At 72.4% G+C, this 57,671-nt stretch carries 48 protein-coding genes and 2 pseudogenes (1 of these 50 running past the window's edge); 22 read left to right on the top strand and 28 right to left on the bottom strand.

What is annotated here, in order from left to right; translation table 11 throughout:
* Window positions 1-404 carry the 5' end (the start) of a D-hexose-6-phosphate mutarotase gene (locus Q4C85_RS06795; protein ID WP_303140800.1) on the bottom strand. The gene continues 487 nt to the left of window position 1, outside the view, so the window shows 404 of its 891 coding nt (coding positions 1-404); it begins with the start codon at window positions 402-404; its stop codon lies beyond the left edge, outside the window.
* Between the two features lie 73 nt (window positions 405-477).
* Between Q4C85_RS06795 and Q4C85_RS06790 the strand changes: the two genes are divergently transcribed.
* On the top strand, window positions 478-1,176 hold the full coding sequence (locus Q4C85_RS06790) for an HAD hydrolase-like protein (RefSeq protein ID WP_303140798.1): 699 nt from the start codon (window positions 478-480) through the stop codon (window positions 1,174-1,176).
* Between the two features lie 86 nt (window positions 1,177-1,262).
* Window positions 1,263-2,549 (top strand): AI-2E family transporter, encoded by a 1,287-nt coding sequence (locus Q4C85_RS06785; RefSeq protein ID WP_303140816.1) that lies wholly within the window; start codon window positions 1,263-1,265, stop codon window positions 2,547-2,549.
* Between the two features lie 12 nt (window positions 2,550-2,561).
* Here Q4C85_RS06785 and Q4C85_RS06780 read toward each other — a convergent pair whose 3' ends face one another.
* The gene (locus tag Q4C85_RS06780; protein WP_303140797.1) at window positions 2,562-5,906 is read right to left on the bottom strand and encodes an error-prone DNA polymerase; all 3,345 of its coding nucleotides are present in this window, start codon (window positions 5,904-5,906) and stop codon (window positions 2,562-2,564) included.
* Between the two features lie 292 nt (window positions 5,907-6,198).
* Here Q4C85_RS06780 and Q4C85_RS06775 point away from each other — a divergent pair.
* Window positions 6,199-7,615 (top strand): annotated as a pseudogene (locus tag Q4C85_RS06775) (amino acid permease).
* A gap of 42 nt (window positions 7,616-7,657) precedes the next feature.
* Here the strand turns inward: Q4C85_RS06775 and Q4C85_RS06770 are convergent.
* The 3 genes from Q4C85_RS06770 to Q4C85_RS06760 form a co-directional block, all read right to left on the bottom strand.
* Entirely contained in the window at window positions 7,658-8,407 is a 750-nt protein-coding gene (locus tag Q4C85_RS06770) for a beta-carotene 15,15'-monooxygenase (protein ID WP_303140795.1), read from the bottom strand.
* 17 nt (window positions 8,408-8,424) lie between these two features.
* Window positions 8,425-9,090, bottom strand: a complete 666-nt coding sequence (locus tag Q4C85_RS06765) for a SatD family protein (RefSeq protein ID WP_303140793.1) — start codon at window positions 9,088-9,090, stop codon at window positions 8,425-8,427.
* A gap of 77 nt (window positions 9,091-9,167) precedes the next feature.
* Window positions 9,168-9,788 carry a thymidine kinase gene (locus Q4C85_RS06760; RefSeq protein ID WP_303140791.1) on the bottom strand — a complete coding sequence of 207 codons (621 nt, stop codon included), beginning with the start codon at window positions 9,786-9,788 and terminating at the stop codon, window positions 9,168-9,170.
* A 171-nt stretch (window positions 9,789-9,959) separates the two neighbouring features.
* Between Q4C85_RS06760 and Q4C85_RS06755 the strand changes: the two genes are divergently transcribed.
* Complete coding sequence (locus Q4C85_RS06755; protein ID WP_303140790.1) at window positions 9,960-10,670, top strand: phosphatase PAP2 family protein; 711 nt, start codon at window positions 9,960-9,962, stop codon at window positions 10,668-10,670.
* Between the two features lie 665 nt (window positions 10,671-11,335).
* Here Q4C85_RS06755 and Q4C85_RS11780 read toward each other — a convergent pair.
* Both Q4C85_RS11780 and Q4C85_RS06745 read right to left on the bottom strand, forming a co-directional pair.
* Window positions 11,336-12,226: pseudogene (locus tag Q4C85_RS11780) on the bottom strand (DNA polymerase Y family protein); the annotation flags it as partial.
* A 179-nt stretch (window positions 12,227-12,405) separates the two neighbouring features.
* A complete protein-coding gene (locus tag Q4C85_RS06745; protein WP_303140788.1) occupies window positions 12,406-13,221 on the bottom strand; it encodes a hypothetical protein in 816 nt (271 codons plus the stop codon).
* 328 nt (window positions 13,222-13,549) lie between these two features.
* Between Q4C85_RS06745 and Q4C85_RS06740 the strand changes: the two genes are divergently transcribed.
* Complete coding sequence (locus Q4C85_RS06740; RefSeq protein ID WP_303140786.1) at window positions 13,550-14,125, top strand: YbhB/YbcL family Raf kinase inhibitor-like protein; 576 nt, start codon at window positions 13,550-13,552, stop codon at window positions 14,123-14,125.
* Window positions 14,126-14,190: 65 nt separating this feature from the next.
* Entirely contained in the window at window positions 14,191-14,976 is a 786-nt protein-coding gene (locus tag Q4C85_RS06735; protein WP_368501427.1) for an SDR family oxidoreductase, read from the top strand.
* 15 nt (window positions 14,977-14,991) lie between these two features.
* Here Q4C85_RS06735 and Q4C85_RS06730 read toward each other — a convergent pair whose 3' ends face one another.
* The 5 genes from Q4C85_RS06730 to Q4C85_RS06710 form a co-directional block, all read right to left on the bottom strand.
* Window positions 14,992-16,674: an NAD(P)-binding protein gene (locus tag Q4C85_RS06730; protein WP_303140784.1), complete on the bottom strand. Its 1,683-nt coding sequence runs from the start codon at window positions 16,672-16,674 to the stop codon at window positions 14,992-14,994.
* A gap of 1 nt (window position 16,675) precedes the next feature.
* A complete protein-coding gene (locus Q4C85_RS06725) occupies window positions 16,676-17,788 on the bottom strand; it encodes a thiamine pyrophosphate-dependent enzyme (protein WP_303140783.1) in 1,113 nt (370 codons plus the stop codon).
* Complete coding sequence (gene porA, locus Q4C85_RS06720; protein WP_303140782.1) at window positions 17,788-19,002, bottom strand: pyruvate ferredoxin oxidoreductase; 1,215 nt, start codon at window positions 19,000-19,002, stop codon at window positions 17,788-17,790. The genes Q4C85_RS06725 and porA overlap by 1 nt, the downstream gene beginning before the upstream one ends.
* Window positions 18,992-19,591: a 2-oxoacid:acceptor oxidoreductase family protein gene (locus Q4C85_RS06715; RefSeq protein WP_303140780.1), complete on the bottom strand. Its 600-nt coding sequence runs from the start codon at window positions 19,589-19,591 to the stop codon at window positions 18,992-18,994. The genes porA and Q4C85_RS06715 overlap by 11 nt, the downstream gene beginning before the upstream one ends.
* A 140-nt stretch (window positions 19,592-19,731) precedes the next feature.
* Window positions 19,732-20,190, bottom strand: coding sequence for a tRNA (cytidine(34)-2'-O)-methyltransferase (locus Q4C85_RS06710; RefSeq protein WP_303140779.1), 459 nt, complete (start codon window positions 20,188-20,190; stop codon window positions 19,732-19,734).
* An 82-nt stretch (window positions 20,191-20,272) separates the two neighbouring features.
* On the opposite strand from Q4C85_RS06710, the gene Q4C85_RS06705 reads away from it, so the two are divergent.
* Window positions 20,273-20,863 carry a YbaK/EbsC family protein gene (locus Q4C85_RS06705; RefSeq protein WP_303140814.1) on the top strand — a complete coding sequence of 197 codons (591 nt, stop codon included), beginning with the start codon at window positions 20,273-20,275 and terminating at the stop codon, window positions 20,861-20,863.
* Between the two features lie 72 nt (window positions 20,864-20,935).
* Here Q4C85_RS06705 and Q4C85_RS06700 read toward each other — a convergent pair whose 3' ends face one another.
* Window positions 20,936-22,375: an NAD(P)/FAD-dependent oxidoreductase gene (locus Q4C85_RS06700; RefSeq protein WP_303140778.1), complete on the bottom strand. Its 1,440-nt coding sequence runs from the start codon at window positions 22,373-22,375 to the stop codon at window positions 20,936-20,938.
* A 769-nt stretch (window positions 22,376-23,144) separates the two neighbouring features.
* Window positions 23,145-25,844, bottom strand: coding sequence for an aconitate hydratase AcnA (gene acnA, locus Q4C85_RS06695; protein WP_303140777.1), 2,700 nt, complete (start codon window positions 25,842-25,844; stop codon window positions 23,145-23,147).
* Window positions 25,845-26,414: 570 nt separating this feature from the next.
* Between acnA and Q4C85_RS06690 the strand changes: the two genes are divergently transcribed.
* Window positions 26,415-26,840, top strand: coding sequence for a hypothetical protein (locus tag Q4C85_RS06690; RefSeq protein WP_303140776.1), 426 nt, complete (start codon window positions 26,415-26,417; stop codon window positions 26,838-26,840).
* Between the two features lie 135 nt (window positions 26,841-26,975).
* Here the strand turns inward: Q4C85_RS06690 and Q4C85_RS06685 are convergent, their stop codons facing one another.
* Both Q4C85_RS06685 and Q4C85_RS06680 read right to left on the bottom strand, forming a co-directional pair.
* A complete protein-coding gene (locus Q4C85_RS06685; RefSeq protein WP_303140775.1) occupies window positions 26,976-28,379 on the bottom strand; it encodes a class I SAM-dependent RNA methyltransferase in 1,404 nt (467 codons plus the stop codon).
* Entirely contained in the window at window positions 28,376-30,439 is a 2,064-nt protein-coding gene (locus Q4C85_RS06680; RefSeq protein WP_303140774.1) for an APC family permease, read from the bottom strand. Before Q4C85_RS06680 ends, Q4C85_RS06685 begins: the two co-directional genes overlap by 4 nt.
* 69 nt (window positions 30,440-30,508) lie before the next feature.
* On the opposite strand from Q4C85_RS06680, the gene Q4C85_RS06675 reads away from it, so the two are divergent.
* Both Q4C85_RS06675 and Q4C85_RS06670 read left to right on the top strand, forming a co-directional pair.
* Window positions 30,509-31,174 carry a TrkA family potassium uptake protein gene (locus Q4C85_RS06675; RefSeq protein ID WP_303140772.1) on the top strand — a complete coding sequence of 222 codons (666 nt, stop codon included), beginning with the start codon at window positions 30,509-30,511 and terminating at the stop codon, window positions 31,172-31,174.
* Window positions 31,175-31,177: 3 nt separating this feature from the next.
* Window positions 31,178-31,915, top strand: coding sequence for a TrkA family potassium uptake protein (locus Q4C85_RS06670; RefSeq protein WP_303140770.1), 738 nt, complete (start codon window positions 31,178-31,180; stop codon window positions 31,913-31,915).
* A 48-nt stretch (window positions 31,916-31,963) separates the two neighbouring features.
* Here Q4C85_RS06670 and Q4C85_RS06665 read toward each other — a convergent pair whose 3' ends face one another.
* The 4 genes from Q4C85_RS06665 to Q4C85_RS06650 form a co-directional block, all read right to left on the bottom strand.
* On the bottom strand, window positions 31,964-32,689 hold the full coding sequence (locus Q4C85_RS06665) for a DUF3159 domain-containing protein (protein WP_368501426.1): 726 nt from the start codon (window positions 32,687-32,689) through the stop codon (window positions 31,964-31,966).
* 68 nt (window positions 32,690-32,757) lie between these two features.
* Window positions 32,758-33,141, bottom strand: coding sequence for an OB-fold nucleic acid binding domain-containing protein (locus Q4C85_RS06660; RefSeq protein ID WP_303140768.1), 384 nt, complete (start codon window positions 33,139-33,141; stop codon window positions 32,758-32,760).
* 2 nt (window positions 33,142-33,143) lie between these two features.
* A complete protein-coding gene (locus Q4C85_RS06655) occupies window positions 33,144-33,851 on the bottom strand; it encodes a DUF3710 domain-containing protein (RefSeq protein WP_303140766.1) in 708 nt (235 codons plus the stop codon).
* 71 nt (window positions 33,852-33,922) lie between these two features.
* Window positions 33,923-34,228, bottom strand: coding sequence for a DUF4193 domain-containing protein (locus tag Q4C85_RS06650; RefSeq protein WP_303140764.1), 306 nt, complete (start codon window positions 34,226-34,228; stop codon window positions 33,923-33,925).
* Between the two features lie 390 nt (window positions 34,229-34,618).
* On the opposite strand from Q4C85_RS06650, the gene sepH reads away from it, so the two are divergent.
* Window positions 34,619-35,719 carry a septation protein SepH gene (gene sepH, locus Q4C85_RS06645; protein WP_303140762.1) on the top strand — a complete coding sequence of 367 codons (1,101 nt, stop codon included), beginning with the start codon at window positions 34,619-34,621 and terminating at the stop codon, window positions 35,717-35,719.
* A gap of 60 nt (window positions 35,720-35,779) precedes the next feature.
* Here sepH and Q4C85_RS06640 read toward each other — a convergent pair whose 3' ends face one another.
* Window positions 35,780-37,051, bottom strand: a complete 1,272-nt coding sequence (locus Q4C85_RS06640) for an alkaline phosphatase family protein (RefSeq protein WP_303140760.1) — start codon at window positions 37,049-37,051, stop codon at window positions 35,780-35,782.
* The gene (locus Q4C85_RS06635) at window positions 37,048-37,626 is read right to left on the bottom strand and encodes a DUF5998 family protein (RefSeq protein WP_303140758.1); all 579 of its coding nucleotides are present in this window, start codon (window positions 37,624-37,626) and stop codon (window positions 37,048-37,050) included. The genes Q4C85_RS06640 and Q4C85_RS06635 overlap by 4 nt, the downstream gene beginning before the upstream one ends.
* A gap of 113 nt (window positions 37,627-37,739) precedes the next feature.
* Here Q4C85_RS06635 and Q4C85_RS06630 point away from each other — a divergent pair, with 113 nt between their 5' ends.
* A complete protein-coding gene (locus Q4C85_RS06630) occupies window positions 37,740-40,214 on the top strand; it encodes a DNA topoisomerase (ATP-hydrolyzing) subunit A (protein WP_303140757.1) in 2,475 nt (824 codons plus the stop codon).
* Between the two features lie 26 nt (window positions 40,215-40,240).
* Here the strand turns inward: Q4C85_RS06630 and Q4C85_RS06625 are convergent, their stop codons facing one another.
* Window positions 40,241-41,299, bottom strand: coding sequence for an N-acetyltransferase (locus tag Q4C85_RS06625; protein WP_303140756.1), 1,059 nt, complete (start codon window positions 41,297-41,299; stop codon window positions 40,241-40,243).
* A 92-nt stretch (window positions 41,300-41,391) separates the two neighbouring features.
* On the bottom strand, window positions 41,392-43,629 hold the full coding sequence (locus tag Q4C85_RS06620) for a type IIA DNA topoisomerase subunit B (RefSeq protein ID WP_303140755.1): 2,238 nt from the start codon (window positions 43,627-43,629) through the stop codon (window positions 41,392-41,394).
* A gap of 188 nt (window positions 43,630-43,817) precedes the next feature.
* Between Q4C85_RS06620 and Q4C85_RS06615 the strand changes: the two genes are divergently transcribed.
* On the top strand, window positions 43,818-44,072 hold the full coding sequence (locus Q4C85_RS06615; protein WP_368501425.1) for a hypothetical protein: 255 nt from the start codon (window positions 43,818-43,820) through the stop codon (window positions 44,070-44,072).
* A 103-nt stretch (window positions 44,073-44,175) separates the two neighbouring features.
* Here Q4C85_RS06615 and Q4C85_RS06610 read toward each other — a convergent pair whose 3' ends face one another.
* Complete coding sequence (locus Q4C85_RS06610; RefSeq protein ID WP_303140753.1) at window positions 44,176-44,682, bottom strand: VOC family protein; 507 nt, start codon at window positions 44,680-44,682, stop codon at window positions 44,176-44,178.
* Window positions 44,683-45,756: 1,074 nt separating this feature from the next.
* Between Q4C85_RS06610 and Q4C85_RS06605 the strand changes: the two genes are divergently transcribed.
* From Q4C85_RS06605 to Q4C85_RS06565, 9 genes are all read left to right on the top strand, one after another.
* Window positions 45,757-46,569 (top strand): glycosyltransferase family 2 protein, encoded by an 813-nt coding sequence (locus Q4C85_RS06605; RefSeq protein WP_303140752.1) that lies wholly within the window; start codon window positions 45,757-45,759, stop codon window positions 46,567-46,569.
* Entirely contained in the window at window positions 46,566-47,516 is a 951-nt protein-coding gene (locus tag Q4C85_RS06600) for an ATP-grasp fold amidoligase family protein (protein WP_303140751.1), read from the top strand. Before Q4C85_RS06605 ends, Q4C85_RS06600 begins: the two co-directional genes overlap by 4 nt.
* Entirely contained in the window at window positions 47,513-48,574 is a 1,062-nt protein-coding gene (locus tag Q4C85_RS06595) for a glycosyltransferase family 4 protein (RefSeq protein ID WP_303140750.1), read from the top strand. Before Q4C85_RS06600 ends, Q4C85_RS06595 begins: the two co-directional genes overlap by 4 nt.
* A gap of 46 nt (window positions 48,575-48,620) precedes the next feature.
* Window positions 48,621-49,691, top strand: a complete 1,071-nt coding sequence (locus Q4C85_RS06590) for a glycosyltransferase (RefSeq protein ID WP_303140748.1) — start codon at window positions 48,621-48,623, stop codon at window positions 49,689-49,691.
* Window positions 49,675-50,997: an O-antigen ligase family protein gene (locus Q4C85_RS06585; protein ID WP_303140746.1), complete on the top strand. Its 1,323-nt coding sequence runs from the start codon at window positions 49,675-49,677 to the stop codon at window positions 50,995-50,997. Before Q4C85_RS06590 ends, Q4C85_RS06585 begins: the two co-directional genes overlap by 17 nt.
* Window positions 50,972-51,571, top strand: a complete 600-nt coding sequence (locus Q4C85_RS06580) for a DapH/DapD/GlmU-related protein (protein WP_303140744.1) — start codon at window positions 50,972-50,974, stop codon at window positions 51,569-51,571. The genes Q4C85_RS06585 and Q4C85_RS06580 overlap by 26 nt, the downstream gene beginning before the upstream one ends.
* Window positions 51,568-53,040 (top strand): lipopolysaccharide biosynthesis protein, encoded by a 1,473-nt coding sequence (locus Q4C85_RS06575; RefSeq protein ID WP_303140742.1) that lies wholly within the window; start codon window positions 51,568-51,570, stop codon window positions 53,038-53,040. Before Q4C85_RS06580 ends, Q4C85_RS06575 begins: the two co-directional genes overlap by 4 nt.
* 43 nt (window positions 53,041-53,083) lie before the next feature.
* Window positions 53,084-54,418, top strand: a complete 1,335-nt coding sequence (locus Q4C85_RS06570) for a polysaccharide biosynthesis tyrosine autokinase (protein ID WP_303140740.1) — start codon at window positions 53,084-53,086, stop codon at window positions 54,416-54,418.
* Between the two features lie 182 nt (window positions 54,419-54,600).
* Complete coding sequence (locus Q4C85_RS06565) at window positions 54,601-56,073, top strand: sugar transferase (RefSeq protein ID WP_303140738.1); 1,473 nt, start codon at window positions 54,601-54,603, stop codon at window positions 56,071-56,073.
* Between the two features lie 19 nt (window positions 56,074-56,092).
* Here Q4C85_RS06565 and Q4C85_RS11775 read toward each other — a convergent pair whose 3' ends face one another.
* The 3 genes from Q4C85_RS11775 to Q4C85_RS06560 all read right to left on the bottom strand — a co-directional run.
* Window positions 56,093-56,263 (bottom strand): hypothetical protein, encoded by a 171-nt coding sequence (locus Q4C85_RS11775; RefSeq protein ID WP_368501424.1) that lies wholly within the window; start codon window positions 56,261-56,263, stop codon window positions 56,093-56,095.
* A gap of 252 nt (window positions 56,264-56,515) precedes the next feature.
* On the bottom strand, window positions 56,516-57,094 hold the full coding sequence (locus tag Q4C85_RS11770; protein ID WP_368501423.1) for a nicotinamide mononucleotide transporter: 579 nt from the start codon (window positions 57,092-57,094) through the stop codon (window positions 56,516-56,518).
* A gap of 5 nt (window positions 57,095-57,099) precedes the next feature.
* A partial coding sequence (locus tag Q4C85_RS06560) for an RNA polymerase sigma factor (protein ID WP_303140737.1) occupies window positions 57,100-57,671 on the bottom strand: 572 nt, incomplete at its 5' end.

Genomic DNA, 57,671 nt, shown 5'->3' with positions numbered 1-57,671 from the left:
AGCAGGCTCAACCCGTCGTGCTCCAGCCCCGCCAGGACCCGGACCGAGCCGTCGCGCTCCCGCTCGACCGAGCGCAGGGTCCACTGGCGCAGGCGTCCCCAGCCGTGGGAGGGGCGCCGCTGCCCGTCGATGCCCGTGGTGAACCACGGCAGGCACAGGGGCACGCCTCCGCGGATCGCGGTGGCGCCATCGAAGGCGGCCTGCCGGGACGTGAAGATGACCTCCCGGCCCCCACGAGGCACCCAGGAGGTCAGGTGGGCGCCGTGAAGGTAGATCTGCGCCGCACCCGCGGGTGCGTCGATGAGGAGGCGGGGCTGGCGGCCCCGCCCAGGACCCAGTGCCGTTGAGGAGGGCAGGCGGAGGGGAGCGGAGTCGGACGACATGGTGCAGGGACCGGTGCTCATGGCCCTCACGCTAGTAGGCTGGCACCGTCCCGTCAGCCGACTGGAAGACCGAGGGAGAGCGGAGGCAGGAAGCGTGGACGCAACGACGACCCCCATGACGACGGGCACCGCTGGCCGGTTCACGGCCGTGCTGCTGGACCTGGACGGTACGATCACTGACTCGGCCCCGGTCATCCTGGAGTCCCTGAGCACCGTGTTCGCCGAGTTCGGCGTGCCCGTCCCGGATCACGACACCCTCATGACCTTTGTCGGTCCGCCCCTGTCGGCGACCTTCGGTGGATACGCGGGCCTTGACGCGCCCGCCACCGAGCGAGCCCTGGCTACCTACCGGCGTCTCTACCGCGGGCGGATGCTCGACGCCCCCCTCTACGAGGGCGTCGTTCCCCTCCTGCGGGACCTGGCCGGGCAGGGCCTCCCCCTGGCCCTGGCCACCTCGAAGAACGAGGAGCTGGCCCGTGCCATCCTCGACCACTGGGGACTGTCTCCCCTGTTCACCGCCATCAGTGGCGCAGGCCCCGGCGACCGGGACGGCTCGAAGGCCGCCGTCATCGCACGCGCTCTAGCCCGCCTTGACGCAGCAGGGGCGGACACCTCCCGGGTGGTGCACGTCGGGGACCGCGACCACGACACCCTCGGGGCGCGCGAGGCGGGCGTGGAGAGCATCGGCGTCCTGTGGGGCTACGGCGACGCCGTCGAGCTCGCCGACGCCCAGTGGCTGGCCCGACGGCCGGCGGACCTGGCTGCCCTGCTCACCGCGGAGGCCCTGTCGTGAGCGCGCAGAGCGAGCACTCCGAGAACCCCGAGAACCCCGTGGACGCCGAGCATCCCGCACACCCCGTGGCTCCCACGGCCGGCTGGATGCGGGTGGCGCCCCTGGGACTGCTGCGACGCCTGCGCTCGGGGCGCGACGCGCTGGACCGCACGATCGACCGTGCCGAGCAGGCCCGGCTCGCGGCTCTCGCCCAGCAGATGGTCTACGAGGAGGAGCCCTCCTCCCCCGGCCGACCGGCAGAGGACGGCTCGCGGGGCCGGACCCCGAGCGGGGTCCTGGACAGCCTGCCCTCCTGGCTCGTGCGGGGCGGTGTCGGCGCCTGGCTGCTTCTGGGGCTGCTCGTCATCATCAGCCTCGTGTTCTTCGCGACCTCGCGGATCGTCCCGGTGTTCATCGGGGTGTTCATGGCCCTGGTGCTCACCTCGATCCTCCAGCCGCTGGTCAACCTCTTCGCCCGGGTCATGCCGCGCTACCCGGCGACCTTCCTCGGCCTGCTCACGGCCCTGGGCCTCGTGGCTGGTCTGCTGGCCTACGTCGTGTCCTCGGTGACCAACCAGTGGAACTCCCTGGCCGCCCAGTTCTCCGACGGGGTGTCCACGATCGTCGACTTCCTCGAGAACGGGCCCCTGCCGGTCCACCTCACCCAGGACGAGCTGATGAGCCAGGTCGACGCGTGGTTGACCCAGGGCCAGCACTACGTCCAGGACAACGCTCCGACTCTGGCCACCGAGGTCCTGTCCAACGCGGGGACGGTCGTCGACGTCTTCGCGGTCCTGGCACTGGCGGTGTTCTCCACGATCTTCTTCCTGGCCTCCGGGGGCAAGATGTGGCGCTGGTTCCTCAACGAGCTGCCCTCCCAACAGCGCGAGCCGGTGCACCGCGCCGCTGGAGCCGGGTGGTACACCTTCGCGGGCTACGCCCGTGGCACGGTCATCCTGGCACTGACCGACGGGATCATGGCCGGAGTCTTCCTCCAGATCGTCGGGGTGCCCCTGGCCGCACCGCTGGCGGTGCTCGTGTTCATCGGCGCCTTCATCCCGATCATCGGCGCCCCGGCCGCCATGCTCATCGCGATGATGGTGGCGCTGGCCTCCGACGGCGTGGTCACGATGATCGTCGTGTGCCTGGGCGTTGCCGGCATCGGCCAGATCGAGGGCCACATCCTCCAACCGCTCATCATGGGGCGCCAGGTCTCCCTGCACCCCGTGGTCGTCATCATCGGTGTGGCCGTGGGCACCTACTCCGCGGGCCTGCTCGGCGCCATCGTGGCGGTGCCGCTCATCAGCGTGGCCTGGTCGGTGTACTCAGAGCTGCACGTCAAGGATGCTCCGGTGGTCGGCGAGCTGCCCGCCTACCCCGCTCAGGAGGATTGAGGCCGCCTCCTGTCAGCACCAGTCCCGGCTGCCTGCGGACAGGACCCCGGGAAGCGCCTCGAGACGCTCGGCACGCAAGGCCACGACGCCATCGGCCGCCTCGACGGTGCCGCGCACGACAATCGCACGGGCCCGGCGGCCCACGCTCCGATAGCGCCGCCACAGGCCCGCCGAGCACACGATGTTAAGCAGTCCGGTCTCGTCCTCGAGGTTGAGGAAGATCATACCCGAGGCCGTGTGGGGACGCTGCCGGTGGGTGACCACCCCGGCGGCTCGTACCCGCTGCCCATCGGTCGCCGCCAGGACCTCCGCAACGGGCAGGATCCCGGCGGCGGCGAGATGCTCGCGCACGAGATCGATCGGGTGCTCCTCGGTGGCGACCCCTGTCAGGCTCAGGTCGGCGGCCTGCTTCTCGGCACGGCTCATCTCGGTCAGCCGCGGGGCCCTGGCGCCGACGGCGGTGCCCGGCAGGGGAGGCTGGTACCAGGCCGCCGCGCTGACGGGGACCGGAGCGTGGGGCTGCCCATACTCGCCTGCCAGGACCCCGGCGGCCCACAAGGCCTCGCGCCGGTCGACCCCCAGGCAGGACAGTGCCCCGCAGGCGGCCAGGGCCTCGAGGCGCGCCCGGCTCAGACGCACCCTGCGCGCGAGGTCGGCGACATCGGTGTACGGACCGTTGGCCTCGCGCTCGGAGACGAGCGCGGCAGCGGTCTGCCGCCCCAGTCCCTTGACGCGTGCCATCCCCAGACGCACTGCCAGACCGGGGTGGACGTCGAGCTCACTCAGGGCATGGGGGTGGTCCAGCGCGGGGCCGGCGGCCGCATCGACGCGCTCCACCGAGGCCTCCTGGGCGGAGGCGTTGATGTCGACGGGCAGGACACGCACCCCGTGACGGCGGGCATCGGCCACAAGGGACTGGGGGGACCAGAAACCCATGGGCTGAGCGGCCAGGACCCCGGCGTAGAAGTCCTCGGGCTTGCGGACCTTGAGCCAGGCCGAGGCATAGACGAGGTAGGCGAAGGAGAAGGCGTGGGACTCGGGGAAGCCGAAGTCGGCGAAGGCGCGCAGCTTGTCGAAGACGGCCTCGGCCACGTCCTTCGCCGCCCCGCGTGCGGTCATCCCCTCGACGAAGCGGCCGTGCAACGCCTCCATGCGCTCGGTGGAGCGTTTGGCGCCCATGGCCTGACGCAGGGCGTCGGCCTCGACCGGGCTGAAGCCCGCGGCGTCGACGGCGATCTGCATGAGCTGCTCCTGGAACAGCGGCACCCCGAGGGTCTTGGTCAGGGCCGGTCGCAGGGAGTCGTGGAGGAAGTCGGTCTTCTCGCGGCCCAGGCGGCGCCGGATGTAGGGGTTGACGGCGTTGCCCTGGATGGGGCCGGGCCGGATGAGGGCGACCTCGACCACGATGTCGTAGAAGGTGGCGGGACGAAGACGGGGCAGGGTGGCCATCTGGGCACGGGACTCGACCTGGAAGACCCCCACGGTGTCGGCGGCGCTCAGCAGCCGGTAGACCGCGGGGTCCTCCTCGGGCAGGGTGTGCAGGCTCCAGGGCTTGCCGGACTGGGCGGCCCTCAGCGTCCCGCGCCCCGGATCGTGGGCGTCGTCGGGCTCGGGGACCCGCTCGCCGCGCTCGGCCAGGGAGGTGAAGGCCAGGCGCAGGGCGGTGAGCATCCCCAGCCCCAGGAGGTCGAACTTGACCAGGCCCGCGGCGGCGCAGTCGTCCTTGTCCCACTGCAGGACGCTGCGCCCCTCCATCGCCGCCCAACGCACCGGGCAGACCTCGGTGACCGGGCGGTCGGCCAGCACCATCCCGCCGGAGTGGATGCCCAGGTGGCGCGGGAGGCGCAGGAGCCGCTCAGCGACCTGGAGGACCTGCTCCGGGGGCTCGTCCGCACAGCGGGGGGAGGCACCGCCTCCGGCCCCGCCCCCCGGCTCGGCGGCGCGCACCGAGCCCCAGCGGTCCATCTGCCCCGCCCAGGCGTCCTGGAGGCCGGCCGGGTGGCCCAGGGCGCGGGCCGCGTCACGTACCGCCGAGCGGGGGCGGTAGGAGATGACGTTGGCGACCTGGGCCGCGCACTGGCGCCCGTACTGGCCGTAGACGTGCTGGATGACCTCCTCGCGCCGGCACGCCTCGATGTCCAGGTCGATGTCGGGGTAGCCCATGCGCCCCGGAGACAAGAAGCGCTCGAAGAGCATCTTGTGGCGCACCGCGTCCACCGCGGTGATGCCCAGCGCGTAGCACACCGCGGAGTTGGCGGCGCTGCCCCGCCCCTGGCACAGGATCCCCGCGTCCCGGCAGAAGTCGACGATGGAGCGCACGATGAGGAAGTAGCCGGGGAAGCCCATGGACTCGATGGTGTCGAGCTCGTGGTCCAGGACCTCCCAGGCCTGGCGGTACTCCTGGCGGCTGCCGTAGCGGCTCAGCGCCCCGCGTCGGGTCAGCTCGCGCAGCCAGGAGGCGGGGGTGTGCCCGGGCGGGACCTCGGGCGCGGGCAGCTCGGGGGCCACCAGGGACAGGTCGAAGGCCAGGTCCTGGGCGATCTCGGCGGTGAGACCGACGGCGCGGGGCTCGCGCCGGTGAAGACGAGCCATCTCCTGGGGCCCGCGCAGCCAGCGGCCCAGGGCCGGCAGGTGGCCGCGGGCGGCCTCCAGGTCGGTGGACAGACGAGTGGCGGCCAGCACGTCGGCCAGGCGGGAGTCGGCCGGCCGGGCGCAGCGCACCGCCCCGGTGGCGACCAGCGGCAGACCGTGGGTGCGGGCGAGGTCGGACAGGACGGCGGTGAGGGCGGCATCGGTGTGCCCGCCGTCCAGGGTGAGCTCGACGGCCAGGGACCCCGGGCCGAAGAGCTCGACCATCCGCCCCAGGAGGGCCTCGGCCCCGCCCCGGTCCCAGCCCTCTGGGCGGCCGGGGTCGCCCAGGGCCCGGCGCAGAGGGCCGTTGGCCGTGCCGGTCAGGACCAGGCAGCTGCTCGCACCCCCCGCGCCGGGGATCCTCAGCGCCTCGGCCAGGACCTCGAGGCGGTGGGCGGGCTCGGTGCGGCTGCCGGCCTCGAGGTTGTGCTGGGAGATCGCCGCGCACAGACGGCGGTAGCCCAGCGGGTCGCGGGCCAGCACCGGCAGGCGCGAGCCGCAGGACAGGGTGAGCTCGGCGCCGTGGATCGTGGGCAGCCCGTGGGCCCGCCCCGCCTGGGCGTGCTTGACGATGCCGGGCATGCCGTCGTGGTCGGTCAGGGCCAGGGCCTCCACGCCGAGCTCGACCGCCGCGGCGGCGAGGTCCTCGGGCTCGTTGGCGCCGTCGAGGAAGGAGTAGGCCGAGTGGGCGTGGAGCTCGGCGTAGCGGTGGGTCAGGTGGGTCATGGGCCCGTCCCTCCCGGGCCGGCGGCCGGATCCGGCACACAGGATTCGAACACATGTACATTCTACTGGGGGTGTGGGACACGAATCAGCCCGCCGCGGGGACCTGAGACGATGAGGCCGCCGCGCAGGCGGGCCGCTACCGTGCCACACAGGCGGGCACGGCCCGCCCTCCACATCCCCTGAACCAGGAACACCCGTGAGCACCACCCAGCCCTCCACCTCGGTCGACCGGCACGAGCAGCACGCACCCGATGCGCCCGGACCCGGGGACGCACCGCTTCCCGACCAGGGGCTGAGGCGCTCGTTGCGCACCCGGCACCTCAACATGATCGCCATCGGCGGCGCCATCGGCACCGGCCTGTTCGTCGCCTCGGGAGCGACCATCTCCCAGGCCGGCCCGGGAGGGGCGCTCGCCGCCTACTGCCTCGTCGGCCTCATGGTGTGGCTCATCATGCAGTCCCTGGGCGAGATGGCCGCCTACCTGCCCGTGGCGGGGTCCTTCGGGGAGTACGGCACGCGCTTCGTGTCCCCCCTCCTTCGGCTTCGCGATCGGCTGGAACTACTGGTTCAACTGGGCGATCACGGTGGCCGCCGAGCTCGTCGCGGCGGCCCTGGTCATGAAGTACTGGTTCCCGGAGGTCCCCGCGATCGTGTGGTCGGGCCTGTTCCTGCTCATCCTGTTCGGCATCAACGCCCTGTCGACCCGTGCCTACGGCGAGTCCGAGTTCTGGTTCGCCGCCATCAAGGTCACGGCCGTCATCGTCTTCCTCGCCCTGGGCGTGGCGATGATCACCGGGGTCATCGGCCAGGCGCCGGGAACCGTCAACTGGACCGACGGCGAGGCGCCCTTCGTCGGCGGGGGCACGGGCGTGCTCGTCGTGCTACTCCTGGCCGGCTACTCCTTCCAGGGCACCGAGCTGATCGGCACGGCCGCAGGTGAGGCGGAGAACCCCGAGACGACCATCCCCCGGGCGGTGCGCACGATCTTCTGGCGGATCCTGCTGTTCTACGTCGGTGCGATCGCCGTCATCGGCTTCCTCATCCCCTACACCGACCCCAACCTACTCAACTCCTCCGAGGAGAACGTCTCGATCAGCCCGTTCACGCTCATCTTCGACCGGGCGGGCGTCCTGGCCGCGGCCAGCATCATGAACGCCGTCATCCTCACCTCGGTGCTCTCGGCGGGGACGTCCGGGCTGTACTCCTCCACCCGGATGCTCTTCGCCCTGGCCGAGCGCGGCCACGCCCCACGCTTCCTGACCCGCCTGAGCCGCCACCAGGTGCCGATGAACGCCCTGGTGGCCACAACGCTGGTCGGGCTGACGGGGTTCCTCACCTCGCTTGTGGGCGATGGACGCGCCTACGAGCTGCTGCTGACGGTCTCGGCGCTGGCGGGCTTCATCACCTGGGCGGGCATCTCCTGGTGCCACTGGAGGTTCCGCGCGGCCCTGCGGGCCCAGGGACGGGACCTGCGCACGCTGCCCTACCGCGCGCGGTTCTTCCCCGCCGGCGCCGTGGTCGCACTCGTGGCCTGCACGGCGATCATCGCGGGCCAGGCCTACGAGCCCCTGACCTCGGGGACACCCGTGGGCGAGGTCCTCATGTCCTATGTCGGCGTGCCCTTCTTCTTCGCCCTGTGGTGGGGGCACAAGCTGGTCACCCGCGCCCCGGGGGTGGAGCCGGCAACGGCGGACCTGGGCCGGGCCTGAGCGCCGCGCCCCGGCACCGGCCACCCCGAGCCCGGGCAGGCCTCAGGAGGACACGAGCAGCGCGCCCAGGACGGCCAGCGTCCACGACGCCAGGGAGCCGATGAGGAACTCCTCGGCCTTGGCCCCGGTGTCGTCCTTGGAGATCTCGGGGAAGCGTATGACGCCTTTGGCGGCCACGAGCGCGGCGACGGCCGCGTGGGCGCCTCCGGCCGCCAGCAGAAGCAGCAGGACCCGCTCCAGCGGGCCGATCCACCGGCCGCCGTGGAGTATCGGGCCGATGGGCGGCGGCGGCACCTCCCGGCTCAGCAGCAGCGGGTGGCCGGAGGGCGTGCGTCCCGCCGGAGACGGTGGCGGGCCCTGGGGCGGCGGGGTCCCGGTACCGTCCTGCCCCGCCCCCGCGACGGCCAGCAGCGAGGTGACCGCCGTGTTGGCCGGCGCGGTGAGCAGCAGCAGGACGCCCGTGACGGCGGCCGCGACGGCCGTGCGCTCGACGATGGGACCGGTCAGGGCCGCACTGAGGGCCAGCACGCCGATGGCGGCGGCCCAGCGCGCGAGCTCCGGGCGGGGTCCGGGGGCGGCGGCCTCCCACAGGCGCCACGCCAGGGGGACGAGGAGCACGATGCCCGCCTGCCAGGCCACCAGGCCCAGCACGGCGGACAGGACGGCGCCCGTGATCATCGCCAGGACCGCCGGGACAATGCGGGCGACGGCGCGCCTGTTGTCGGGGACGAGGCCGGCCAGGGGCTCGGACAGGGAGACAATGCCCAGCAGCAGGGCGAGAAGTGCGGTCATGACCATACCTCCTACGGTCAGGGGTCAGGGGCGGTGAGGCTGTCGATGAGGGACTGCGCCTCCAGGAGGGCCGCGCCCGGGCCGCGCACGAAGTCGGAGACAGCCTGCTGGCTCAGCCTCTCACGCCGGGCGACCTCGACCTGGGTGCCGCCCATGAGCAGGCCCGCGAGCACCCGGCGCTGTCGGGGGCGCATCCTGGCCGTCGCCTGGTCGCGCAGGAGGAGCATGGCGTTGACCACCGACTCCCCGGACTCCCCGGAGGCCACCGACTTCTCGGCGCCGTCGGCCACGCGCAGCCAGGTGCGCGCGAAGGACCGGCCCCGCGCCTGGAGGCCGTGGGCGAGGTCGACGGCGTCGCGGGCCGCCCACCAGGCGGACCCGTCCTGGATGGGGGCGCCCTGCCCCGTGGACAGCGCGGAGACCTCCCCCGCCCCCACCCCGAAGCGCAGTGCCAGGCCCTCGGGGAGGAGCAGGTGCGTGCGCAGCGTCATGGTCAGGGCGGCCGCCAGGTCGGCGGCCACGGCCTGGAACTCGTCCCCGACGGTGGCGTACGGCGCCTGGGTCATCGCCAGGCCCCCGCAGGCCTGTGTCAGGGTGGACATGATCGAGTCCTGCGCGCGGGCCCGGTCGGGCAGGCGGCGGGAGCCGACGATGTCGGCGATGAGGGCGTACACGACGGCCATGCCTCACGCTAACCCTTGTACTCGGGCACATACAAGCACGGATGAGAAGCCCGCTCCTGCGGGGCGCCCTCACCCGGTTACCCGGACAGGCGTCCGCCGGCCCCCAGATAGCACGCGCCGCACAGGGACTCGTAGGTGACGTCGGTCCCGTCGATCGCCACCTGGTCGCCGTCGAAGACGAAGGCGTCGGCGACCCTGCGCGCGTTGAACAGCGCCTTGCGCCCGCAGCGGCAGATCGTCTTGAGCTCCTCCAGGGAGTGCGCGATCTCCAGCAGACGGCGCGAGCCGGGGAAGCTGACGGTGCGGAAGTCGGTGCGGATGCCGTAGGCCAGGACGGGCACGTCCTCCACAAGCGCGATCGCCATGAGCTGGTCGACCTGCGCGGCCGTGAGGAACTGGGCCTCGTCGACCAGGATGCAGTCCACCGCCCGGCCCAGCGCGCCCTGGACGGGCCGGCCCCCGTGAGCAAGGACCCGCTCGCGCACGCGGGCACCGAGGTCCTCCGAGGCCGAGACCAACAGGTCGACACGCCGGGACACCCCCAGGCGAGAGACGACCGCGTCCTCGCCCTTGGTGTCGATGGAGGCCTTGATGATGAGGACCGTCTGCCCCCTCTCCTCGTAGTTGTGGGCCGTCTGGAGCAGACTGGTCGTCTTGCCCGAGTTCATGGCGCCGTAGCGGAAGTAGAGCTTGGCCACGCCGTCTCCTTGCGATCATCACACGGGTCGGGCCCGCAGTGGTCGGCGCCGATGCTACCCGTGCCGCCGCGGCCGGGGCCGCACCGCGCCCGAGGAGGTCCTGGTCACGCCCGCGGGTCTGGGCGGGTCTCCCGTGCGGGCTCGCCGTGAGACTCGGATACTGTGCGGCCCATGCCCGTCGCCTCCCACCCCCTCCTGTCCCGGCTGCCCGCCTCGTGGCGCACCCCCGCGGCTGCGCTCCTCGCCGTGGGCGCGGCTGGGGCCCTGGCCGTCTTCGCCTGGCTGGCGGACAGCGCCGTCGAGGCCGACGACCTGGCCTTCTACGACCCGTCGGTGACGAGCTGGGCGGTGGCCGGGCGCAACGGCCCGGCCACCGTTGTGGCGTGGTTCTTCACCCACCTGGGTGGAACCGTGGGCCTGACGGTGCTGACCGCGCTGGGCGCCGCCGCCTTCCTGTGGCGGGGGCGACGCACCCACGCCCTCGTCCTCGTGGCGGCGATGCTCGGCTCCTCACTGCTGACCGTCGTGCTCAAGATCATCTTCGGCCGGGCCCGTCCGAGCACCGCGCTGCTCCTGGGCGACGCCGCCTCGAGCTACTCCTTCCCCTCCGGGCACTCCTTCAACACGGCGGTCTTCGCCGGCACCCTGGCCGGCTTCGTCGTCTTCGCCACGGTGCCGCGTCGACGCAAGCTCGTCGCGGCCCTGGCGGCCGCGGTGGTCACGGTCATGGTGGGGTTGTCGCGGATCTACCTGGCCTACCACTGGCTCACCGATGTCCTGGCCGGCTGGTCGATCGGCGTGGCCTGGCTGTGCCTCGTGGCCCTGGCCACGATGGCGGTCCGGGAGCGGCGTCGCCCGGCCCTCCGCCCATCAGTGTCCTGACGGGGCTGGGCGCGTGGGGCGCGGCCGGCGGGATCAGGAGTACACCCCCTCGACCCACCACCGGCCGGCACGCACGAGCAGAAGCGGGGCCCCTCCTCGGTGAGCACCTGAAGGTAGGCGCGTCGCGAGGGTCCTGCGGGGCGCCACCAGCACTCGTCCATGGCCCAGGGCCCCGCCCAGGCCAGGACCCGCGTCCCGCCGGGAGGCACGACTCCCTGCGACCAGCCCGCCCCCGGCCCGCTGCCCGCGGGGACGCCGCCCGGCTCGCCGGGGTCGGGCAGGACGGTCAAAAGGGCCGGGTCGGCCTCGAGCTGCCCCTCGGCGCTCACGCCGACCTCCTGACCCGGTGCCCCCTCCAGGAGCGCGGGCAGGGGCCTGGGCAGGATGAGGGAGGGCGAGGGCTCCGGCAGGGACCCGGTCCAGGGCGCTCCCCGGCCGACGGGGGGAGCCGGCGCGTCCCAGTCGAGCATGCGGGCGCGCGAGCGGGGGTCGCGTCCCTCGACGACCAGGGGGGTCTGGAGGGCGCCGGCTCCCAGGAGGGACTCGACGCGCTCGGCCGCGCGGCGGGCGCGCCGACGGCTCCGGTCCCCCGGCGCCGACCACAGCCCGACCTGTGAGGCGCCGGCGGGCACGAGCTCGAGCGCGCTGAGGCGCAGGCCCGCCAGGGGCGAGGCCGGGGCCCGGCCCGAGCGTCCCGCGAGCCACCCCTCGAGCTGCCAGCGCACCCGGTCGGTCAGCTCCGCCGGGGTCGGTGTGGTCTCGAGCATCCACGACCTGGCCAGCTCGGCACCGTCCTCGCAGCGCGCCTCCACCAGCAGACGGCCCGCGGCCAGGCCCCGGGAGACCAGACGGTCGGCCAGGGACTCGGCCAGCGTTCGGGCGGCGAAGGCCGCGGCGTCGGCACGGGCCACAGGAGGGTCGAGAACGGAGTCGACCGACACGTCGGTCGCGGGCCGAGTCGTGCGTGGCACCGGTCCCGGTGCCGCTGCGGCCAGGCGGTGGAGGTGCTCGCCCACCGGGCCGAAACGTGCGGAGACATCGCGCCGGGGCAGTGCCGCCAGGTCCCCCAGGGTGTGCAGCCCCAGCCGGGCCAGGACCTCAATGAGGTCGCGCGCCTCCTCGCGCTGTCGCGAGGTGGGCAGGCAGGACAGGGCGGCCTCCAGCGGCCAGGGGGCCAGGAACTCCGGGCTGTGGCCGGGGGCCACGAGGCAGCCCCGGCGCGCCGCCAGCACCGCCGCGGGCAGGGAGTCGGCCACCCCCACCTGGCACTCGGCACCCGAGCCCTGCGCGACCGCCTCGACAAGGGCCTCGGCCAGCTCCTCCTCCCCGCCGACCCAGCGGGCCGGGCCGCGGGCACCGCACACCGCCAGGCCCGGGCGGATGACGAGGGGATCGGCCAGGACCTGGGACAGGCAGTCCATCACCGTCTCGAAGGCACGGGCCTCGCGCTCGGGCCGGGGGTGCAGGACGACCAGGTCCGTGCACAGGGAGCGGGCCACGCGCAGGCGCATGCCCACGCGCACCCCGGCGGCGCGCGCCGGCGCGGAGGCCGCCACGACCCCCCGGCCGCCGATGACGGCCACGGGCTCGAGCGCCGGGTCGGGCACGGAGGCCTCGCCGCGGGAGCGCCCCGACCGCCTCTCACGCGCCTCGAGGGTCAGGGCCACGACGGGCCAGTCGGGGACCCAGACCGCCACGAGCCGCGGGAGGACCGGCCCCGGAGGGGCGTCGGTGCTCACAGGGGACCCGCCTCGGCGTACGCGCCCTCGGCCCCGACCCTCAACCTCCAGGAGGTCCCGGGACGCGCGGCCTCGAGCAGGGACCAGGTCAGGGCGCGGACCCGCCCGCCGGGCATCTCGCGCGCGGCGGCGCGCAGCTCGACGACCCGCGCCACACCGGCCCCAGGCCGCCGGTGGTCCGCGGCCGGCGGCAGCCGGGCCGCGGGCTCCTGCCCCCACAGGCTCTGGTCGACATCCGCCAGGCGGGCGCTCAGGCGCCTGGCCCCCTCCCAGGGGGCGGGGGTGAGGATGAGGGCACGGCGCTCACGGGCCCGCGCCAGCAGGCTGTGCCGGTCCCGCGGGCGAAGCATGTCCACCACCCCGGGGGACAGCAGGAGGACGTCGACGCCGTCGAGCAGGGTGCTGGTGACCGCCAGGGCGGTGGACGGGTCGAGGTCCTCACCCCGCACGGTCATGACCCTGCCCAGGACCAGCCCCACCTCCGCCGCGGCGGCCCACCCGATCCCCTCGCAGCCGACGACGGCGCACCACCCCTGCTCGCCCTGCCTGCGGGCGGCCGCGGCCAGCAGGGCGCACACCGATCCGTCCAGGCTGAGCACTCCGGCGGTGTCCGCGCCGACCTCGAGCCAGGCGCCTTCGGCGGCATCCGGTCCGGCCCCGTCCAGGGCGCGGGCCAGGGCCCGTTGGACCTCGCGCTCCCGGGGGCCGCGCAGGCCCGTGCGCTGCTCGGCCAGGGTGAGTGCGGCACGGGCGGCCGCCAGGCGGTCCCCCGCCCGGCCGCTCGCCGCGTCAGCGGCGGGAGCTGAGCCCATAGTCTCCGCCCTCCTCACGCCGCGTGCCGGGCCGGGGCCCGGGAACACCCGGCACCTCGCAGAGAACCGACCACTCGACACAGAACACTCGATCGAACACTTGTTCGATCTCCTGTCATCGTAGCGCCCGGCTGCGACACGCAACAACCGCCCCGGACACAGCCGCCTCCCACCCGGCTCCCGGGCTGCTCCCCTGCGGCGCTCCCGCCCTGTCCCACCGGTGTCCTGCCGCCGTGCGGGGGGACGCTCACCGCACGCCCTGGCTCCTATCAGGTCGGCCGTCTACAGTGAGTTCGTACCAGACGTCCCTGCCTCGAGAGAGACTCCCGTGACAGTAGAGCTCACACGCCCACGCCCTCCCTCACCCTACGACCTCATGCCCGCCCTGCCCTCCTTCACCCTGGCCTCCGACGACGTCGCCGAGGGCGGACGGCTCGCGGACCGGTTCACAGCCGTTCACGACAACATCTCCCCCGAGCTGCACTGGTCGGGCTTCCCCCCGGAGACCCGCTCCTTCGTCGTGTCCTGCTTCGATCCCGACGCACCAACCCCGGCCGGCTGGTGGCACTGGACCATCCAGGACCTGGACGCCACGGTCACCTCCCTGCCCCGGGGGGCCGGGGAGTCCGACCTGACGCTGGAGGGGGCCGCCTTCCACGCCGCCACCGACGCGGGCACGCACGCATGGTTCGGCCCCTACCCGCCGGCCGGTGATGGTGAGCACCGCTACGTCTTCGCGGTCCTGGCCCTGGACGTGGAGACCCTCGGCCTGGACGACGAGGCCAGTCCCACCGCCGTGGCCTTCGCGAGCAACGAGCACTGCATCGCCCGGGCCACCTTGACCGCCACCTACTCCCTGCCGGGCGAGCCCGGCGCCGCACCCTACCTCCAGGAGGCCCAGTGACCGCCGACAAGCCGCCCCGCCAGGATCTCCAGCCCAAGGGGCGCCGACGTCGGCCCGAGGCCGAGCTGCCCGTCATCACCGGAGCGCTGCCCCGGGTCGACACCGGTCGTCACCAGCACCGTCCGCTGGCACTGGTGACCGGTGCGACCTCCGGGATCGGCCTGGCGGTGGCACAGAACCTCGTCGTCGACCACGACCTCGTCCTCATGGCGCGCACCGCCGCGGACCTCGACGACCTGGCCATGCTGCTGGCCGCCGAGAGCGAGGCGCGCATCCGCACCCGCGCCGTGGACCTGACCGACGACGAGGCCGTCACCCGGGCGGTGGATGAGCTGGGCATCGATCGCCTCGACGTCCTCGTCCACTCTGCGGGCGTCGAGGCGGCCGCACGGGTCGATGAGCTGACCCCGCAGCAGTGGCGCGACGTCCTCGACCTCGACCTCGTGGCGGTCGCCCACCTGACCGGCCTGCTGCTGACGGCCCTGCGCCGCGCACGCGGCCTGGTCGTCATGATCAACTCCGGTGCGGGCCTGCGGACCTGGCCCGGGCAGGCGCTGTACTGCGCGGCCAAGGCGGGCATGAGGGCACTGGCCGACTGCCTGCGCGAGGAGGAGCGCGGGCAGGTGCGCGTGACCACCGTCTACCCCGGACGGGTCGACACCCCGATGCAGAAGCGCCTCCACCACGCCAAGGCCCTGCGGCTGCGCGCCGAGGGCGCCGACCTTCCCCGCTACCGGGCCGCCGACCACATGACGGCGCCCTCGGTGGCGGCCACGGTCCGCCTGGCGGTCGACATGCCGCTGGACGCCTCCATCGATGACCTGTCCGTGCGGCCCGCCGGGATGCTCTGAGGAGCACCGGCGCTCTCAGGTGAGCTCGGGCACCATCTCGATGGCACCGCAGGGGCACTCCTCGACGCAGATGCCGCAGCCCTTGCAGTAGTCGTAGTTGAAGGCGTAGCGCTTGCCCGGCTCGAGCTTGATGACCGCGTTGTCGGGGCAGACCCCGAAGCAGTTGTCGCACTCGAAGCAGTTGCCGCAGCTCATGCACCGGCGCGCCTCGAACAGGGCGTTGTCGGCGCTCAGCCCCAGGACGACCTCGTCGAAGGTCTGGGCCCGCCGCGCCCCCTCCAGCCGCTGGCGCACCTGCCGGGGGGCGTCGGAGTAGTACCAGGAGTTGATGGCGCCGATCTGGGCCAGCGGCGCCTTGGGCGCCGGCTCGTAGACCTCGCCGCGCAGGTAGGCGTCGATGGCCCGCGCCGCCCGCTTGCCGTGGCCCACGCCGGTGGTCACGGTGCGGTCGGCCGGCACCATGTCCCCTCCGGCGAACAGCCCGGGGTACCCGGTCATGAGCCGGGCGTCGACCTCGACGACGCCGTCGTCGATGCTCAGCCCCGGGACGCCCTCGACCAGCCCCAGGTCCGACTCCTGCCCCAGGGCCAGGATGAGCGAGTCGGCGGCCAGCTCCTCGGTCTGGCCGGTGGGCCGGGGGAAGCCGGTCTCGTCGAGCTCCATCCTCTCGATGCGCAGGCTCCCGCCGTCGGCGTGCTGGACCGTCGACAGCCAGCGCATCGTCACCCCCTCCTCGAGGGCCTCGGCGACCTCCGAGTCGTGGGCGGGCATCCGCTCACGCGTGCGCCGGTAGACGATGATGGCCTCCTCGGCGCCCAGGCGCTTGGCCGTGCGGGCCGCGTCGAGGGCCGTGTTGCCCCCGCCGTAGACGACCACGCGCCGCCCCAGCATCAGCTGGTCGCCCGCATCGTCCTGCCCGCCGTCCTCGACCCGGCGCAGGAGGCTGACCGCGTCGAGGATCCGCGCGGTCTCACCGGCGGGGATATAAGCGCGCCGACCGATCTGGGCGCCGATGGCCAGGAAGACGGCGTCGAACTGCCCGGACTCCAGGTCGGGCAGGACGCGCTCGACCTTGCTGTCCATGACGAAGTCCACCCCCATGGCCTCGATGCGGGCGATCTCGGCGTCGAGCACGTCGCGGGGCAGCCGGTAGGCGGGGATCCCGTAGCGCATCATCCCGCCGGGGCGGGGGGCGGCGTCGCGCACCGTCACGGCGTGCCCCATCCTGCGCAGCTGGTAGGCGGCGCTCAGGCCGGCGGGTCCGGCCCCCACGACCAGGACCCGCTTGCCGGTGTCGGGGCCGGGCGGGTCGGGCAGCCAGCCCTGGCGCAGCGCCTCATCGCCCAGGAAGCGCTCGACGGCGTTGATGCCCACCGCCTGGTCAACCTGGCCGCGGTTGCAGGCGGTCTGGCAGGGGTGGTAGCACACCCGGCCCATGACCGCCGGCAGGGGGTTGTCCTCCATGAGGGTCCTCCAGGCCCGCTCATAAGAGCCGTCCTCGGCGTCGTAGAGCCACTTCTGGATGTTCTCCCCGGCGGGGCAGGCGGCGTTGCACGGCGGGAGGAAGTCGCGGTACACAGGCCTCTCGACGCGCCACGCACCGGTCTTGTTCTCCAGCGAGGATCCGGTGGTCAGGGTGATGGCGAAGGGGCGCTGCTGCCCGCCGGCCGGGGCCGCGGGCGTCGTCGTCTGGCTCATCTCAGTCCTCCTTGGGTGCGTCGTTGAGGTCGGCGCGGGCCCCCAGGGTCGAGGAGGCGCCGGTGGCGGAGTCCGGCAGCACGGGCGTGACCTCCTCGCCGTGGGACAGCAGCCCGTAGCGCCGGATGTTGCGGTCGGCCAGGGCCTGGATACGGCCGATGGTCACGACGTCCTTCGTGGGCTTGAACAGGTGGGCGTAGCGGCGCTGGAGGACCAGGTAGTCCTCCACCGGCACCTGGCGCCGGATGGGGCTGACCGCCGAGACCTCGCCGTGGACCGCCTCGAAGACCGGGAAGAGACCGGACTCCACGGCCAGACGGGCCAGGCGCACCGTGTGCGAGGACTTCGTGCCCCAGCCCAGCGGGCAGGGCACGAAGACGTGGATGTAGCGCGCACCGCGCAGGCCCATGGCGTAGGTGACCTTGCGCTCCAGGTCGCGCAGGTCAGCCACCGTGGCGGTGGCGACGTAAGGGATTTCATGGGCCATGGCGATGCGCGGCACGTCCTTGCCCTGGCCGAAGACATTGCCGGGGGCCTCGCCCACCGCCTGGGTGGTGGCGGTGCGCGCCGCGGGGGGCGTGGCCCCCGAGCGCTGGACCCCGGTGTTCATGTAGGCCTCGTTGTCGTAGCACACGTAGAGCACGTCGTCGTTGCGCTCAAACATGCCCGACAGGCAGCCGAAGCCGATGTCGACCGTCCCGCCGTCGCCGCCCTGGGCCACGACGCGGGTCTCCTCGTTGCCCAGGGCGCGCAGGCCCGCGGCCACCCCGGTGGCCACCGCCGGAGCGTTGCCGAACAGGGAGTGGAGCCAGGGCAGGCGCCAGGCGGACTCGGGGTAGGGCGAGGAGAAGACCTCCAGGCAGCCGGTGGCGTTGACTGTGACCACCGAGCCGCCGGCGGCGCGGGCGGCGGCGTCCGCGGCGTCCAGGACGTAGCGGGCCCCCAGCGCCTCGCCGCAGCCCTGGCAGGCACGGTGGCCCGAGGTCAGGGTGTTGGCGCGCTCGCGGCTGGACTGGATCGAGCCGACCTCGGGCAGCAGGCGGTTGCCGACGGCGAAGGAGCCGACCTGGTAGAACTTCGTGGGTGCGCTCGGAGGCGTGGTCGAGGCGGTCATCACTCGGCTCCTTCGGTCAGGGGGGCGGGCACGCCGACGGCGGACAGGTGGGCGGCCACGGCGGCGGTGTCGAGGTCGAGGAACTCCAGGGGCTCGAGCTCACCGCGCACCGCCCGCTCCAACAGGACGCGCAGGGAGGCCGAGGTGATGTCGCGCCCGCCGAGCCCGGCGACCACCGTGGTCAGACCGACCCCGTCGCGCCGGTCCCACAGGACCCGGCGCAGGTCCTGCTCGACCACTCCCCCGCGGCCCGGGCTGAAGGCCCGCTCCAGGCTGACCACCCGGCGGGCACCGGCCAGGGCCCGGGCCATGGCCTCGTGCGGGAAGGGCCGGAAGGAAGTCAGGGACACCAGCCCGACCTCCTGCCCCTGGTCCCACAGGGCGTCGATGACGTCCTTGAGGGTGCCGGTGACCGAGCCCAGGGCGACGACGACGGTCTCGGCGCCCTCGGTGCGGTAGCAGTGGAGCAGCCCGCCGGAGTCCCGCCCGAAGGCCTGGGCGAACTCGCGGCCGACGCGCTCGACGACGTCGACCGCATCGAGCTGCCTGCGGTGGGCCAGGTAGCGCACCTCGGTGAAGGCCTCCGGCCCCACCATGGCGCCGATAGTCACCGGGTCGTCGGGGTCGAGGCGCTGGACGGGGACGAAGGGGGGCAGGAAAGCGTCGACCTGCTCGAGCTCGGGGACGTCGACGCGTTCGACGGCGTGGGTCAGCACGAAGCCGTCCATGCACACCATGACCGGCAGGCTCAGCTCCTCGGCGATCCTGAAGGCCTGGACGTGGAGGTCGGCGGCCTCCTGGTTGTCGGCGGCGAAGAGCTGGAGCCAGCCGCAGTCGCGCTGGCTCATCGTGTCGGTCTGGTCGTTCCAGATGTTGATGGGCGCGCCGATGGCCCGGTTGGCCACCGTCATGACGATGGGCAGGCCCAGGCCGGCGGCGTTGTAGACGGCCTCGACCATGTAGAGCAGGCCCTGGGAGGCCGTGGCCGTATAGGCCCTCGCCCCCACGGCGCTGGCCCCGATGGCCACGGACTGGGCGGCGAACTCCGACTCGACGTTGACGTACTGGCTGTCGAGGCGGCCGACCTTGACCAGGCGGGAGAGCTCTTCGACGATATGCGTCTGCGGGGAGATGGGGTAGGCGCACACGACGTCGGGGCGGCAGGCGGCCACGGCGGCCGCCACCGCCTTGGATCCTTCGATCTCACGCAGCACCGTGGTCCTCCTTGGCGGTCAGGGCGATCTTGTCGGCGATGATCTCGTGGGCGGCGCGGGCCGCCTCGATGTTGCGCTCCCCCAGCGCCCCGGGGAAGCGGTCGGCGATGGCCTCGCACACCGCCGTCAGGCTCACGACATCGGTCATGGCGGTGAAGGCCCCCAGGAGCACGGCGTTGGGAAGGGGCCGCCCCAGGTGCTCCATGGCCAGGTCGGTGGCCGGGACGGTCAGGCGGTGCTCGAGGGGCACCGCCTCGACCGTGCGGGGGTCGATGTCGAAAGTCGAGAAGGGGCGGGCGGAGTTGATGAGGGCGTAGCCCCCGAGGCTCAGACCCGAGAACACGTTGATGGCCGTCAGCAGCGTGGGATCCTGGACGATGACGGCATCGGGGGCCAGGACCGGCTCGTGGCTGCGGATCGGCCGGGTCGAGATCCGGCAGTAGGAGACCACGGGCGCCCCGGTGCGCTCCGAGCCGAAGGACGGGAAGGCCTGGGCGTGACGGTCCTCCTTGAACGCCGCGTAGGCGAGCAGGTCGGCGGCGGTCACCACGCCCTGTCCGCCTCGACCATGGATTCGGATCTGGAACATCTGGCCTCCTCGCCGGTCCCTCCGGGACGTGTCACGGGCCACTCTACGGCCCTCGGGCCCGCGGTGCCCACCATTGACGGGCCGACCGGTGCTCATCCGCGATGGACAGCCCGGCGGGCGGGGCGGGCACCGGCCCTGGCTCACACGCCTCCGGGGTAGCCCAGGGACCTCCAGGCCTCGTAGAGGCCGATGGCGGCAGAGTTGGCCAGGTTGAGGGAGCGGCTGTCCTCGACCATGGGGATGCGCACGCGCCCGCTCACCCGCGGGTCGTCGAGGACCTTGTCGGGCAGGCCCGTGGGCTCAGGGCCGAAGAGCAGGGCGTCGTCGCAGCGCCAGTCGACGTCGCTGTGCACCGTGTGGGCGCGGGCGGTGAAGGCGAGGATCCTTCCCGGCACGTGGGCCAGGCAGTCGGCCCAGGTCGTGTGGACCCGCGTGAGCGCCAGGTCGTGGTAGTCCAGCCCCGCGCGGCGCAGCCTGGCGTCATCCATCTCGAACAGGGGGTCGACCAGGTGGAGCATGGCGCCGGTGTTGGCGGACAGCCGGATCGCCGCACCGGTGTTGCCCGGGATCCGGGGCTCGTAGAAGATGACATGCAGCACGGGGACAATGAGACCACATGCTGAGGCCCGGCGGTCGCGGCGCTGCCCGGGCTGCCATGATCGGGTCATGAGCACCGCTGATATCACTGATCCGCGTGAGCCCTCCCAGGCCCTGGCCGCGGAGATCGGCTGGCAACCGGCCCTGGAGCGCACCGACCTGCTCGGCGCGCCCGCGGCCGCGGCGCTGGAGAGGCTGGAGAAGTCCGGGCCCGACGGGGCCGAGCTGGCCCGGCAGGCACAGGTCGTGGAGATCGACCCGCGCCACTCCGACACCGAGGTCCTCAACCGTCACTACCGTTTGGACCCTCGGGCCACCGGCAACTGCGTACTCGTCGCCGGCAGGCGCAGCGGCCAGGAGCGTGTCGCGGCCTGCGTCGTGCGTGCCACCGACCTGGCCGATGTCAACCACGTCGTCAAGAGGCTGCTCGACGTGCGCAAGGCCTCCTTCCTCCCCGTGGAGCGGGCCGTGGAGATGAGCGGCATGGAGTACGGCGGCATCACGCCGGTCGGCCTGCCCCAGGACTGGCGGCTGTTCATCGACAGCGCCGTGGCGGAGCGCGAGACGGTGCTCATCGGCTCGGGCGTGCGCCACTCCAAACTCCTGGTCGCCGGCGGGCTGCTGGCGGCGCTGCCGGGAGCCGAGGTCGTCACGGGTCTCGGCTTGCCGCAGTAGGGCCCGGCGCCCGGCCGGTGCCACTGACCGGCGGAACTCGAGGCGCGGATGGGCGGGGCGGCGTGTGTGCGCTCAGCCCAGCGAGTCCAGGACGATGTTGAGCCCTTCACTCATCGTGGGGTGAGAGATGACGGCGTCACGCACCTGCTGCCAGGTCAGGCCGCCGAGCATCGCCATCTGAATGCTCGTGACGACCTCGCCGGCCTCGGGCCCGATGACCGCTGCGCCGAGGATCGTGTCGGTGCGGGCGTCGACGACGACCTTGTAGAAGCCCTCCGTGCGCCCCAGGGTCTTGGCCCGCGGCACGGCGGCCGTGGGGGTCTTGGCCACGCGCACCTCGTGGCCCGCCTCCCGGGCCTCGGCCTCGCTCAGGCCGACGTGCCCGAGCTCGGGAGTGGTGAACACCGTCCAGGCGATGAGGCGCCCGGCGGTCGAGGCCTCCTTGCCGGCGAGCAGGTCGCGCAGAACGCGGAAGTCGTTCCACGAGGCGTGGGTGAACTGGGGGGTGCCGGCGACGTCACCGGCGGCATAGACGCCCTCGGCGCTCGTGCGCAGGTGCTCGTCGACGCGCACGAAGCCGCGCCCGGTGACCTCGACCCCGGCGGCCTCCAGGTCGAGCCCGGCGGTCACGGGAGTGCGCCCCACCGCCACGAGCAGGTGCGAGCCGCTCGCCTGGCGCCCGTCGGCAGTGGTGACCAGAACGCCCCGGCCCTCCGGCCCCGCCTCGACCCGCGAGGCCCGCGCGCCGGTAAGCACGGTGACGCCCAGCGCCTCGAGGCCGGCGGTGACCTCGGCGGCGACGTCCTCGTCCTCACGGTCCAGCAAGTGGCGGCCGGCGTGGAGAATCGTGACCGGGACGCCGAGGAGCCCCATGAGGGAGGCCATCTCGACGCCGATGACCCCACCCCCGAGCACGAGCAGGCGTGTCGGCAACTCGGGCAGGGTGAGCAGGTCCTCGCTCGTCCAGTAGCGCACCCCGGCCAGGCCGTCGATGACCGGGACCGTTGGGGTGGTGCCGGTGTTGATGAGCACCGCTGCGCCGCGCACGCGGCGGGTCGCGCGGTCGTTGAGGGTGATCTCGACGGTGCGCGGAGCGACGAAGCGGGCGGTGCCCTTGATGAACTCCATGCCGGAGGCGGAGAACATCTGCTCGTGGGCGGCCACCATGCCCGAGACGACCGCCTCCTTGCGCGCGCGCAAGGAGGCCAGGTCGACCCGCGCCCGGGCCAGGGCGGCGGCGCCGTCGTCCCCCGGGAGGGTGACGCCCTGAGAGGCGGCGCCCCGCACGCCGTGGAGGACCCTGGCCGAGGAGATGAGCGTCTTGGTGGGGATGCAGGCGACGTTGATGCAGGTGCCACCCACCTTGTCGCGCTCGACCATGACGACCCTGTCGCCCGCCTTGGCCCTCGCCATCGCCAGGGACTTGCCGGCCTTGCCGCCTCCGACGACGAGCAGGTCGACCTCCTCGACCTGCTGCGGCGTCCCGATCCCGCTGCCCAGGTTCTCACTCACCGTTGCTCACATCCTCTCCGGACTCGTTGCCGGCGCGGGGCCCGGCCCACGCCTGGCACCATCGTCGGACAATACGGGCCGTGCTGCGGTCAACTCGCCGACCGACCCTCCGGACCGGTGCGCCGTCATCCGCCACTCGCTCCACCGGGCTCAGCCGGACGTCGACGACGCGTCCTCGGGAAGGATCTGACGCAGGGCGCGCACATAGCCCTCCAGGGCGCGGCGACCTCGCGGGGTCAGGGAGAGCCAGACCGTGCGTCGCCAGGAAACGCGTGAGGTCGCCTGCTAACCGGTGAGGTCGCATGTCAGAGGTGCGACCTCACGGGCTTGGCAGCGACCTAACCGGCTTGGCTGCGGGGTGCGTCTTCTAGAGATTGCGCCGATAGGTGGCGGCGTGGGGTACGCGGCGAGCATGGCGGGGCACCGCCTTGTAGGCCGGCAGGCGCCGGCTGGTCGAGCGCACCAACTCCCAGCACACCCGAGGCTTCCGCAACCTCGCCATCTGCACCGAGCGCCGCACCCGGGTCATCGAGGCCCGCATCGCCCTGGCCAAGGCCATCATCATCACCCGCCAGCTCATCCACCGAGCCCGGACCACCCACCACGGGAACACCCGATCACACCGACAACCCCGACCTAACGGCGCAACCTCTTAGTGTCCATATTGGCAACTATAACGATGGCGCCCTGCCCGGCCCTCCTCCCCCCGGGATGACCCCACTCGGGCCGGAACCCGGCCGCGGGAGGAGAGCGGCCCCGGAGCCCGCACTCAGACCTGGGAGCGGGCGAGGTTGCGCAGGACGTACTGGAGGATGCCGCCGTTGCGGAAGTAGTCCGCCTCGCCGGGGGTGTCGATGCGCACGACGGCGTCGAAGGCCACGTGGGTGCCGTCCTCCTTGGTGGCGGTCACGCGCACGGTCGCCGGGGTGCGGCCCTCGTTGAGGGCGGTCAGGCCCGCGATGGAGTAGACCTCCGTGCCGTCCAGCCCCAGGGACCCTGCCGTCTGCCCCGCGGGGAACTGCAGCGGCACGACGCCCATGCCGATGAGGTTGGAGCGGTGGATGCGTTCGAAGGACTCGGCGATCACCGCCTTGACCCCGAGCAGCGCCGTGCCCTTGGCGGCCCAGTCGCGCGAGGAGCCCGAGCCGTACTCCTTGCCCCCGAGCACCACGAGCGGCACGCCGGCCGCCTGGTAGGCCTGGGAGGCGTCGAAGATCGACTCCTGGGCGCCGGTCAGGAAGTTACGGGTGTAACCGCCCTCGACGCCGTCGAGCAGCTGGTTGCGCAGGCGGATGTTGGCGAAAGTGCCGCGGATCATGACCTCGTGGTTGCCGCGGCGCGAGCCGTAGGAGTTGAAGTCGGCGCGCTCCACGCCGTGGGCCGCCAGGTAGCGTCCCGCCGGGGAGTCGGCCTTGATCGCGCCGGCCGGGGAGATGTGGTCGGTGGTCACCGAGTCGCCGAGCAGGGCCAGCACCCGCGCCCCCTCGACATCGGCGACCGGGGTCAGCTCCATGGTGAGCCCGGTGAAGAAGGGGGCTTTGCGCACATAGGTGGACTCCTCGTCCCAGGCGAAGGTCTGGCCCTCCGGGGTGTCCAGGGAACGCCACTTCTCGTCCCCGGCGAAGACGTCGGCGTAGTCGCGCTCGTACATCTCCCGGTCGATCGTGGCGTCGATGGTCGCCTGGACCTCGGCGGGGTCGGGCCAGATGTCGGCCAGGAAGACCTCTCGGCCCTGCGGGTCGGTGCCCAGGGGCTCGGTGGCGAAGTCGATGTTCATCGTCCCGGCCAGGGCGTAGGCGATGACCAGGGGCGGGGAGGCCAGATAGTTCATCTTGACGTCGGGGTTGATGCGGCCCTCGAAGTTGCGGTTGCCCGAGAGCACCGAGACCACCGACAGCCCGGCGTCATTGACCGCCTGGGAGACCTCGGCGGGCAGGGGCCCGGAGTTGCCGATGCAGGTGGCGCAGCCGTAGCCCACGACGTTGAAGCCCAGCTCGTTGAGCGCCGGCCACAGCCCGGCCTTGGCGTAGTAGTCGGTGACGACCTGGCTGCCGGGCGCCGTGGAAGTCTTGACCCAGGGCTTGGACCGCAGGCCCCGGGCCACGGCGTTGCGGGCCAGAATGCCAGCGGCCACCATGACCGAGGGGTTGGAGGTGTTCGTGCACGAGGTGATCGAGGCGATGGCCACGTGCCCGTGGTCGAGCTCGGTGATGGTGCCGTCGGCCAGTGTCACCGGCGTGGGCTTGCTGGACTCCGGGGCGTAGGCGGGCAGGGAGCGGGCGAAGGCCCCCTTGGCGGAGGACAGCTCGATCCGGTCCTGGGGACGCTTGGGGCCCGCGATCGAGGGCACGACGGTTGACAGGTCGAGCTCGAGGTACTCGGAGTAGACGGCCTGGCGGGAGGGGTCGTGCCACATGCCCTGGGCCTTGGTGTAGGCCTCGACCAGGCGCACCGTGTCCTCGCTGCGCCCGGTCAGCCTCAGATAGTCCAGGGTCACCTCGTCGATGGGGAAGATCGCGGCCGTGGAGCCGAACTCCGGGCTCATGTTGCCGATGGTGGCGCGGTTGGCCAGCGGGACCGCGGCGACGCCCTGGCCGTAGAACTCGACGAACTTGCCCACGACCCCGTGCTCGCGCAGCATCTGGGTGATGGTGAGCACGACGTCGGTGGCCGTGGCACCGGCGGGGATCGCACCGGTCAGCTTGAAGCCGACGACCCGCGGGATGAGCATCGACACCGGCTGGCCGAGCATAGCGGCCTCCGCCTCGATACCCCCCACGCCCCAGCCGAGCACGCCCAGGCCGTTGACCATGGTCGTGTGGGAGTCGGTGCCCACACAGGTGTCCGGGTATGCCTGGACGACCGGGGAGCCGTCGGCCCCGGTGGTCTCCCGGGTGAAGACCGTGCGCGCCAGGTACTCGATGTTGACCTGGTGGACGATCCCCGTGCCCGGGGGCACGACACGGAAGTTCGACAGCGCGCCCTGGCCCCAGCGCAGGAACTGGTAGCGCTCGGCGTTGCGCTCGTACTCCAGCTCCTTGTTCCTCTCCAGGGAGGTGGCCAGCCCGAAGGAGTCGATCTGCACCGAGTGGTCGATGACCATCTCGGCCGGTGCCAGCGGGTTGATGACCTCGGGGTCGCCGCCCAGCTCGGCGACGGCCTCGCGCATGGTCGCCAGGTCGACGATGCACGGCACACCGGTGAAGTCCTGCATGACGACGCGTGCCGGGGTGAACTGGATCTCGGTGTTCGGCTCCGCCGCGGGGTCCCACGCCGCCAGAGCGCGGAGGTGCTCCGCGGTCACGTTGGCACCGTCCTCGGTGCGCAACAGGTTCTCGGCCAGGACCTTGAGGCTGTAGGGCAGACGCTCGAGACCGGGGACGGCGTCGAGGCGGAAGATCTCATAGTCGCGACCGTCGACCTCAAGGGTGGTGCGGGCGTGGAAGGTGTCAATGGACGGGCTCGTCACCGGCGATGCTCCTGTTCTGCTGCGGCGCCCGGTCGGGGCGCATCCCCGGCCACAGTAACCGACCGGCCCGGCAGGCCGCGTCGAGCGTGATGCTGGGGCCCTCCCTGGGCCTGGTCAGCGGCGCCAGACCACCGCACCGCGCGCTGCCACCCCCGAGCCGGGGGTCTCGGCTTTCGTCACGCCCGGGTGCGCAATAACCGTCGCGGGCCCCGCAGGCCCGCGCCTCCACCCGGGCCTGCGGGGCCCCGGCGGCGGCCGGAGCCGGTGTCCGGCCTTGGCGGCGCAGGCGCGTGGGTGACCCGGCACTCATCACAAAAGAGACACGCTCACAGAGACCTCGGTGCACGCAAGGTACGGTTTGCGAGTTCACTAGGCACAGGCGTGCGAGTGAATAGTTCCCCCCTTTTTTTCTCCATCATCCCCAAGAATCGGAGGCCCAGGATGCTGCCTCAGTCGGCAACGCGTCACCGCGGCGTCACCCTCGTCCTCGTCGCCCTTCTCCCAGCGGTGTGAGGGCTGACCGCCCTGGTCGCCCCCGCCGCCCGCGCAGAGAACAATGCCGGTATCACGGTGACCCTCGAGACGAATCCTCTCATCCCCACCGACAAGGACGGCCCCGTTACCTTGTTGGTGGTCCCGGGTGGTCCGGGCAGGGTCTACACCAATACCGCCACGCTCGTGGGCGGCCAGGGCACCGAGCTATCCGCCTCAATGTCGTACAGGGACCCGATCTCCTACGACGTGTCCCTGACCCAGGGCTTCGGCTCCTTCGGCGTCAAGAAGTACGCGACCGGATCCCTCCTGAGCCAGGTTCCCGCAGGCACGACGGTGACGTCCCGACGCGACGGTGGCAGTGAGCTGGCGCGCACGGGGGCCGCTGGTTGCCTCGCCCTGCTGCCCGTGACAGGACTCGGCGTGGGCACGGTCATGGCGGTCGTCGGTCAGGACTGGGCGCCCGGCTCCCAGCGCGCAACCGTCATCGTGGTCTCGGAGTAGGTCACCGTGTAGAAGTGGTCGACGTCGTAGTTGGGGACCGTCGTCGCACTAAGACGGAGGATCTGGGTACCGGTGTCGGAGTCCTGGGCGTAGTCGCTGCGGACGGGGCTGCCGGGTGATCAGCCCAATTTCTGCTCAGCACCGATCCAGGACCGCGATGACCTCGAGGTGGTGGGTGTGGGGGAACATGTCGAGGGCACTCATCGCGCCCAGGCGGTACCCCCGGCCCAGGAGCACCGCCAGGTCGCGCGCCAGCGCGGCCGGGTCGCAGGCCACCAGGACGATCCGACGCGCGCCGAGGGCGGCCACGGCCCCTGCCACCGCCTGACCGGCGCCTTGGCGGGGCGGGTCGAGCACGACGACGTCCGGGCCGTCCCCCATGGCCTCGTGCGCACCGAGACTCGCCACCGAGTCGGCGGTGACGCGGCCCGCACGCAGGTGGGCACCGCGCAGGGCGTGCAGGTTGCGGCGTGCGTCGCGCACGGCCCGCTCACTGCCCTCCAGGGACAGCACCGTCCCGCCGAGCATGGCCAGGGGCAGGGTGAACAGCCCTGCTCCGGAGTACAACTCCAGGACCCGGGTACGGTCGGCGGGCGCCGGCGGCCCGTCACCGGGACGTGTCCCGGCCGCCGTCGGCTCGGCGGACAGGGCGGCGCGCACGACCCTGTCGACCAGGACGGTGGGCGCGTCGCGGTGGACCTGCCAGAACCCGTCGACACGCACGCCGTAGGACAGCTCGCCCAGGCCGATCCCGGAGGCGTCGACCCGCTCCTCGACCCGGCGCCGCGCGGTGGGGCGAGCCGCTGCGGTGTGTACGACGCCGTCGAGCACGACCACCGGCTCCCCGAGGCTCGGGGCGACGACCTCCACACGCATCCCCGGCCGGTAGCGCTTGCGCCACCGGCCCGCCTCGGTCAGCCCGAGCGCCTGGATCTGCGGGACGGCCAGCGGCAGCCGGCGCACCGCCAGGACCTCGCTGCTGCGGAAGGCGTGCATGCCCGCCCGCCCGTCCGGCGTCACGGTCAACGAGACCCGGGTGCGCGTGCCGACCCCGGTCGGGGCCCCGGAGCCCGGGAGACGGTGCGCTGAGGGGCTGGGGCCGACCGGTTCGACGAGGACCCCCTCCGGCTGCGCCTCGCTCAGCGCCGCGACGGCCCGGGCCACCGCCTCGCCCCCGATGCGCCGCAGGCAGTCGGCCAGGACATGGCGTTTCCAGTCCCGCTGTGCGGCCGGGGAGACATGGCTCAGCTCCCCGCCGCCCACTCCCCCGGGCCCGGCCTCGGGCCAGGCGAGCGGCACACGGTCCGGTGATGCCTCGAGGACCTCGAGCGCGTCGGCCCGCCATGCCTTGGAGCCCCGGCCGGTGACGCGGGCGCGCACGGTCTCCCCGGGCAGGGCGTGGCGCACGAAGAAGACCCGGCCCCCGGGGTCATCGGCCGGGCGGGCGAGGCAGTGGCCCCCATGGGCGGGCGCACCGACGGCCAGGACCAGCTCGAGCGGCTCGGGCGCACCGTCCTCACGCACGCTCCGGGGGCTCATCGCTCACTCCGGGCCGGGCGCAGGCGTCGGGCCTCGGCCTTGCGGGAGGCCACGTCGGTGTCAGCGATGCCCTCGGGCGTGACCGCGCGCACGCCGCGGTGGACATGGGTCTGTCCGGGCGCTCCCAGCTGCCAGGGCACCGAGGCCACAACCACCCCGGGGGTGAACAGCAGCGCCGTCTTGAGCCGCAGGGCGGTCTGGCTGTGGAGCACCTGCTCCCACCAGTGCCGCACGATGTACTCCGGCAGGAAGACGACGACGAGGTCCCGGGGGGACTCGCGGCGCACCGAGCGCACGTAGGACACGATCGGCCGGGTCAGCTCGCGCAGGGGCGAGCTGAGGACGGTCAGGGGCACGGGCAGGTCGGCCTCCTCCCACTGGTCGAGCAGGCGCTCGGCGGCACCGTCACCCGCGTCGACCGTCAGGGCCTCGATGGAGGTCGGGTAGGTCGACAGGGCGTAGGTCAGCGCACGCAGGGTCGGCCGGTTGAGGCGTGAGGCCAGCACGATGGCGTGGACGTGGGCGGGCAGGACCCGCGCGTCGTGGAGGTCGTCGATGGCCATCTCCTGGCCCACCCGGCGGTAGTGCCGGCGGATCCGGTTCATGAGGAGGTACAGCAGCGCCATGAGGAGCAGAGTCACCCACGCCCCGCGGGTCAGCTTGGTGGCCAGGACGATGACGAGGACCAGCCCGGTACCCACCGCGCCGATGGAGTTGACGACCCGGGAGCGGGCCATGCGCCGACGTGCGGCGGGGTCGGTGGCCAGGGCCAGGGCACGGCTCCAGTGCCGGACCATGCCGACCTGGGACAGGGTGAAGGAGATGAAGACCCCGACGATGTAGAGCTGGATGAGCCGGTTCGTGCTCGCCCCGGAGCCGACGATGAAGGCCACCGCGCCCAGCCACAGCACGACGATGCCGTTGGAGTAGGCCAGGCGGTCACCGCGCAGGGCGAGCTGGCGGGGCAGGAACTCGTCGCGCCCCAGCACCGAGGCCAGGACCGGGAAGCCGTTGAAGGCGGTGTTGGCCGCCAGGACCAGGATGAGTCCGGTGACGGCGGTGATGAGGTAGAACATCGGCTTGACGTCGGCGAAGACGGTGGCGGCGATCTGCCCGATGACCGGGTCCTGGTGGTAGCCCGTCCCCAGGGGCTCCCCGTTGCTCAGCAGCTCGGTGGCGGGGTCCTCGACCATGCGCACCCCGACGGCCCCCGCCAGGTGGACGATGCTCAACAGCATGAGGGCGGAGATCGTGCCCAGCATGAGCAGCGTCGTGGCCGCGTTGCGGGACTTGGGCCGCTGGAAGCTGGGCACGCCGTTGGAGATCGCCTCGACCCCGGTCAGTGCGGCACAGCCCGAGGAGAAGGCCCGCAGGACCAGGAAGGCCCCGGCCATGCCCGTCAGGCCCTGCTCCCAGCCGGGTTGGGCGACGACCTCGTAGGCGGAGGAGGGCGCCCGCCCCAGGGTTCCGACGGCTTCCTGGACCAGGCCGGTGACCGCCAGCGCCCCAATGGCTCCCATGTACAGGTAGGTCGGCAGGGCGAAGGCGCCCCCCGACTCCCTGGAGCCGCGCAGGTTGAGCAGGGCCAGGACTGTCGCGATGCCGACCGCGATCTCGACCTTGTAGGGCGAGACGGCGGGCACCGCGGCGGCGAGGTAGGAGGTCCCCGCCGAGACCGACACCGCGACGGTGAGCACGTAGTCGCACAGGAGGGCCGATGCCACCGCCAGACCCGCGTGCGGGCCGAGGTTGGTCGAGACGACCTCGTAGTCCCCTCCCCCCGAGGGGTAGGCGTGGACGGTCTGCCGGTAGGAGGCGACGACGACGACAAGCACCGCCACCACCGCCAGGGCCACCCAGGGAGAGACCACCGTCGCGGCGACGCCGGCCACGGCCAGGGTGATGAGGACCTCATCGGGGGCGTAGCCGACGCTCGACAGGGCGTCGGAGGCGAAGACCGGCAGGGCGATCCGCTTGGGCAGGAGCGTCTCGCCCAGGGCCCCGCTGGGCACCGGCCGCCCGACGATGAGCCGCTTGACGCGGTCGGCGAAGTCACGCACGGAAGATCATGCTACTCCGCGGCCCCGGGCGGGCGCGCGGGGCCGGTGAGCGGGAGTACCGTTGCATCCGTGCACTTCGTCATCATGGGCTGCGGGCGCGTGGGCGCCTCGATGGCTGCCCAGCTCGACCGCATGGGCCACTCGGTGGCCGTCATCGACCAGTCCTCCAACGCCTTCCGCAGGCTGCCCTCGGACTTCAACGGCCGCAAGGTCAAGGGCATCGGTTTCGACCGCGACGCCCTCGAGCAGGCGGGGATCGACGAGGCCTACGCTTTTGTGGCCGTGTCGAACGGCGACAACTCCAACATCGTGGCGGCACGGGTGGCGCGCGAGCTCTTCGGCGTCGAGCACGTCGTGGCCAGGATCTACGACGCCCGACGCGCCGACGTCTACGAGCGCCTGGGCATCCCGACGGTGGCCACGGTCCGACAGACGGCTGAGCAGATGATGCGCCGCGTCCTGCCCGGGATCACGGCTCGTGAGGCCACCGACCCCTCCGGGGAGGCCTGCCTGGTCCAGCCCGACCTGGCGGTGGCCTGGGTGGGCACGACGATCGGTCGGCTCGAGGAGCTGCTCGAGGCGCGGGTGGCCTGGGTCTCGCGGGGCGGGGGCGCGCTCGTGCCCCGCTCCTCGACAGTCATCCAGGAGAACGACCGGCTCCACGTGGCCGTGCGCCCCGAGGGGATCGCCGCGCTGCAGCGTGCCCTGTCCCGTCCCCCCGTCCAGGAGGCCTGAGCCATGAAGATCCTCATTGCCGGCGCCGGCTCGGTGGGCCGCTCGATCGCCCGTGAGCTGATCGCCCACGGGCACGAGATCACCCTGGTCGACAGCTCGCCCGACGCGATGCGCGTCGCTGCGGTCCCCGAGGCCGACTGGCTGCTGGCGGACGCCTGCGACGTCGACTCCCTGGCCGAGGCGGGGGCCCAGGACTGTGACGTCGTCGTGTCGGCCACAGGCGACGACAAGGCCAACCTCGTCGTGTCCCTGCTGGTCAAGACCGAGTACGGCGTGCCGCGGACGGTGGCACGGGTCAACAACCCGAAGAACGAGTGGCTCTTCGACGAGACCTGGGGCGTCGACGTGGCGGTGTCGACCCCGCGGATCATGACGGCGCTCGTCGAGGAGGCGGTGAGCATCGGCTCCCTCGTGTCGATCTTCACCTTCCACCAGTCGGGGGCGCTCATGCACGAGCTGACCCTTGCCGACGACTCCCCTGCCATCGGGGAGCTGGTCAGGGATGTCGACCTGCCGCCGCTGACCGTCCTGGCCGCTATCCTGCGCGATGACCGCCCGATCGTGCCCGGGCGCGACGAGCGCTTCGAGCGGGGCGACGAGCTGGTGTTCCTCACCGCTCGCGAGGGCGAGTCGGCCCTGCGGGAGGTGCCGGAGATCTTCTCCGGCACCCACGGCTCCGGGGCGGTTGAGAACAGCGCCACCTCGGCCGTCGGCACCACCGCCGCCGCTGACACCGCCTGACCCCACTGGACGGGCGGCGTCTGACGGGGCAGGGCCGGTAGGGCCGGTTCAGTGAGCCGGTTCCGTACGGCCTCGGCCCCGGCCCTGGTCGGTGCCGGGGCGCGCGATGCGCCACACGAACCACAGCGTCAAGGCATACAAGGGCACCCCCAGGACGATCCTGGCCACCCCCAGCGCACCGAGGGCGGGTTCGCCCATGAGGTAGAGCGGAACCTCGACGACCAGGCGCAGGGCGAACATCCCGGACAGCACCGTGGTGGCCACGGCGTAGCGGCGCCGGACGGAGGCCAGGGCAGGGTCGGTCCGCCAGGAGGCGTGCTCCCCCGGCGCGGCGCGCTCGCCCTGCGGGGAGCCCTCCGCCTCCTCCTTCCCGGTGTCGGCCGTCGAGGCCGTGCGCCACAGCTCGATGAAGATGCCCACCAGCGGCCGGCGCAGCGCCAGGGAACCGGCTGTCACGGCGAGCATGACGGCGTTGATGAGCAGCCCGGTGGCGTAGAAGTTCGAGGCGCGGCCGGTGCGCCAGGCCCAGGCGGCGCTGATGAGCGCCAGGACCGCCCCGCCCAGGACCTGGGTGAGGGGCTGGCCCGCGACCACGCGGGCCACGAGGAAGGCGGTGCTGACCACGAGCGAGGCCCCCAGGGCCAGGACGAGCGCCTCCGGCCGCAGGGCCAGGATCGTGACGAAGACGACGGTGGGGGCGGCCGACTCCAGGACGCCGCGCCATCCGCCGACGGCCGCGGAGGCGTCGAAGCTCTCGCCGCCCACTGCCTGCAGCCCCCGGCCATGGGGGTTGCGCCCCGTGCGCGTCCGGCCACCACCGCGCCCTTGGCCGGTCGACCCGCTCACCTGCCCCTGCCCAGGATCTCGTAGGAGGGGTTGTAGATGACGGAACGGGCGCGTCCGGCCACCACGGTGCCCTCGACCATGAGCCGGGTGCCCGGAGCGATGCCCGCGATCGAGCGCCGCCCCAGCCACACGAGGTCCACCGACCCTGTGCCGTCGAAGAGCTGGCCGACGAGCACCGGTTTGAGGGCGGCCGGCGGGTAGGTGACCGCGCGCAGCACCCCGCCGACGCGGACGCGCTCGCGCGCCGGGAGCCCGGCGAGGGGGGTGGTCAGGCCGCGCAGCGCGCTGAGGGACCGAGCGGTGTCATCGGCGTCGATCTGCTCACGGTCGGCGCCCACATGCTCGGCCAGACGCCGCAGCCATCCCGGGCGCGGCGCCATGGTCAACGCACCTCGGCGATCGTGGGGCCCGGGGCGAGCGGGTCCAGGCCCGGCAGGTCCTCGGCCTCCGGGACGGCCCCGGCGCCCGGGGGGTGCAGGGGCAGAATCTCCCGCGGGGGGCGGGCGGCGCCGTCGCGCACGACGACGACACCGGCAAGGACCTCGCGCAGGGCGCGGGAGGCCGTCTCGTCGGTGGCGGCGCGGCCCTGCAGGACGCCGCGCAGGAACCAGCGGGGCCCGTCGACGCCGATGAACCGGACGGCCACCGTCGAGTCGTGACCGTCCGGACCGCGCACCGGGACCTGGGCGAGGATCTCGGGGCCGTGGGGGCCGGTGAGGACCTTGTGGGAGGCACGCGTGCGGGTCAGCTCGGCGGTGATGTCCTCGCGCAACTCCTCCCAGATGCCCGCTGAGCGGGGTGCCGCGAAGGCGCGCAGCTCCAGGCTCGACCCGCCCAGGACCAGGACGACGGCTCCCGCCTCCGTCCCGGCGCCGGGGCTCTCCAGGCGGATCTGCATGCCGTCGACGGCCGGCACCCGCAGTGAGCCCAGGTCCACCCGCACGGTTCCCTCACTGTCGGCGGGGGCCGTGGCGCTGTCCCACGGGCCGCCGGTGGCCTCCTGGTCGGAGGAGTCGGGCTCGGCGCCGTCAGGCGAACCGTCCTCGGCCGACGCGGCGTCGTCGGGTCGTCTCCGGGAGAACAGTCCCATGGTGGCCTCCTGTGGGTCGTGGCGGGAACCGGTCCCGGAGCGTGTGTTCGGTCCGGGCCGAGGGGTCGCGGTCAGCCCGCGCAGTCAGTGCACACCGGCAGTCCGGTGGCGTCGTCAATGTAGGCCAGCGAGCCCCGGTGGTGGACCAGGAAGCACTCGGAGCAGGTGAACTCGTCCTCGAGCTGCGGGACGACGTGGACGCTCAGCTCCTCACGGGACAGGTCCGCGCCGGGCAGCTCGAAGCCCTCGGCGACCTCGTTCTCATCCTCCTCGATGGCCTCGGAGGACTGGTCCTTCTGCCGTGCGGTCAGCTCCTCGATCGAATCGGCCTCGGGCTCGTCATCGTTCTTGCGCGGGGCGTCGTAGTCGGTCGCCATGGCCTCGTCACTCTCTCTCGTCGACGGCTCTCGGTGGGGCTCCCCGGCGGCGCAGGGGCGCCGCGGGGGCCGCCCACAGCACACAGCGCACCGTGGACCGCCCCGGCCGAGCAGGGCACGCGCACAATAGCACCGCGATCCCGCAGGGGGAATCACCTGGAGCGCCGTCATGTCCTGCCGTGTCCCCGGCCCGCTTGGCCGGCCGGTGCCGACGAGCCCCAACACCGCCGGTCGGCACAGGTCAGCACAGGTCAGCACGGTTGCGGGCGGCGCATCCGGCCCCGCGAACAGCCTCACACCCGCATGGCACACCGACCGGCCTCCCCGCCGCAGGGCCTGGAAGGTGGCACGCTGAGGCATGTCCGAAGGACTGTTAGGAGGCCCACGCCCATGATCGAGCTCGAGCTGCTGGGAGCCAACGGCGACGTGGTCGTCATGACCGACGCCCAGGGGGAGCGTTACAGCATCATCGTGGACGATGCCCTGCGGGCCGCCGTGCGGCGGGCGCGCCCCTCGGCCCTTGTGCACGCCCCCGAGGTCCCCGCCCCGGGCTCGACGGTCCGGCCCCGCGACCTCCAGGCGCTCATGCGGGCGGGGGCCAGCGCCGAGGAGGTCGCCGCCACGACCGGCCTGCGCGTCGACCATGTGCGGCGTTTCGAGGGCCCAGTGCTGGCCGAGCGGAGCTGGGCGGTGGGCCAGGCCCAGGCGTGCCGGATCGGCTGGGAGTCCGACTCGCCGGTCCTGGGCGAGCTAGTCGTCGACCGGCTGGCCACGCGGGGCGTGGAGCCTTCGAGCCTGGAGTGGGACGCCCTGCGCGAGGGGCGCAGCCCCTGGCAGGTGACGTTGGCCTTCATCCAGGGGGCGCAGGTCAAGCACGCCCGTTGGGAGCTCGACCTGACCGCGAAGTCAGTCACGGCCCTCGACGACGAGGCGAGGTGGCTGACCGAGGCGGCCGCCTCGCGGCGCCCGGCGGTCTTCGACCAGGACTCCACGGCCTCAGGAGCCGTCTCCGGATCGTCGCCCGGCTCCGCCCGCGTCGGCGAGGAGCCGGTCCCGCAGACAGGTGCCGGGGGCCCGGGGCCGAGCGGGGGGCTGGTGGGCGCCGCCGAGGACCCGACCGACGCGCTGCTGGCTGACCTCGCCTCCAACCGCGGCCGCCGGCTCGAGGTGGATCCGCCCGAGCCCTCCGAGGACGGGCAGGCCCCTGCGGAACCAGGCGCCCCGGAGCCGGGGAGCGCCGAGGTCGTGTCGATGACCGACCGGAGGCGTGCGCTGTCGGCCAACCACCCGGCCGGCACCAGGCTGCCGCACTCCCCCGGTCAGGAGCGTCCGCCCTCCGAGCCCGACGCGCGCACCGAGGAGGTGCCCGAGGTCCCCACCCAGGAGGCCCTGCCGCAGATGCCCGACGCCCCGGCCCGCAGGAGCCGGCGCCAGTCGCGGCGCTCGGTGCCCTCCTGGGATGAGATCGTCTTCGGGGCCAAGCCCGAGTAGCGGGCCGCGCGTCCGCAGCTCAGCGCGGTCAGTGCCGTCTGGGCGAGTGGCGCGGGGGGGTCAGGCCTCGGCCAGGAGCAGGGGGACTGTCATCTCGGCCCTGGTCGCCGAGCCGTGCACGCCGGGCATGGCGATGGCTCCTGGCGAGTGCACCCGCGGGTCGAGGACGACCCACCGTCCGGCCATGGCCACGAGCACGTCTCCCAGGACGGCGCGGGCGCGCGGACCCAGCGGCCCGACAAGCTCGGGTGCCTGGTCCCGGGTGCCGATCCACAGGGCGCGCTCCCCCAGCTCCTCGCGCCACCGGTGGGCGACCTCGCGGGCGGTGTCCGGGTCCGAGCCGGGCACATGGAGCTGGGTGAACCGGGGCTCGCCGGCCACGGCGACGACGTCGCGCAGGAGCGCCGGGTGGGCGGTGAGGTCGATGCGCCGGGACTCATCGGTGTCGACCATGCCGTGGTCGGCGGTGAGCACCACCCGGGTGCCGCGCGGGACCCGGCGGAGGAGATCGGTCATGGCGGCATCGAGCCGTTCGAGCTGGACGAGCCAGGGCGCCGAGCGCCAGCCCTGGGCGTGCCCGGTGTGGTCGAGCTCGCCGACGTAGAGGTAGACCAGCGGCGTGCCGCGGCCCAGGGCCTGGGCCGCGGCGGCCGGCCGGTCCTCGAGCCGGTCGATTCCCAGGTGAGTCGCACCGCGCAGGCCCGCCTCGGTCAGCCCCGAGCCGGCGAAGCGGGCCGGGCCGATGGACACCACCGCTGGGCGGGGCCCGCGGGCCCCGTCGATCCGTTCGAAGATCGTGGGCACGTCCTGCCAGGCGCGCGGGTCGGGGGACTGCCCCTCCCAGGTGATGAGGCACAGGTTGCGCTCACCGGAGGGCACCGTTCCGGGCGGCAGGTCGCGGCCCAGCAGCGGGTTGAGGATGCTGTATCCGACCATGCCGGTCAGCCCCGGCCCGGCACCGGTGCCCAGAGTGGTCAGCGCCGCCGCTGTTGTCGACGGGCAGCAGGTCACGGCCGCCGGCCCGGGGGCGCCGGCCGCCTCGGCCTGCGACAACCAGCTGCGCAGCCGGGGGGCGTGGCCCCGACGCTCCCGCAGCTGATCGAGCCCCAGGCCGTCGACGAGCACGACGACGGTTCCCGCGCCGGTGGGCGGGTCCTCCAGGCCCCAGGCCCGGGCCGTCAGCCTGGCCTGGGCGTCGGTCAGGGCCCCGGCGGGCCCCTCGGCCAGCGACAGACCGGCGCCGACAGCGGCGGCCCCCAGGACCTGCCGGAGCTCGGGGAGCCCTGTGATCCCCGGGGACCCTGGGAGAAACGTGTCGGTGCCGGTGCTCATGGGCGCGCGGTCGCCGCGGACAGGGCCCGGGCGAAGGCCTCGGCACGGGCCAGGGCCTCATCGCCCTCCACCCCGGCCGACACCCGCACGACGACGTCGTCGGGCATCGACACCCCGCTCAGGCCGTGGTCGGCCTGGCAGGTCGGGTCGGCGCAGGCCGTCGGCTCGAGGTCCAGGCGGCGCACCGACCCCCAGGACACGGCGATCGTCATCTCGGCCAGGCGGCCGCCCGCGGCAGCGGGCTCGACCACCCCGCGGGTCAGCGCCACCGAGGCGATCCGGGACACCGGCACCGCCTCGCTCGTGGCCACCGCACCGGGGCGCCCGTCCTCGCGGGGCAGGTCGTCGACATGGACGATGATGAGGCGGGTGGCGGTCAGCGCCATGACGGTGAGGTGGCGGTGCACGGCGTCGTCGAAGGTCGTCTCGGCCTGGACGAGGTCGACCAGGACCTCCTCCCCGGCCAGCGCCACGTCGAGGGTCCCCAGGACGAGCTCTGGGTAGTAGCCGGCTCGGGCCACAGCGTCGACGAAGGTGCCCGTGGAGCCGCGGTCGATCGGGTCCGTCGGAGTCATGGGCCTCATTGTGCCACCGGCCTGTGACACCGTCCCGCCCGCAACGGGGCCGGGGCCGGGGCCGACCGGGTGTCGCCTCGTCGAACCTGCCCGCCTGTGGTGACAATGCCCCCATGCCGAAGTCCGCCACGCAGACGCCTCCCCCCGTCGATGACCACATCGTCGACCTGGACCTGCCCACGGAGATGCGCTCCTCCTTCCTGGAGTACGCCTACTCCGTCATCTACGCCCGTGCCCTGCCCGACGCACGCGACGGCCTCAAGCCCGTCCAGCGGCGCATCCTGTTCCAGATGGACCGCATGGGTCTGCGGCCCGACCGGCCCCACGTCAAGTCCTCGCGGGTTGTGGGCGATGTCATGGGCCGTCTCCATCCCCATGGGGACGTCGCCATCTACGAGGCGCTGGTGCGCCTGGCCCAGCCCTTCACGATGCGGCTGCCGCTCATCGACGGGCACGGCAACTTCGGCTCCCTGGACGACGGCCCGGCCGCGCCTCGTTACACCGAGGCCCGCCTGGCCCCGCCGGCCCTGGCGCTGACGGCCGACATCGACGAGGAGACGGTCGACTTCTCCCCCACCTACGACTACACGCTCACCGAGCCCGACGTGCTTCCGGCGGCCCTGCCCAACCTCCTGGTCAACGGCGCCTCGGGGATCGCGGTGGGCATGGCCACGAACATGCCGCCCCACAACCTCGTCGAGGTCGTCGGGGCGGCGCGCCATCTCATCGACCACCCGGAGGCCACGCTGGCCGACCTCATGGCCTTCGTGCCCGGCCCCGACCTGCCCGCCGGCGGGATGATCGTGGGACTGGAGGGGATCCGTGAGGCATACCGCACCGGTCGGGGCAAGTTCCTGACCCGGGCCACCGCGCGGGTGGAGAACATCACCCCGCGCAAGAAGGGCATCGTCGTCACCGAGCTGCCCTACCTCGTCGGGCCCGAGAAGGTGATCGCCCGCATCAAGGAGGCGGTGTCGGCCAAGAAGCTCCAGGGCGTCACCGACGTCGCCGACCTCACGGACCGCCGGCACGGGACCCGCCTGGTCATCGGCGTCAAGAACGGCTACAACCCCGAGGCGGTCCTGGCCCAGCTCTACAAGCACACGCCGCTGGAGGACTCCTTCGGGATCAACAACGTGTGCCTCGTCGACGGCCAGCCGCGCACCCTGGGGCTGCGCGAGCTGCTCGAGGTCTTCGTGCGCCACCGCCTGACCGTGGTCGAGCGCCGCACCCGTTACCGCCTTGAGCGGCACCTGGAGCGCCGGCACCTGGTCGAGGGCCTGCTCATCGCGATCCTCGACATCGACGAGGTCATCCAGGTCGTGCGCTCCTCCGACGACGCCGCGGCGGCACGCACCCGGCTCATGCAGGTCTTCGACCTCACCGAGCCGCAGGCCTCCTACATCCTCGAGCTCCAGCTGCGGCGCCTGACCCGCTTCTCGGTCATCGAGCTGGAGAAGGAGCGCGACGAGCTGGCGCGGGCCATCGAGGAGCTCGAGGCGATCCTGGCGGACGAGCGCCTCCTGCGTGCCGTGGTCTCCCGGGAGATGGCGGCGGTGGCCGAGGAGTTCGGCACCCCCCGGCGCACCGTCCTGCTCGAGGCGCCCGGGGCCGCCGTGCCCGTGGGGACCGACGGCCGGCAGACCCCCCTGCTGACCGGCGCGTCCGAGGTGCCCCTGACCGTCCCGGACGACCCGTGCCGGGTGCTGCTGTCGACCACGGGCCTGGTGGCCCGCACCGGCGGAGCGGAGCCCGTGGCGCGCACCGGCTCGCGCCTGCGCCACGACGCCCTCGTCAGCCAGGTGGCGGCGACGGCGCGCGGCCAGGTCGGTGCGGTGACCGACGCCGGCAGGCTGCTGCGCCTCGAGGTGGTCGCCACCCCGGAGATCCCGCGCCCGGAGGGGGCCCCGTCGCTGGCCGGCGGGCAGCCCGCACGGCTCCTGGTCGATCTCGAGCCCGGGGAGACGGTTGTCGGACTTGTCCCCCTGGCCACGGACACCCCGGTGGTGCTCATAACGGCCTCCGGGGTCGTCAAGCGGGTCAAGCCCGGTGACGAGCCGAAGAACGGTGAGGCCTGGGACGTCATCTCGCTGGCCGAGGGCGACCGCGTCGTGTTCGCCGGGACGGCCATCGACACTGACGTGCTCGTCATGGTCGCCTCCGACGCCCAGCTCCTGCGCTTCGAGGCCTCGCGGGTCCGTCCCCAGGGCCGTGCGGCCGGGGGGATGGCGGGCATCTCGCTGCGTGAGGGCGCACGTGTCATCGCCGGTGCCGCCGTGCCCGCCGAACTGCTCTCCGAGGCGGTGGTCGTTACCATCGCCGACGCTGCCGGCGCGCTGCCGGGGATGGACTCGGGCAGCGTCAAGGTCACGCCCCTGGACCGCTACCCCGCCAAGGGGCGCGCCACGGGGGGCGTGCGCGCCCAGCGCTTCCTGCGGGGCGAGGACCAGCTGGTCCTGGCCTGGGTCGGTGTGGGGCCGGCCCGCGCGGTCGACCGCGGGGGCCAAGCCGTCACACTGCCCCAGAGCGATGAGCGCCGGGACGCCTCCGGTTCCCCCCTGTCCGCCCCGGTGGCGGGCATCGGCTGAGGACCCGGCGCCCGGTGCGGCGCGCCTCAGACGTCCAGGGCGTAGAGGATGGTCCCGCGGGTCGGCGTGTAGCCCAGGGCGCGGTAGAGGTCGACCGCACCGGTCGGGTTGTCGGAGTCGACCCCCGCCGCGGCGTAGTCCATGCCGTCGCGCCGATAGGCCCGCATGGCGGCCGTCAGCAGCGCCGGGGCGACCTCCCGGGACCGGTACTCGGCCAGGACGCCGAGCATGTCGGTGTAGCCCTCCCGCCAGCCCAGGGCGTCCCAGTCCTGCTCGTAGCGGCCCGACAGGAGGTAGCCCGCGACGCGGGCGCGGTCCCCGGAGCGGTCCAGGGCGATGAAGCTCCACTGGGGCGCGAAGAACGCCCGGCCCGCGCTCCACTCCTCGGCGCTGACGGCCCCGGCGCCCACGCCCTGGCCGAAGGCCTGGTTGCGGACGCGGCGCACGGCGTCGTCGCGCTCCTGGCTCCACGGCTCAATGCTGAGGAAGCCGTCGAGGCTGATCCGGGGGATCGGCTCGGACAGGGGGCGACGCACCTCCCGGTACCAGCGCCGCGGCTCGAATCCCAGCTCGCCGAGATGGGTCATCATCCGCTCGTCGTCCTCCAGGACCGTGGTGACCACGTGTGCCTGGGCGGTGGCCGAGGAGGACCCCGGTGCCGCTCCGGCCCGCTCGGCGCCGATGAGGTGGCGGGCCCGCTCGGTCTGCCAGTGCAGGAGGGCGCCGCCGATGCCCCGCTTGCGGAACTCCGGGTCGACCACCCCGGTCATCGAGGCGAAGATCTGCTCGGCGGGGCGCAGCCGCACGAGGCCGAACGCCCGCATGACGCCGTCCTCGTCGCGTCCGGCCACCCCCGAGTAGGTCGGGTCGACGAAGTACTCCGCGGTCTCCTCGGCCGTCGTGCGGTACGGGGGGTCGTCCACGACCTCGGCGCGGGCCACGAGCTCGGCGAGCTCGCGGTTGTCGAAGGGCCCCAGGGGCGCCCAGGTCAGCTCCCGGGGCAGGGCGGAACGCGGACCGGGCCGGAACACCGACCAGGGTCCCGACCGGCCGCTGCGGCGCGGCAGGCCGTAGACGTCGTTCATAGGCGCGTCTCCTTCGACAAGGGCCCCGCGCGGGGGCGCCCCGGGGCGGGCTGGGATCCAGGGCAGGCTACCGGACGCGGGGGCGCCTCGCCTCAGGCGTCGATGCGCTCGCGGTCGACCTGGGCCGCCCCGTCGATGATGAAGTCCCGTCTCGGCTCGACCGAGGAGCCCATGAGCAGCTCGAAGACGTGCTCGGCCTCGAGCAGGGCGGCCTCGTCCGCCAGCGTGATGCGCCGCAGGGTGCGGTGTCCGGGCTCCATGGTCGTCTCGGCCAGCTGGTGGGCGTCCATCTCCCCCAGCCCCTTGTAGCGCTGCGGCTCCTTGAAGCCGCGCCCCTGCTTCTCCAGACGGCGCAGGGTCCGGACGAGCTCGTCGTCGGAGTAGGTGTAGATGACCTCCTTGGCGCGCCGCCCCCGCCCGGCCACCTCGATGCGGTGCAGCGGGGGCACGGCCGCGTAGACCCGCCCCGCCTCGATCATCGGCCGCATGTAGCGGAAGAACAGGGTTAGCAGAAGGGTGCGGATATGGGCCCCGTCGACATCGGCGTCGGTCATGAGAATGACCTTGCCGTAGCGCGCCTGGTCGAGGTCGAAGGTGCGCCCGGAGCCCGCCCCGACGACCTGGATGATCGCCGAGCACTCGGCGTTGCGCAGCATGTCGGCCTGTGAGGCCTTCTGGACGTTGAGGATCTTGCCGCGGATGGGCAGCAGCGCCTGGAACTCGGAGTTGCGGGCGTTCTTGGCGGTGCCCAGCGCCGAGTCCCCCTCGACGATGAACAGCTCGGAGGAGGACACGTCGTCGGAGCGGCAGTCGGCGAGCTTGGCCGGCAGGGTCGAGGTCTCCAAGGCGGTTTTGCGCCGGGTGATCTCCTTGTGCATCCGGGCGCTGACCCGGGCACGCATCTCCCCGACGATCTTCTCCTGCAGCGCACGGGACTGGGTCCGCAGGTCCCTCTTGGAGGAGGTCAGCAGCGCGGTCAGCTCGGTGTCGACCACTCGGGAGACGATCGCCCGGACCGGGGCGGTGCCCAGCACCTCCTTGGTCTGGCCCTCGAACTGCGGCTCGGGCACCCGTACGGTGACCACGGCCGTCAGGCCCGCCAGGATGTCGTCCTTCTCGATGCGGCCGTCCTTGCTCGTGACCTTGAGGGCGCGGGCGTTGGACTCGATCTGCTTGCGCAGCACCTTGGTGACGGCCTGCTCGAAGCCGGCCAGGTGGGTCCCTCCCATGGGGGTGGCGATGATGTTGACGAAGGAGCGCTCGATGGTGTCGTAGCCGATGCCCCAGCGCAGGGCGACGTCGACCGAGCAGGTGCGCGTGACCTCGACCGGCCGCAGGTGCCCGGCGCCGTCGAGCTGCTGGACGGTCTCGACGTAGGTGCCCTCCCCAGTCAGGCGGAAGGTGTCGGTGACCGAGCCGTCCGAGGCGAGGAAGTCGACGAAGTCGACGGTGCCGCCGCGGGCCCGGAACAGCTCGGTGCCGGCGGAGGCCTGCGGGGCACCGGCGTCGAACAGGTCCTCCCCGGGCGGCACCCCGGCCGTTGCCGCCCGCAGGGCCGGGTCCTGCTCGGGCGCGCGACGGGCGGCCTGGGACGGCGCCCGTTCGCTCCGGGCCGCCTCCTGCTCTGGACGCTCGTCGGTCAGGGTCAGGGTCAGCCCGGGCACGAGGAAGCTCGTCTGGCGCAGGCGGGCCCTCAGCGCCCCGGCGTCGTACTGGGCCGGCTCGGGGAAGATCTGGGGGTCGGCCCAGTAGCGCACGCGTGTGCCTGTCACCGAGCGCTTGACCTTGCCGACCACCCGCAGCTCGGAGGCCTCGACGTACTCGGTGAACGGGGAGGCCAGGCTCGGCCCGCTCGGCGGGTCGGCGAAGACGCCGGGCACGCCGCGGCGGAAGCTCATCGCGTAGGTCTTGCCGCCGCGGTCGACCTCGACGTCCATCCGGGCGCTCAGGGCGTTGACGACGCTGGCCCCCACCCCGTGGAGGCCCCCGGCGGCGCCGTAGGAGCCGCCGCCGAACTTACCTCCCGCGTGGAGTTTGGTGTACACCAGCTCCACACCGGTCAGGCCCGAGCCCGGCTCGACGTCGACGGGGACACCGCGGCCGGTGTCGCGCACCTCGACCGAGCCGTCGGCGTGGATGATGACCGAGATGAGGTCGCCGTAGCCCTCGAGGGCCTCGTCGACGCCGTTGTCGATGATCTCCCACACGCAGTGCATGAGGCCGCGCTGGTCGGTGGAGCCGATGTACATGCCGGGGCGCTTGCGCACCGCCTCGAGCCCCTCCAGCACGGAGAGGTGGCGGGCGGAGTAGGAGCTCGAGGTCTGGGGCACGGCCGAAATCTAGCCGATCGGCGCACGGTGGACCGACTACCCCGCCGGGGCGACGCCGTGGTTCCGGCCGACTGACCGGCTCAGACGGGGGCGTTCGCCGTGGGCGCATGCGCTGCGCCGGGGGCGGAACCGGCTTGAGCGGGCGACAGGCGCCGTGCAGCGCGTGATGGAATGCGGCCATGAGCAGGATGAGCACGAGTGTCACCGAGACCCCGACTGCCTCGGCCAGCACGCCCACCACCGCTGCGGGCTCCACCACCGAGCGCCCACTGACCACCGCCGACCGCTGTGACGCCTGCGGCGCCCAGGCCTTCGTGCGCGTCGTCCTGGCGGCAGGCGAGCTGCTGTTCTGCGCCCACCACGGCCGGGAGAACATGGCCGCGCTCGAGCGCCGGGCGCTGTTCATCCAGGACGAGTCCTCACGCCTGCCCCGGGGCGCTTGAGCCCCGGGCCCGACGCGGCACAGCGCAGACCCGCTGACACGACGGCCCGCCGGCACCCCCAGGGTGCCGGCGGGCCGTCCCGCGTCATCGCCGGCCGCGCGCCTCAGCTCCCCTGAGAGCCGGCCTCGGCACCGGTCGGCCCATCGCCCGTCGCCTGACCCCCGGCACCGAGGCTGGCGTAGACCATCCAGCGGGTACCGAAGCGGTCGGTGAGCATGCCGAAGGCGTCTCCCCACGCCTGGGCCTCGAAGGGCATGTGCGCCTGTCCGCCCTCGCTGAGCGCCTCGAACCAGGACCGCCCCGTCTCGACGTCGTCGGTCTGGAGGCACAGGTGCATGTCGTTGCCCCGAACCAGGGCCTGTGGGGCCACGCCCTCCGGGGCGTCGGAGGCCAGCAGGTGCACCACCTCGGCCCGCAGCTCGGCGTGCATGCACAGGTCGGCGGCCGGGTGCTCGGTGGGCAGGGCACCGCCCTGGGCGAAGGTGAGCACCGTCAGCTCCCCGCCGAAGATCGACTGGTAGAAGCCGAGGGCCTGGCGGGACTCGGCGGTGAAGTTGAGGTAGGGGCGAAGCGTTGAGGTCGCTGTCGTTGCTGACGTCGCTGAAGTCATGGCCCCACTGTAGATCATTGATACACAGAGACCGGACATGCGGCCATGAATTGTCACGGGCACTGATGAGTAGGGAGACCTGCACCACCTGAGCAACCCCTCCCCCACGTGCCGCCGAGTTCGTACCTTGCGTCGTCAGGCCATGCCTTCGCTGGGCCGCTCCTCGCCGTGTTCGTACCTTGCGCCCCCAGACCGGACGTTGATCGTGCGAGCTGGGCACACAAGGTACGAACGCGACGCCCTACAAACTGGTCCTCGACCCGGGTCGCAAGCGGGGCCTGCCTGCGACCACGCCCAAGGCCTCGCGGGTGGTCGGTAGACGGCGGCCCACGAGACGGTGCCGGCGACAGGGGCCGGCACGTCAAGAGTGGTGCGACAGGACACTCCCGCGAGACTTGACCCAGCAACCCGGAGTGACACGGCCCGGGCCGCCTCAGCAAGCTCGCCGACCGTCCACCACCTCCGACCCCCTTGGAATCAATCATCCAGGTCCGCGACCCGGTCGCCACCGAGCCGGCCGCAACGGGCGAGAGCCGACCGCAACCGGCCGCGGGAGTCTCGGTGGCACTGTCAACCTCTGACGCCCACACCGGCCCGCCCCGGGTTCTCGGGGCACTCTCGACCAAGACCTCCTGGCCCTGACGGCCACCTCTGCCCACGAGGCGCGACGCGCTGGGCTGCGAGAATGTCTAGCAATACGCTTGAATGCAATTCAGTCACACGTCTGAATTGTGCGACATACTAGAACAGGGCGCGCAAGGAACTGCTGATGAAGACCAGCTCCGCTGTTGACACAGGAAGTCGGCCGATGGCACGATGAGGACGCGCCCAGGACCTTTCCAAAGGCGTACCCTTATCATCGTCACCGATTCAGCCTTCCTGCTTATCAGTCACGCATGGGCTCCCGCCCTGAGAACATCCCTCGTCCCACCCCGCCAAGTTCCCCCTTGATCGACCCCAGCGCCCGTCGCGTGTTTTAGCGACTGGGCGCCCTCCCCAATACCTTCTATCCTCACGCTCCCTGAAGGAGAAATACGTCTTGCCCGGTCCTCGATCATTTTTGGAGACGTCGAGATGACGACGTCCCCTTTGACTGGTGCGTCCCGCGAGCACTCGTCGGGAACACCGCCACTCGTCTCGGTCATCATTGCCTCTTTCAACGCCGAGCAACATATTTCGGAGACACTGTCCAGCGTTTTGGCTCAGACGATGTCGGACCTGGAGGTCCTTGTCGTCGATGACGCCTCCCGGGACTGCACGCGCACGATCACCGAGGCGGCGGCCAGGACCGACCCCAGGATCCGCACCTTCACCCAGCCGGCCAACAGGGGCGCCGCCCTGGCCCGCAACCGGGGCCTGGCCCATGCCACGGGGCGGTACATCGCCTACCTGGACTCCGACGACCTGTGGATGCCCGAGAAGCTGGAGCGTCAGATCGCCTTCATGTCCGACACCGGCGCTGGGGCGTGCCTGACCTCCTACGAGACCATCGAGGACGACGGCGCGCACCGCAACTACGTGCGGGTCCCCGCAATGATGGGCTACCGGGACTTCCTCAAGAACACGGTGACCTGCAGCCACACCATGCTCATTGACACCGATGTGGTCGACCGCCGCCTGCTCGTCATGCCCGACCTCCGACGCGGGCAGGACGCGGCGACGTGGCTGCAGGTCATGAGGGCCGGGCACCTCCTCCACGGCCTGGACGAGTGTCTGGCGCGGTACCGCAAGACCGCGGGGTCGCTGTCGAGCAACAAGATCAAGGCGGTCAGGAGGACATGGAACCTGTACCGGAACGTCGAGCGCATCCCGTCCCTCGACGCCGCCTACCTCCTGTCCTGGCAGCTGTTCAATGCCACCATGCGACGCCGACGGGGTGTGCGGTGAGCACGTTGAACGTCAAGGACGTCACGCTGTGCGTCCTGCCCGAGTGGGCCGAGACCGCCCTGCGCCGAGCGGTCTACCACTGGAACTGCCAGCTGTCCCCCGAGCAGTACCGGATCGAGCTCCAGCGGTGGTACCGCCTGACCAAGGGCCGCGACTGCGACCTGGACTCCCCCCGCACGATGGGTGAGAAGATCCAGTGGCTCAAGCTCTACGACTCCACCCCCCTCAAGGGCCGGCTGGCCGACAAGTACCTCGTGCGGCAGTGGGTGGCCGACACCATCGGCCCCCAGTACCTCCCCGAGCTCCTCGGGGTGTGGGACTCCCCCGAGCTCATCGACTTCGACGCGCTACCCGACAGCTTCGTGCTCAAGGCGACCCACGGCTCGGGCTGGAACGTCATCGTCAAGGACAAAAGCACCCTCGACGTCGAGCGGACCCGCCGCAGGCTGGCCACCTGGCTGGGCCGGCGGGCCTCGATGGCAGGGGGCTTCCAGCTGCACTACGACTTCTGCGAGCCGCGGATCATCGGCCACCCCTATATGGCCGACGACAGCGGAGGGCTGCGGGACTACAAGTTCTTCACCTTCGACGGGCGGGTCCAGTTCGCGCTGGGCATCGAGGGCCGATTCGTCCGCAAGACCCTGGGGGCGTATCTGCCGGACTGGAGCAGGGCACCTTTCGACTACGGCTACAACGCGGAATGGGCCGACAGCATACCTCGCCCCTCCGGGCTGGAGACGATGGTGGCCCTGGCCGAGGAGCTCGGACGGGGATTCCCGCTGGCCCGCGTCGACTTCTACGAGGTCGACGGCCGGGTGTACTTCGGCGAGATCACGTTCACCGACAACAACGGCCTCGCGGACTTCTTCCCCTCGAGCTTTGACCACGAATTCTCCCAGCGACTGTCCCTGCCGGAGCAGAAGGCGTTCAAAGGAGTTCTTCTATGAGACCTCGGAGAATAGGGATCATCGGCAGGATCGATCCCCAGGAGACCCTCGTCGACGGCCAGACCGTCAAGACGAGAACCCTGTACCGCTGCATGGTCGAGCACTTCGGTGCCGCCCGCGTCTGCCCCGTCGACACTCTGAGGTACCGCCAGCAGGCGGTCAGAGTCTCCCGGGAGCTGGTCAGGTGCCTGCTCAGCTGCGACGACATCGTCGTGCTGCTGTCGAACAACGGCCGGAGGGTGTTCTTCCCCCTCCTGTCCGTCATGGCCAAGGTCTTCGACAAGCGGATCTACCACAACCTCATCGGCGGCACGCTGGCCGACGACGTCGCGAACGACCCCTCGGGCCGCCTGGCGGGCTATCTCAACTCCTTCCGGATCAACTGGGTGGAGTCCCGGACCCTGGCATCGAGGCTGCACGCCCTGGGGGTGAGCAACGCCTCCTACCTGCCGAACTTCAAGGCGCTGGGGGAGGTCGATGTCAACCCGGGCTTCGACAGGAGGCGCCCCCACCGGCTGTGCATGTTCAGCCGCGTCACCGCGGTCAAGGGTATCGACAACGCCGTGCGCGCCGTCGAGGAGATCAACCGGGCGGCGGAAACGCCGGTGGTGACCCTCGACATCTTCGGGCCGGTCGACGACTCCTATGAGCGGGAGTTCCACGCCCTGGTGGACCGCGCCCCGTCCGTGCGCTACCGGGGCAGCGTCTCGGCCGAGGACAGCGTGCGGACCATCAGCCCCTACTACGCGCTCGTGTTCCCCACCGAGTGGATCGGGGAGGGAGTCCCCGGCACCATCATCGACGCGATGCACGCCAGCCTGCCCGTGGTGGCCAGCCGCTGGCGGTACTACTCCGAGATGCTCGAGGACGGCGCGACCGGCCTCAGTTACGACTTCGACCAGCCCCGCCTGCTCAAGGACACGATCCTGCGGTTCATCGCCCTGCCCCCCGAGACGATCGAGTCGATGCGGCGCGAGATCCACACCCGCTCGACGGCCTACTCGGTCGAGGCCGTCTTCGGCCAGATCGCGCGGACGGTGGCGGGGGAGGGCAGGTAGGACCATGGCAGGAGCAACAGCAAGGACAACAGAATCTCAACGGGTCATGCTCGTGCTCCACGGCCTGGTCACCGGCGGCGCCGAGATGATGGTCCTCCACCTGGCCCGCGAGCTCGCCGGCGCCGGCCACGCCGTCGAGGTCGTCTCGCTGCACGCCGGTGGCACCGCCGTCCATGAGCTGATGGAGCGCGCCGGGATCACCGTCGTCCCGCTGGGCAAGCGCCGGGGCCCCGACCCGGGGGTCGTCCAGCGGCTGCTCCGGGAGATGGGACGCTTCGAGCCCACGGTCATCCACACCCACCTGCCCGTCCTCCATTACGTCCTGCCTGCGGCCAGGCTCCACAGGCGGCCGGTCAGGATGGTCCACACGGTCCACAACCTGGCGCTGCGCGAGACGGGTGTCGCGGTCCTCAGGCGGGTCAACCGCCACGCCTTCCACCACGGCGTGCTGCCGGTGGCCGTCAGCAACGAGGTGGCCGCCTCGGTCCGCCAGGAGTACCGCCTGGAGGGAGCGGCCGTGCCGGTGGTCAGCAACGGGATCGACCTCAGCGCCTTCGCCGAGCCCTCTGGCACGCCGACCGGGCTGCCGACCCACCGCCCGCTGCGGCTGCTGTGCGTGGCCCGCCTGGCCGAGGCCAAGAACCACGTCCTGCTCCTCGAGGTCGTCGCCGGGCTCCTCGCCTCCGGCCGGGAGGTGAGCCTGACCCTCGTGGGCGACGGCCCCCTGCGGGCCGGGCTCGAGGAGCGTGTCCGGCAGCTGGGGATCGGCTCGGCGGTTCGCTTCGCCGGCCAGCAGCAGGACACGCCGCCCTTCTACCGGGATGCCGACCTCTTCGTGCTGCTGTCGACCTACGAGGGCCAGCCGATGAGCATCATCGAGGCGATGGCCTCCGGGCTGCCGGTCGTGGCCACAGCGGTGGGCGGCGTGCCCGAGATGGTCGATGACGGGCGCACCGGTGTCCTCGTCGAGCCTGAGGCCGCGGCGGCCTGCCGGGCCGTGACCTCCCTGTGCGACAGCCCGGGGCTCTACGCCTCGATGAGTGCGGCCGCGCGGCGGGCGGCCGCGGCCTACTCGGCCAGGGCGATGATGGAGGGCTACGTTGAGCTCTACCGCTGAGACCGCCGTCGGGCTCCTCCGTCCTGCCCCGCTCGTTACCCGCCACCGGGCGGCCGCGTCCCAGGCGGTGGAGCGCGGACCGTTGGACCGGTGCTACCCCCTGCGCTACCTCGGGCTCATGGGCGTGTGCCTCGTGCTCATGAAGCCGATCATGGTCGGTCAGGACCCGGCCCTCGCCCCGCTGGTCAAGCTGGCCACGGTCGGTGTCCTGGCCGGGCTGGGCCTCATCCACCTCATGCGGCGGACCCCCCTGTCCACGGTGCTCGTCCTGTTCGTGCTCTACCGCCTGTCCTTCCTGGGCCCCACCGTGTACAACGGCGGCGACCTGCTCAACTGGGGCTACACGACCCTGTCCCAGCTCGGCGTGGTCATACTCATCGACCTGCACGCCGACGCCGACCGAGCCGCGCGCCGTCGGCTCCTGCGGGTGATCGCCGACCTGCTGCTGGCCTACCTGCTCATCAACTACGCGATGATTATGACCGGCACGGGAGCGGTGGCGCCCCTGGGCGACGGGCTGTGGGACCAACCCTCTTACCTCCTGGGCATCCGCACCCGCGTGACCGACTGCATCTTCCCGGCGGTGCTCGTCTCGCTCCTGCACGACTCGACCTCCGCGCGCCGCTGGGGCTGGCGCACCGTGCTGGCGATCTCCACCGGGGTCCTCCAGATCGTGACCCTGCAGGTGGCCACCGCCTACGTGGGGCTGGTGGTGGGGGCCCTCGTCTACGTCGTCGTCCTCGCCCGGCCCCGGGCCGGCGGGCCGCTGTCGATGCGCGGGGTCACCGTCCTGGGCGTGGTCATCAGCCTCCTGGTGGTCGTCCTGCGGGTGCAGACCGCCTTCGCCTCGGCCATCCACGTGCTGCTGGGCAAGTCGGTCAACCTCACCGGCCGCACCGACATCTGGGACACCGCCTTCCCGATCCTGGGGCGCTCCCCCCTGCTGGGCTACGGCATCAACGACAGCTTCGGCGCCTTCGTCCCCGGCGCCGCCGGGCTGCTGTGGCAGGCGCACAACCAGTACCTCCAGATCATCCACGACGGCGGCCTGCTCGCCCTGGGCCTGTTCCTGGCGCTGCTCATGGCCGCCGGTCGGCGTGCGGACGCCTCGGCCTGCTCCCCCTGGGCCCGGGCGGCCCTCGTGTCGGTCTACGCGGCCATGTCGGTCATGGCCGTGTCCGAGATCTACGTCTACAACATGGGGCTGTTCTTCCTCATCCCCTTCCTGGCCTCCAGGGCGGGAGAGCTCCTGCCCCCCGACGATGAGAGGAGGGGGAGGCGTGCTCTCCCTGTCACAGCTGGTTAACGCCGCCCGCACACGCACCGCCGAACGGCAGTTCGGCGCCGCCCGCGCCGCGGGCAGCCTCGTGTCGGGAGCCGACCTCGTCCTGGGCCCCTTCGCCCGGTGCTCGGCGACCTCGAGCACCAGCCCCTCGGTGGTCATCGGCTCCCACGTCTTCCTCGACTGCTCGCTCTACACCCTGGGGTCGGGCCGGCTGGAGATCGGCTCGGACTGCTGGATCGGCGGGGCCGGCTCGACGATGATCGGCGCGATCGACTCCCTGGTCATCGGCACCGGCGTCATCATCTCCAACCATGTGCGCATCTACGACAACAACAACCACCCGACCTCTCCCGAGGCCCGCGAGCGCATGACCCGCGGTGAGCACGGCGGCCCCCTGTGGTCGTGGACCGAGGCGGACTCGGCGCCCGTGGTCATTGAGGACAACGTGTGGATCGGGGAGTTCGCCACCGTGCTCAAGGGGGTGACGGTCGGCCGGGGGTCGGTAGTCGCCTCCCACGCCGTGGTCACCAAGGACGTCCCCGCCTACTCGATCGTGGCGGGCAACCCCGCCACCGTGGTCAAGAGGCTCCGGTGAGCCCACGTCTGCCCGGCTCCGGCTCCTCGGTCGACTCCCTCCTGCTCGCGGGGGTGAAGGTCGTCACGCTCTCGACGGGCATCGTCTCGACGATGGTGCTCTCGCACAGCCTGTCGCTGCACGCCTACGGCACCTACGCCCAGGGGGTGCTGCTGGTCACGCTGTGCGCCGACATGACTGTCCTGGGCCTGGCCGACGCCGTCAACTACTTCTTCAACCGCGATGACCGGAGGCGCTCCTCGCAGGAGTACGTCCGTACCGTCCTGGTCCTGCAGGTCCTCACCGGCCTGGCCACGGCGCTGGTCCTCCTCGCGCTGCGCGGTGCCATCGGCGCCTACTTCGACAATAGCGCCCTGGAGCCGCTGGTCGTCCTGCTCGCCCTGCGGCCAATGCTCACCAACATGACGACCGTCCTGCAGGTGCTGGTCGTGTCGATCGGCCGGGCCAGGACGATCGCGGTGAGGAACCTCGTGTTCTCGGCCCTCAAGCTGGCCGCCGTGGTGGTCACGGCCCTGTTGACCTCGAGCATCGCCACGCTTCTGGGGATGTTGCTCGTCCTGGACGTCCTGTCGGTCCTGTGGTTCTGGGACGCCTTCCGTCGAGGGGCCTTCGCGATCAGCTGGGTGCGGCTCCACTGGGGCATGGTCAAGGAGGTGTTCGCCTTCTGCCTGCCCATGGCCGTCTACGTCATGACGGCCTCGCTCATGAGGCAGGTCGGTGCCCTGGTCATCGGGATGAACGAGTCGACGCAAATGTACGCGGTCTACGCCAACTGCACGACGATCCTGCCCTTCGACGTCGTGGCCACCTCGTTCCTGACGGTCATCATCCCGGTGATGACCCGCTACATCGGTGCCGGTCGCCGCGACCGGGCCCTGGAGCTGTTCGGGCGCTACCTGTCGGTGGGTTTCCTGACCACGGTCACCTTCTGCCTGGCCTGCCTCGTGGTGGCCCCCGAGTTCATCCAGGTGCTCTACGGGGCGCGCTACCTGCCGGGGGAGGTGGTGTTCCGGCTCAGCCTCGTGACGGCGATGATCCGCTTCGCCGGCCTCTCACTCATCCTGAGCGCCTCGGGCCGCACCAGGACGCTTATGGCGGTGTCGCTCGTGGCCGTGGCGGCCAATGCGGTGCTGTGCGTGGTGCTGTACGAGGTCATGGGCTTCGTGGGGCCGGCTCTGGCCTCGGTAGTGGTCAACCTCGTCATGGCCGGTGCGCTGGTGCACCTGAGCCTGCGGCAGCTGGGCGGCAGGGCCTCGGCGGTGCTGCCGGCCCGGGGCCTGGCGCTCTACGCAGTCTCGGCGGCGGGTGCCTGCCTGGCCGGCTGGGCACTGCGGTCGGCCCTGACCGCGGTGGGGCTGGCGGTGCCGGCGGTCGCGGTCCTCGTGTTCTGTGCGGTCTCGGCCGCAGTCCTGGCGCTCAACGCCGTACCGCTCGTGACTTCGCTGCGAGCAATCAACTCGATGAAGTGATCAACTGCGCCGTTCGGTGTGAACGGCGGGAGATGGGATGGATATGACGCTTGCGGATCTGCTCTTGGCGGCCCGTCGACGGCTCGGGACGTTGGCGCTGGGCGCGCTGGCCGGTGCGCTCCTGGGAGTGGCTGCGGTGGCCGTTGTCCCGGCCTCCTACACGGCTTCGGCGACCTCCTACGTGCGTGTCGACGTCGCCTCCCAGGGAGCCGACCAGGCGGAGTCCTACTACGCGGCCTCCCAGATGGCCAACCAGAAGGCGGAGGCCTTCGTGCCGGTCTTCACCTCTCCCACGGTGGCCCGGCAGGTCGTGGAGGCCCTGGGGCTGGAGATGAGCCCGGCGGCGCTGGCCGGCTCATTGTCGGCGGCGCACACGACCGACACGCTGACGATCACCGTGTCGGCCGGCGCCGCCTCCCCGGACCAGGCGCGGCTGGTCGCCGACGAGGTCATCCGCCAGGCGGCGGCCGAGATCGAGCGCCTCGAGGGCCAGGACTCGCCGGTCGAGGTCGTCTCGATGTCCTCGGCCGAGGCCTCGGGCGTGACCCGCTCGCCGGCCCCGCTGCGCCTGGTCGCCCTCGGTGTCCTGGGCGGTCTCGTCGTCGCCTACACGTGGGTGGTCGCCCGCCGGAGCCTGGACCAGACGATCCGCTCGGGCGCCGAGGCCACCTCGGGGGCAGGTGCCGGTGTCCTGGCCCTCGTCCCGGAGTCGGCCGGCCTGGCCCGGGGCCGCGGTGCGGCGCCCGCCGACGGCCTGACGGAGGAGCGCCTGCGCATGCTGCGCACCGCGCTGCGCCCCAGCCACGCCGGCGGAGGGCGCGGGACCCTCGTCGTGGCCTCGGCCCGGCGTGCCGAGGGACGGACGACCCTGGCCACCGGCCTGGCCCGGGTCATGGCCCTGGCCGGTCACCGTGTCGTCCTGGTCGAGGGGGACCTGCGCGCCCCGGTCCTCCAGGAGGCGCTCGCACTGGGTGGGGGTCCCGGACTGGTCGAGCTCCTGACCGGCCGGGCGAGCCTCGACCAGGCGCTGGCGCCCACCGCCGTCGCCGGCCTGGAGGTCCTGCCCGCCGGGTCCCAGGTGGCCAACCCCTCCGAGCTGTTGGGCTCGACCCGTATGGCTGACCTGCTGTCCGAGCTGTCGGCCGACCGGCTCGTCGTCATCGACTCCCCTCCCCTGGAGGAGGTCACCGACGGGGTCGTGCTGGCCGGTGGGCGCGACACCGTGCTCGTGGCCCGCGCCGGCCGGACGACCCGGGGCCAGTTGCTGGGCGCCGCCGCCGCCGTCGAGCGCGGTGGCGGCCAGGTCCTGGGCACGGTCGTCAACCGGGTCGCCCCGGCCCGGCGGGGCCGGCTCAAACGGCGTCCTACCGCCGCCTGAGCACCCGTCCCCCAGTGCCGCCACCGCCGGCAGAAAGGCAGGGCAGAGTCCTTCTCCCCGTTGCCTCCCCGAGACTCCCCGCATGACCTTCTTCGACCCGGACCAAGCCTGTCGACGCGACAGCAGTCCCCTTATGCCACCTGTCCCGACCCGCCGTCAAACTGCTCGACTCTGGAAAGACCATGTCTCAAGCCTGCCTCGTCCCCTATGGCGCCTCGAACACCACTGGACCCCACTCGATGGCGCGGTTCCAACGTCTCCTTCACGCCGGCGACCTGCTCATCATCACGCTGGTTATGCTCACGTGCAATGTGCTCAACGTCCAGGCCGCCGAGATGCCGATGAGCGGCTCGGTGCTCGGTCTCCCCACGGGCAGCATAGTGCTGTGCGCCTTCATCGTCCTGAGCTGGTGGCTGTTCCTCATCGCCATGAAGTCCCATGTCGAACGCATCTTGGGATACGGCCCCGACGAGTTCCTCCGCGCCACCCAGGCCACGGTCACCGTGTTCGGCGCGCTGGCCCTGCTGTCCTACCTCAGTGGGATCCAGCTGCCGCGGGCCTACTTCCTGACGACCCTGCCCCTGGGGTTCCTCGCTCTGCTCGCCTGGCGCTGGGCCGCCCGCCGCTACTTCGTGCGGGCCCGACGGCGGGGCACCTTCACCCACCCGACCTTCGTCGTGGGCTCCCCGGAGTCGGTGGCCTCGGTGGTCACCACGATCGAGCAGCGGCCCGAGCTCGGGCTGGCACCCCGTGGCGCCTTCCTCGCCGGCTCACCGGCGGAGCGGGACGAAGCGCCGGACCTGTCGGTGCCGGTGGTCGGCGCCGTCGAGGACCTCGAGGAGTCCCTCGAGGGAGTCGAGGGCGTCACTGTGCTCATCACCCAGACCCCTCGGCTGACCCCGCCCGACATCCGGCGAATCAGCTGGGCGCTGGGGCCCACGAGCCAGCTCATCATGGTTCCCTCGGTGCTCGACGTCTCGGGCCAGCGCCTGCACCTGCGGCCGATCGGCGGGATCTCCCTGCTGGAGATCCAGATCGGCTCCTTCGGCCTGCTTCGCGCCCGGGCCAAGCGGGTCTGCGACATCCTCATCGCGGCACTGCTCATCGTCGTCCTCCTGCCGGTGTGGCTGATCATCCCGCTGCTCATCTGGAGGGAGGACCGGGGGCCCGCGTTCTTCCGCCAGACCCGGATCGGACTGAGCGGCCGGGAGTTCCGGATCTGGAAGTTCCGGACGATGCGGGTCAACGCCGACGGCGAGCTGGCCGCCCTCCTGGCGAGCCAGGGCACCGCCGACACGCCGTTGTTCAAGGTCGACCGCGACCCGCGGATCACGGGCATCGGCAACATGCTGCGGCGCACTTCCCTCGACGAGCTCCCCCAGCTGTTCAACGTCCTGGAGGGGTCGATGAGCCTGGTCGGGCCCCGGCCGCAGGTGCCCCAGGAGGTCGAGCTCTACGACGAGACGGCTGCGCGCAGGCTATTGGTCAAGCCGGGGATGACCGGGATGTGGCAGGTCAACGGGCGCTCGCGCCTGTCCTGGGAGGAGGCGCTGCGCTTCGACCTGTTCTACGTGGAGAACTGGACCTTCTCCCTGGACCTGCAGATCCTGCTCAAGACGGTCAAGGTCGTCCTGGCCCGGGAGGGGTCGGCCTGAGCAGGGGCGTGCCGGGGGCTCACTCCAGGCCGTCGTGCCCGGGCAGCGCCGAGGTGACGCGGCGTGAGGCCCGGTGGGAGTCCGGCAGCGGACGCACACCGACCGGCCGGCCCAGCAGGGTGCCCAGGCCGTCTCGGATCCGCCGGGCCAGGGCCGGTTCGAGGCTCCCCCGGCCGTCGGCGGCCAGCACCTCCAGGCGCCCGTCGGCCTCCTGGTGGACCGACCAGACGGCGGCGCGGGGGTGCAGTCCGGGCGCGGCTCGGAGCCGGTGCTGCGCTGGGTCAGCGAGCCCTCCCGGATCCGGCGGGCGAGCATCTGTGCGCCGGGCTCGGGCCCGCGGTCGCGCAGGGTCTGTGCAGGTGCCTGCTCGGCGTGCACCCGGCGCAGCATCCGGGACGCCAGGACGTACAGCTCAGGGGGAGGCCCGTCGGGCTCGGGGTTGTCACCGGAGCGGGTCGGGGCCCCGGCCAGGGCGGCGTCGAAGGAGGCCAGCGACAGGCCGGTGTCGCGCACCGCGTCGGCCAGCACCGCGTCGCCGTCGACACCGGGAGCCTGCCAGTGGCCGGCGGCCGCGGCGAGGTCGGCCATGACGGCCTCGACGTCCCGGGTGAAGCCGTCGGTCGTGGCGATCTGGTCGTGCCCCGACCAGGTGGTCGCCTGGACGCGGCCCCCGGCGCGCAGGGCGGACAGCGCCAGGATGGTGCCGGCCACGGCCACCGGGGACAGCACGCGGGCGGGATCGGGCATCGACCCCGCGCAGTCCAGGTACAGGTCGAGGTCCAGGGGCAGGCGCCGCGGGTCGCCGCCGCGGTCCCCACGCAGCCACCACCTCCAGCCCAGCACCGCCAGGGCCGCGAAGACGAGCTGGAGCAAGGCGTTGGCGTGGATGCCGGCCACCCAGTACATCGCCAGGAAGCAGGTTGTTGACCAGGCCGACCGGGAAGGTCCACACGTTCTGGCGCACGGCCAGCCACACGCACGCCAGGCCGCTGACCACGCCCGCCGCCTCCAGCCCCAGCAAGGGAGTCAGTCGAGGTAGTCGCGCAGCACCTGGCTGCGCGAGGGGTGGCGCAACTTGCTCATCGTCTTGGACTCGATCTGCCGGATGCGCTCTCGCGTGACGCCGTAGACCTTCCCGATCTCGTCGAGAGTCTTGGGCTGGCCGTCGGTCAGCCCGAAGCGCATCGAGACCACGCCCGCCTCACGCTCCGAGAGCGTGTCGAGCACGGCGTGCAGCTGCTCCTGGAGCAGAGTGAAGCTGACGGCATCGGCGGGCACGACGGCCTCGGAGTCCTCGATGAGGTCACCGAACTCGGAGTCGCCGTCCTCGCCCAGGGGGGTGTGCAGGGAGATCGGCTCCCGACCGTACTTCTGGACCTCGATGACCTTCTCCGGGGTCATGTCCAGCTCGAGGGCCAGCTCCTCGGGGGTGGGCTCGCGGCCCAGGTCCTGGAGCATCTGGCGCTGGACGCGGGCCAGCTTGTTGATGACCTCGACCATGTGCACCGGGATGCGGATGGTGCGCGCCTGGTCGGCCATAGCCCGGGTGATGGCCTGGCGGATCCACCAGGTGGCGTAGGTGGAGAACTTGTAGCCCT

This window comes from Actinomyces sp., from assembly GCF_030524025.1.
Classification (GTDB): domain Bacteria; phylum Actinomycetota; class Actinomycetes; order Actinomycetales; family Actinomycetaceae; genus Actinomyces.
The sequence above is the reverse complement of the archived record's forward strand: the minus strand, read 5'-3'. Positions and strand labels throughout refer to the sequence as shown.

Coding starts and splice junctions, on each gene's coding strand:
- Q4C85_RS06595 (WP_303140750.1), top strand. CDS start 47,513: ATGAGACCTCGGAGAATAGGGATCATCGGCAGGATCGATCCCCAGGAG.
- Q4C85_RS06640 (WP_303140760.1), bottom strand. CDS start 37,051: ATGAGCACCGGCACCGACACGTTTCTCCCAGGGTCCCCGGGGATCACA.
- Q4C85_RS06770 (WP_303140795.1), bottom strand. CDS start 8,407: ATGACCGCACTTCTCGCCCTGCTGCTGGGCATTGTCTCCCTGTCCGAG.
- Q4C85_RS06610 (WP_303140753.1), bottom strand. CDS start 44,682: ATGACTTCAGCGACGTCAGCAACGACAGCGACCTCAACGCTTCGCCCC.
- Q4C85_RS06650 (WP_303140764.1), bottom strand. CDS start 34,228: ATGGCGACCGACTACGACGCCCCGCGCAAGAACGATGACGAGCCCGAG.
- Q4C85_RS06615 (WP_368501425.1), top strand. CDS start 43,818: ATGAGCACGAGTGTCACCGAGACCCCGACTGCCTCGGCCAGCACGCCC.
- Q4C85_RS06765 (WP_303140793.1), bottom strand. CDS start 9,090: ATGGCCGTCGTGTACGCCCTCATCGCCGACATCGTCGGCTCCCGCCGC.
- Q4C85_RS06755 (WP_303140790.1), top strand. CDS start 9,960: ATGCCCGTCGCCTCCCACCCCCTCCTGTCCCGGCTGCCCGCCTCGTGG.
- Q4C85_RS06630 (WP_303140757.1), top strand. CDS start 37,740: ATGCCGAAGTCCGCCACGCAGACGCCTCCCCCCGTCGATGACCACATC.
- Q4C85_RS06725 (WP_303140783.1), bottom strand. CDS start 17,788: ATGACCGCCTCGACCACGCCTCCGAGCGCACCCACGAAGTTCTACCAG.
- Q4C85_RS06635 (WP_303140758.1), bottom strand. CDS start 37,626: ATGACTCCGACGGACCCGATCGACCGCGGCTCCACGGGCACCTTCGTC.
- Q4C85_RS06605 (WP_303140752.1), top strand. CDS start 45,757: ATGACGACGTCCCCTTTGACTGGTGCGTCCCGCGAGCACTCGTCGGGA.
- Q4C85_RS06780 (WP_303140797.1), bottom strand. CDS start 5,906: ATGACCCACCTGACCCACCGCTACGCCGAGCTCCACGCCCACTCGGCC.
- Q4C85_RS06745 (WP_303140788.1), bottom strand. CDS start 13,221: ATGGGCTCAGCTCCCGCCGCTGACGCGGCGAGCGGCCGGGCGGGGGAC.
- Q4C85_RS06565 (WP_303140738.1), top strand. CDS start 54,601: ATGTCTCAAGCCTGCCTCGTCCCCTATGGCGCCTCGAACACCACTGGA.
- Q4C85_RS06685 (WP_303140775.1), bottom strand. CDS start 28,379: ATGAGCCCCCGGAGCGTGCGTGAGGACGGTGCGCCCGAGCCGCTCGAG.
- sepH (WP_303140762.1), top strand. CDS start 34,619: ATGATCGAGCTCGAGCTGCTGGGAGCCAACGGCGACGTGGTCGTCATG.
- Q4C85_RS06660 (WP_303140768.1), bottom strand. CDS start 33,141: ATGGCGCCGCGCCCGGGATGGCTGCGGCGTCTGGCCGAGCATGTGGGC.
- Q4C85_RS06730 (WP_303140784.1), bottom strand. CDS start 16,674: ATGAGCCAGACGACGACGCCCGCGGCCCCGGCCGGCGGGCAGCAGCGC.
- Q4C85_RS06785 (WP_303140816.1), top strand. CDS start 1,263: ATGCGGGTGGCGCCCCTGGGACTGCTGCGACGCCTGCGCTCGGGGCGC.
- Q4C85_RS06570 (WP_303140740.1), top strand. CDS start 53,084: ATGACGCTTGCGGATCTGCTCTTGGCGGCCCGTCGACGGCTCGGGACG.
- Q4C85_RS06715 (WP_303140780.1), bottom strand. CDS start 19,591: ATGTTCCAGATCCGAATCCATGGTCGAGGCGGACAGGGCGTGGTGACC.
- Q4C85_RS06670 (WP_303140770.1), top strand. CDS start 31,178: ATGAAGATCCTCATTGCCGGCGCCGGCTCGGTGGGCCGCTCGATCGCC.
- Q4C85_RS06655 (WP_303140766.1), bottom strand. CDS start 33,851: ATGGGACTGTTCTCCCGGAGACGACCCGACGACGCCGCGTCGGCCGAG.
- Q4C85_RS06625 (WP_303140756.1), bottom strand. CDS start 41,299: ATGAACGACGTCTACGGCCTGCCGCGCCGCAGCGGCCGGTCGGGACCC.
- Q4C85_RS06590 (WP_303140748.1), top strand. CDS start 48,621: ATGCTCGTGCTCCACGGCCTGGTCACCGGCGGCGCCGAGATGATGGTC.